Source organism: Pseudomonas sp. WSY_20, assembly GCF_043104335.1.
GTDB classification, from domain to species: domain Bacteria; phylum Pseudomonadota; class Gammaproteobacteria; order Pseudomonadales; family Pseudomonadaceae; genus Aquipseudomonas; species Aquipseudomonas parafulva_B.
In genome coordinates this window covers 1-57671 of record NZ_JBICKP010000009.1, presented here as the reverse complement: position 1 = coordinate 57671, position 57671 = coordinate 1, and the positions used below count along the sequence as shown (strand labels likewise).

Below are 57671 nucleotides of genomic sequence, written 5' to 3'. Positions count from 1 at the left end.
CCGAATCGGGGCTCAGCGAAGCGGTGCTGTAACGCCGCAAATCATCGGTGACCTGACGTATCAGGAGCGTGTTTTGCCTCGCCGAGCTGATCAATGCGACGCACGCCGCTAGCACCAACAACCAGACCCCAATCACCACGGCCCTGCTACGCGGACTGTACGGAGCCCTGCCGGGCAGCAAATGAAGCAGTGCATCAGGAAAGGGTAACAACGCGCTTGCGTGATCAGCCCCATCACGAATGTAGGAAAGGCCGGTCCGCTGCTGTAGCCAACGGTGCCAAAGACTGCCGTCACGCGCCCCCTCAGTCCTGGGAACAAATGCAACCGCAAGGGTGAGCGCAGTTCCGATCTGCTGACGGGGATTTCCTAGGTCTATTTCCGGCATGCACGCTTCGTTCAGCCAACCGACGGCAGCGTTCAACTGCACCGTGGTGCGTAGTCGATCAGCCTGGTGCTCAGGATCTTTGCCCCTGCGCTGCCATTCGGACAGGCTCAGGCACTCACCCGCCTCTCGTACTCGCACACTCGATTCTTCAGCCTCCCAACTGAACCAGGGCGAAAGCCCAGTCGCACTCTGGAAATAGCTCACAATCAGCAGCGGAAGCGGTATACCTCGCTTGCGCAGTATTGCGAGCTGATGGCACAAGCTTCGAATCTGGTTCGCAAGCACTGCGCCGTCAGTATGGGCACTGGGGGTTACGACCCACATGACGCTGAGCTGCCCATCCCACTCTGGCCGCTCCAGCAAGAGTTCGGCTACGGTTGCGGGCACCTTCGAAAGGTCGGGCACTGGCACATAACACCCCTCCCCTGTTACTCGTGGAACCAACTGCTCGGCAGACGAGTCCTCAAACAGCTCAGCCAGGCAATCACCGACCACCAGAACAACGGGATGACGATACGATCCAGCAGGCAGGCTGACACCGCTGCGCTTACCGCTAGCACGTGATATGCGGCGCCAACCCACCGCCACCAACGCACTGACTAGCAGAGCCGCGATGGCTTGAACCCCCGCAGCCAGCGGCAAGGTGGCAATCAACAACAAGGACAGCGCACCGGCCCATAGCCAAAGCCCTTGTTTGTGTCTCTGCGGCATTACGCTCACTCCTGCACCGGCAAGAGTGAGGCCACCGCCTCACCTAACGCGCTATCAAGCCCCCACCAGGCGCCGACCAACAGGGCAGCGGCCATCACGATGTGAACCAGCGGACCGCGCAGCCATCCCCAGATCGGCATCCGTGGACCAGTGTCTAGCGGGATGACCAGTGACTGGCTTGTGACCAGAGGTGGCACCTTGACAGAGATGGCAGTCAACAACTGCTGCCGCTCCGGGTGATTGGCATCTCGATAGCGGCCGAGGAAGCCAAGCATCAGCACCCGCTGAAAGACCGTGAGTACGTGAGGGTGCACAGAAGCTTCGCGCAGCGCAGTGCGCATATCTTCGTAGAGCGACTCACCCGCCTGGTGACTGCTGAAGAACTTTGCCTGCAAGGTCTCCATCGCCCAGTCCTCATGGGCTCTGCCCTCGGCGCAAGCAAGTACCGTCTCGTCCAGAAGGGCACATTGCGCATGGCTGATCAGCTCGATACTACGGCGATCCAGGCCGCCCTCTTGAAGCGTGGCGCGCACATGTTCCACATCGGCAACGCAACGTGACCACAGCTCTGGACTGGGGTGCGCCTCGGTACCGTGTCGCAACTCGACCACCAACAGATAGGTATCCTGTAGCAGCGCGTCGATATCCACCGTGACTGCGGCGCTCTTTTGTGTCGCACGATTCATGAGCGCAGCACCGCAAACAGTTCGAGCTGGATATCCTGAAACACACTCGGGACATAGAGCGCACAGACCCCATGAGCCAACATCGCACGCCCTTTTGCATGACTGAGGTCGAGTGCGAAGTACTGATTCTCCAGCCGCAACGGTATTGCCGCCGGCACATGGCTCAAAGGTTTAAGAGGAACGCCATCGAGCGCCGCATTGACGAGATGGTCCACATCATCGGGGGAACCGACCTTACACAGCCGGGGGAACTGGCTTTGAATTTGAACGGCCGGCAGCCGGCAGCGAACCGAGAGATAGAAGTCAGCACCTTCTGGTTCAAGCAAGCGTGGATCGCTCAGGGAAACCTGCCAGCGGTTTGCGCTGCGTGCCTCCAGTGACAACGCCAGCACACGTGATGGCAGGCTCGCCTCCAGCAATGTAGAAAGGGTACGCATCAACGGCGGGAAAACCGCCTCAAGATCTGCGTGCTGGTAGGCAGGTATGTCCTCTATGTGCTGGTCTAACGAGAAGGTCAGCAGACCACCTGCGAACTTCACCAACTGCTGATACACCTGTTCCGGATGCCGACCAGGCTGCGCTTTCAGGTCAGCCAGCACTGGCTGATACGTGTTAAGCGCATTGAGCAACCAGAACAAGGTGACATCCGCAACAGCGAAATCCGCCATGCGCTCGTTGCTCTCCCGACGCATCCCCATCAACCGCTCTCGCTTGGCGCACAGCTGGGTCAGCAAGTTGTCGAGCTGAAGCAACAACCCGGCATGAGCATCAAACCTCAACAAGGGCGGGATGTAGGTATCATCAATTGCCCACCCATCCCGGCCATCACGCAGCAAACGAGCCACCGGGCAGGTCAAGTAATCGGCATTATCGTCGTCAGCCAGGCGCAAGCTCAGCGCCTGTTCGAGCACACTGATTGACTGCATTTCACCAGTGTAGAGATCCTTGGTATCACGCCATTTCTGGTGATACCTGACGGGCCGCTCGGCGCTGTTGCCCTCAAACAGGCAGTTGTTACCATGGGCCTGTTCCAGAGGCAAAGCGAGCACAACCGTGGTCTTCTGGATATCACCGGGCAATACCCGAGAGAGTTCCAGAGCACCGGGCAGTCGATCCAACCGATCGGTGTCAATCAAAGTACCGTCTGGCAGGCACAACTGAAGCCGAGTGGCCATCAGCTTGCCTAACCTCAGCGCCTCTGCATCAAACGCCACATGGCGGATGCCCCAGGGGTGAACCAGGGCCAGTGAAGCAATACTCTGATTTGTCCACGATTCAAAGCGGGCCTGCTGCTGAAATTGCTGCGCAGACAACACCACTCCAGACGCCCATAAAGGCCGATCGATCTTCACGTCATACACTCCTGCAACCGCAATCAAGATTTTGCTTTGGGCATCTGCGAAACCAAGGAGAGGTTGATGTCCATACCCTCAACCTGGAAATGCGGCACAGCAAATAACTTGACCCTGAAGAAGCCCGGGTTGTCATCAATGTCTTCGACAACCACTTTTGCTTGTCTCAGCGGGTGAGAGGCTTGCAGGTCATCGCCAGGATCGGTCATCTCGGTGACCAAGCCACTGACCCACCTATTGAGTTCCAATTCCAACAGGCGTCGGTCTTTGGTGGTGCCGATATTCTCCCGCTGGATCAGTTTCAAATAATGAGCAATACGTGAAAGCAAGAACACATACGGCAATCGTGAATTGATACGGCTATTGGCCGTGGCCTCCGCTGTGTCATAGATAGCCGGCTTGTGCGCTGAGTTGGCTGAGAAGAAACACGCGTAGTCACGATTCTTGTAATAGGAGAGCGGAATTAAGCCCAGATTGGCAAACTCAAACTCTCGGGTCTCCGGAATCATCACTTCCGAAGGGATCTTAACTTGACTACCCGTCCCCATGTCGTATAAATGGATCGGCAAGTTCTTGACAGCCCCACCGGACTGCGGCCCTCGTATCTGAACGCACCAGCCATTGGCGATAAAGCTTTTGACCATGTTGGCTGCAAATGCAAATGTCGAACTCACCCACAGGTATTTGCTGTGGTCCGGCCCCTTAACCTGCTCCACATAATTAAAAAGTCGCACCGGGTTCGTGTCAGGCCCATAAGGCAGGCGCCCCAACACACGGGGCATCGTCAGCCCCACGTATCGGGCGTCATCGCTTTGCGCAAAGGCATGCCATTTAATGTATTCAGCGCGCTCCATGTAGGTGCCGATATCCTTGATCGCAGCAACTTCCTCCATGGTATCCTTGCCGAAGAACGCCGGGCCAACCGAGCACAAGAAGGGCATGTGCGCCGCGGCTGCCACTTTCGAAACATTGCGCAACAGCGCGATATCTTGCGCCCCTCGTCCAAATTCGTAATTCGAAACCGCCGCCGCGATAGGCTCACCGCCAGGCGTATCGTATTCCTGAGTATAGGTATGCAGATACATTCCGCTTTGAGCGATCTCAGGCGCGTCCTCAAAGTCCTGCATCAAATGCTCTTTGCTGATATCCAGCAGCTCTATCCGAACGTTCTGACGAAAATCCGTTTGATCAATCAACGACTTCGCGCCACGCCAGATTGATTCGACCCGCTGAAAATCCGGATGATGCATGACCGCATCCAGCTGGCTGCTGATCTGAGCATCAATCGAGGCGATGTGCTCATCTAACAGAGCCCTGTCCAGTTTCTCCACCTTCGGAGAGACTTGCTTGAGGCGGTCCAGAAAAACGCTCACCGATGCAGTCACGCGCTCATTAGCTGTCGCTTCTGACAATGCATCGACACTTTGGAACACCTCGATACCGCCCATCTGACCAAGCGGCTCAAGATTTATTTTTTCAAACAGCGCGTGATAGACGCTCTGGCTCTCTTCCACCTGCACAGTGGCGCCACGCGATTGCGCAGAAAATTGTTCTTCGGACATTTATTAGCTTCCCGTCTGTCGAGATGATGGTTTTCTAGCGCTTGCTTTGCGGTGCAAGGGCAGCGAGTTCCTTAAGCAGCTCGTCACTTAGCGCTTCATCTTTGAGAATCCGCTCCAGTTCAGCTCGGAACGTTGCGTTGTCCAGAAGATTGGCCTTCAACTCACGCAGCAGGTTTCGCATCGCCAACAGTGCACGCAACTGCGGGATCTGCCGAGCAACCTGCTCTGGCTCGAAGTCCTTCATGCGCTGAAAACTCAGTTCGACCGGTGTCTCGCCGCCGTCGCCCGACAGCTTATCTTCAACAACAAGCTTGAGACTCGGAGAGAGGTCAGACAGCACACTGTCGAAATTATTTTTGTTGATATTGACTTTCGGCCGCTCTGACAGCGGACGCTGCTCCTTGCCGTTGCTGTAGTCCCCCATCAGCATGAGCTTCAGCGGAAGTTCCACCTTGCGCTGGGCGCCGCCTGTATGCAGATCTAGCTTGATATTGACTCGTGCCTTTGGCACCTCATTTTGAAAACTATTTGAAGCCATGCCGCCTCCTGCAAACCGGGATTCCTGGAGGGACCAGCGCTCTCTGAAAAGCGCCACCCAACCCCAACAAAACGGATCAAATATAATTGAGTGAATTTCGAGATAACGTTTGACCAGCAGCACTACCCGGAAGTGCTTCACTGACAAACATGATGCATATTTTCTTGCTGCGCTAGCCCCTTTTAAAAATAGGGAATGTTCCTACACCTCATGGCTTAAATGCCCACAACCTCCGAGCCGGCATGCCGAATCACCAAAGCTGCATTCAAAAAATGCAGCCCTAGCACTATCGATGAGCTGATCCATATCAATGAAATATCAACAGTGAAACGATTTCCTGTCATGCACTAGGCGAGTATTATTTTCATCCCATCACACTTAATCGGCAATTTCGTACAACCTGGGTGTCGGAAATTTTATGTTCGGGCATCACATTAGCGAGAGGTGCGTGTATATCAACCAAAACATATGCCTGCGTGACCTGTCCCAAATCTCTAAAGAGCTGCCAGAGCAGTTCGGTGATGCCTGACAGCTGCGGAAGCTATCGAGGATGCCCCCGGCGTTTGGGGTCATTTCCCGAACGATGAAGCAGCTACCCACCTGATCTGGCTGGGGCTGAGAAACTTCACGGGAAACTGGGGCTCAGCAGCGCACGCTTGGCAAGTGCGATGAATCAATTCGCAATTTTGTACGAGGATCGGTGCATCAGGCCAACCTGGTGAAAATCAGGGCCTGCCGGACGGCAGGCCGCTACCGGCCTGCACACAAAAACTGACGCTCCCCCGCGATGGGCCGCGCAGCGGCCCCGGCTTTATAACGCCTAGACTGGCCCCCTGCCCTACAAGGCCCCATACACCCATCACCGCAGATCACGCGTGCAGCACTGATCCCACGCTCCACCTGCCATCAGCCGCGCCCCTGATCCTTCACCCAATCGAGCATCCCACCTGGCACGATCAGCTCGTGCCGAGCCCTGGAACACGCCGTATACAACCCCGCCAGCAGCCGGGCGCGCTCGTTGCGGTTGCCTGGCACCTGTTGCGGCACCATCAGCTCTGGCGACACCATCACCCGCGCGAACTCCATGTTCCTGACGTCCCGTACCCGCCCCAGGAACAGCTTGGGCGCTTTGTCCCAGCGGTAGCGGCTCTTGGCCTTGGCAAAATGCTGCGAGGTATATCCCTTGCCCAGCATCGAAGCCACCGCGATGAACGCCTTGTCGTCCCCTTTGTGCTCGGCCAGCGCCTGCCAGCTGGCGTACCGGAACAGCATCGGGTGCCGCGGGCGTGTACCGTGGCGGTACAGCTCGATGCAGTCTTCGACAAACAGCTCGAAGTCCTTGCGTGCCCCGTGCAGCATCACGAACGCAACGCCAAGATGCGTCAGGCGCTGGAACCAACCGAACAGGCCCCATTCGTCCTCGACGATCAAGGCCGTGGGCTGCTGGGGCACGGTCACGCTGTCGAAGAAACTGACGCGTGTGTAATGCTCGGCACTGCCGCTGAACGCGGCCTGGATGGCAGCCGGATGCGCTTGAATCAACGGGTTGAGCACATTGTCCATGGCCGGCCCGACCCGCAATGAATGGTCGATGTAGCGTTGACGAATGAACCCACCATGATGGGCGCTAAGGCCATTGAGGTTCTGCAACTCGTCACCCAGCGCAATCACCGATTGTGGGCTACGGTCGAGCACCTCGAGCATGGGCGCTGACAATTCGTGGGCTTCGTCCACGATGACGTGGGTATATCGCGCATCGATCAGGTAGCCGGTCAGGGCAAGCAATTTGACCCGGTGATAATCGCGCAGCGGCAACTGAATATCCCTGGCCGGGGGGCGGATCAGCGCCTGCCAGTAAAGGCGCGCCGTTTCGAGCAGCACGTGCTGGTCCAGCGGCGTGATACCCGGTACGGACGACGGCAAATGGTGCAAGTCAATCTGCGCGTCGCCACTGTGGCAAAAGGCGCGCACCGCGCGTACGCACACGCCTACCACGTCGACGGCGGCCAGCGGCCCGACGTCGGGCAAGCCGAGCCAGCGCACGATCTGCGCCTCCTGCGGTCGCCAGGACTGCCGGGTGCGGTACGGGTCACGCAATCGCCAGCCGGTGCGGGTCAGGTCGCGGTTTAAAAGCTCATCGGCCAGTTGCCCGAATGTCATGGCCGTGTAGGCCTTTGCATCCTTTACCCGCGCCTGCAGCGCCCGCAGCTGCCCCTCGGTCAGGGCCAGCAGCAAGGTGCGCTGCGGATCGAGCAACCTGGCGAACTGATGAATCAGAAAGGTCTTGCCGGTGCCTGCAAAACCCTGCACAGCCACCGATTCGTCCACCCCGCTGAGAAACTCACGCAACAGACGGTTTTGCTGATCACTGAGCCTAAGATCGCTGGCCAGCGACGGCAGGTGTACGGCATGCAGGGGCGTGACGCGCTGCCGGTACAGATCGGCGAACTGGTAGTTCCACTGCCCCTGATCGTCCAGCAACTCGTCCGGCGCATGAGCAACCTCAGGCGACAACAGCGCAACACCATTTTCGCCCAGCATGCCCAGGCCCATGGCGAACACTTCGCGGTCGAATTGCTGCTGCACCTGCGCCTGAAAACGCCCGGGCGCTGCCTGCTCGACCTGCTGGGCAATGCGCAGCACCTCGGCGAAGCGACGCTCCTGGGCGTCGGCCGTGAGCGGCGTCCGTTGACTGGCCAGGCGCTGGACGAACAGCACGGCAGCCGCTTGCAGCACACTGGCCGAGGCAAGTGAATCGGCACAGGTGCCGGCGGCGAGGTTGTCGGCCTGGTCACTGGGCAAAGGCAGGTAGAACATCGGCACCTCAGGTGTTTATCAGGGCGGCACGATAGCAACTTTATTGCCCTGATGCAGGCACCAAGAACCCTTGGATCGTCATGCCGCAATTCGGGGACTACTCAACCCTTGGCGCGCCGCAGCGTGTCGCTGGGAAATTCTTTGAACAAATGCCTGTAACTGTTTGAAAACCTTCCTAAATGCCAGAATGACCACCGCATCGCTACTTCGGCCACCGTGCCGCTGGCCCCATTGAGCAGATCCCGCCGGGCGCCGTTCAGGCGTCTTAGCCGCAACCAGTGCGCAGGGGTCATCCCTGTGAAGGCCTTGAATGCCTGCTGCAACTGGCGCAGCGAAACGCCTGCAACGCTGGCCAGCTCGACCAGGTTCAGGGTCTGTTCGGGGCAATCGGCGGCCCAGTCACTGACACGGCGCATGATGGCCCTTGCCTCCCCCCGCTGCCCCAATGCCACGCCCTGCAGGCGCTGGCAGGCGTTATCCAGAATGAACAGGCAATCCTGCAGCAGTTGCTCGGCCAGGGCTTGCCCCTGCACACAGCCCTGTGACTGCCCCAGGTGGGTGAGCGTGGCGCTGAGCCAACTGCCGAACAGCGCCGTTTGCCCGCTGCCCAGCGGCACCATGAACAGGCCATCAAGGCGTTCGAGGTTAAGCCCATGGCTGAGCAGGAAGGCCTGCTCGAACACCACGGCCACTTCCTGGTAATGCTCGGGGGTGATCCAGATGTTGCGGGTATGCTCATTGAGCAGGTACAGGTTGTTCTCGCTTCGGTCGAAGCAGAAGGTCAGCGAGCCCGAAGGCGGTCGAAAGAATTGTTCCACCCGGGTGTTGAGCCGCTCTTCGTACACCTGCAGCCCGTCCAGTCCCAGACAGCGCAGCTCGCCGCTGAAATGACCCGGCGACATTTGCCGGTAGTGCTGCTGCCACCCAGGTGTGACGCGGATCTGCTCGGTAACATCGTGAGTGTGGTAAGCCTGGACCTGCAAGGCATCTGCGGTATTCACGCGACATCCTTTGTGCACTCTTATGGTGCATTCGACAGCGTAGAAAGTGGATAGATCGTAGCCGGGACTGCGACCAAGATAGTCGCCAGCGCGTCGACTGGGAAGCCAATGCCTGTTCACCTGTGATGCCGCGCACTCACCGATAACCTCAAGAGGTCCGTATGAACGCCCCCTTCGATCAGCTGTCCGCCTGGCTGAAAGAGCACCGCATCACCGAGGTCGAATGCGTCATCAGCGACTTGACCGGCATCGCCCGCGGCAAGATCGCCCCTACCGCCAAGTTCCTGCACGAACGGGGCATGCGCCTGCCCGAGAGCGTACTGTTGCAGACCGTCACCGGCGACTATGTCGACGATGACATCTATTACAGCCTGCTCGATGCGGCCGACATCGACATGATCTGCCGGCCTGACCCCAGTGCGGTGTACCAAATTCCCTGGGCCATCGAGCCGACCGCCATCGTGATCCATGACACTTTCGACAAACAGGGCAACCCGATCGAGCTGTCACCTAGAAACGTTCTCAAGAAAGTGCTGCAACTGTATGCCGATAAAGGCTGGCAACCCATCGTGGCCCCTGAGATGGAGTTCTACCTCACCCAGCGCTGCGAAGACCCGGACCTGCCATTGCAGGTGCCGCTGGGCCGCTCCGGGCGTGCCGAGAGTGGGCGCCAGTCGTTCTCCATTGACGCGGCCAACGAGTTCGACCCCTTGTTCGAGGACGTCTACGACTGGTGCGAACTGCAGGGGCTGGACCTGGACACCCTGATCCATGAAGACGGCCCTGCGCAGATGGAGATCAATTTCCGCCACGGTGACGCGCTTGACCTGGCCGACCAGATCACAGTGTTCAAGCGCACCATGCGCGAAGCGGCCCTCAAGCACAACGTGGCGGCCACGTTCATGGCCAAGCCCATCACCGATGAACCCGGCAGTGCCATGCACCTGCACCAAAGCGTGCTCGACGTGGCCACCGGCAAGCCGGTGTTCGCCAACGATGACGGGACCATGAGCCAGTTGTTCCTGCACCACATCGGCGGTCTGCAACGGTACATACCCAAGTTGTTGCCGATGTTCGCTCCCAACGTCAACTCGTTCCGCCGGTTCCTGCCGGACACCTCCGCCCCGGTCAACGTCGAGTGGGGCGAAGAGAACCGCACCGCAGGCCTGCGCGTTCCCACGTCCACGCCCGAGTCGATGCGGGTGGAAAACCGCTTGCCGGGCGCAGACGCCAACCCTTACCTGGCCATCGCCGCCAGTCTGCTGTGCGGCTATCTGGGCATGGTCGAGCAGATCGACCCCAGCGCGCCGGTCCAGGGCCGGGCTTACGAACGGCGCAACCTGCGCTTGCCGATCACCATCGAGGATGCGCTGCAGCACATGGAAGACTGCCAGACCGTTCAACAGTACCTGGGCAAGTCATTCGTGCAGGGCTACGTGGCGGTCAAGCGGGCCGAGCATGAGAACTACAAGCGCGTCATCAGCTCATGGGAGCGCGAGTTCCTGATGCTGAGCGTCTGATCCTGCAAGGGCCGCAACGCGGCCCCTTAGCACCGCACACCCACAACAATGCCAACGAGGTGTCGTCATGCATTACCTGAAAGCCCTGATCCCTTCTGCATTCACCCTGTTGTTCGCGGCCACCAGCCAGGCAGCGCCGACGGTCAGCGTTTACAACTGGACCGACTATATCGGTGACACGACGCTGGCGGACTTTCAGGCCAGCACCGGTATCAAGGTGGTGTACGACGTGTTCGACTCCAATGAGACCCTCGAAGGCAAGCTGCTGGCAGGTCGCACCGGCTATGACGTGGTGGTGCCGTCCAACCACTTCCTGGCACGCCAGGCTCAGGCCGGCGCCTTCCTGCCGCTCGATCGCAGCAAGCTGACCAACTGGCAGCACCTGGACCCCAAGCTGCTCAAGTTGCTGGAGCAGAACGATCCCGGTAACCGCTATGCAGTGCCCTACCTATGGGGGACCAACGGCATCGGCTACAACGTGGACAAGGTCAAGGCAGCCTTGGGCATCGATCGGGTGGACTCCTGGGCGGTGCTGTTCGAGCCCGAAAACCTCAAGAAACTCAAGCAGTGCGGCGTGGCCTTCATGGACTCGCCCGATGAGCTGTTCCCGGCCATGCTCAACTACCTGGGCATGGACCCGCGCAGCGAGAACACAGCGGACTATCCCAAGGCCGAGGCGCGCCTGCTGGCCCTGCGGCCCTATATCACCTACTTCCATTCCTCCAAGTACGTCTCGGACCTGGCCAACGGCAATATTTGCATCGCCTTTGGCTATTCGGGCGACGTGTTCCAGGCTGCCAACCGCGCGGCAGAGGCCAACAATGGTGTGAAGATCGCCTACAGCATTCCCAAGGAGGGCAGCAACCTGTGGTTCGACCTGCTGGCCATCCCCAAGGATGCCAACAACCCCGAGCAGGCCCTGGCCTTCATCAACTACCTGCTCGACCCACAGGTGATCGCCAAGGTCAGTGCGACGGTGGGTTATGCCAATGCCAACCCCGATGCCAAGGCATTCATGGACCCGGCGTTGGTGAACAACCCCGAGGTCTATCCACCCCAGCAGGTGCTGGACAAGTTGTACATCTCCACGACACAAAGCCCGAAGATCATGCGCCTGATGACGCGCGCCTGGACCAAGATCAAGTCCAATCGCTGAGTGAGCCTTACCCATGCCTTTATCTGCCGAACATGCCGCGTCCTACTATGCGGCCACTGCCCGTGACACAACCCGCTATCCGTACCTCGACGGCGAAATCGATGCCGATGTGTGCGTCGTCGGCGGCGGCCTGACAGGGGTCAACACCGCACTGGAACTCGCCGAGCGCGGCCTGTCGGTGGTGCTGCTCGAAGGCCGGCGCGTGGGTTGGGGTGCCAGCGGGCGCAATGGCGGCCAGCTGATCCGTGGCATCGGCCATGATGTCAACGGCTTCGCTCGGTACGTGGGCGAGGACGGCGTGAGGTATCTGAAGCAGGCAGGCATCGACTCGGTGACCTTGGTGGCTGAGCGCATCGCCCGCCACGGCATAGCATGCGACCTGCGCTGGGGCTTCTGCGAGCTGGCCAATACCCCCGCCCAGTTCGCTGCCTTTGCCGCCGAGCAGCAGGAGCTGGCGGCCTTGGGCTACCAGCCTCACACCTACCGGGTGCCGGCAGAGCGCCTGCGCGAAGTGGTTGGCAGCGACCGTTATGCAGGCGGCATGGTGGACATGGGCTCAGGGCACCTGCACCCATTGGATCTGGTGCAGGGCGAAGCCCGAGCGGCGCAGTCCCTGGGGGTGCAGATCTTTGAACAGAGCCCGGTGCTGCGCATTGACCATGGCTCCACCGTAACGGTGCACACCGCGCACGGCAAGGTACGCGCTGCCAGCCTGGTACTGGGTTGCAATGCCCACCTTGAGGGCCTGGAGCCCAGGCTCAGCGGCAAGGTGCTGCCAGCGGGCAGCTACGTGGTCGTGACCGAGCCACTGGAGGAAACGGTCGCAATGTCGCTCATTCCCCAAGACATGGCCCTGTGTGACCAGAAAGTGGGGCTGGATTACTATCGCCTGACCGTCGACCGGCGCTTGCTGTTCGGCGGTGCCTGCCACTACTCCGGGCGCGATCCCCGCGATATCGCCGCGTACATGCGGCCCAAGGTGCAGCGGGTGTTCCCGCAGTTGGGCGAAGTGCGCATCGACTATCAATGGGGCGGCATGATCGGCATCACGGCCAACCGCTTCCCACAGGTCGGGCGACTGCGTGATCACCCCAACGTCTACTATGCCCAGGGTTATTCGGGCCATGGGCTGAACGTCACACACTGGACGGCCAGGCTGCTTGCCCAGAGCATCGCGCTGGGGCAAAGCAAGGGGCTGGATGTGTTCAGCGCCGTGCCCCACCTCACGTTCCCCGGCGGCAGAGCGCTGCGCTCGCCCCTGCTGGCCCTTGGCATGTTGTGGTACCGGCTGCGCGAGGCCCTGGGGTGAAGACGTTCAGGTACAGGCCATGGGCCATGTGGTAGTCTGCGCCCCTCGAAATGCATGGTCGCGCCGACCATGCCAAAAGGAAGCGGGCCACCCGGCCCAGGCCAGATCAGGACCCCTCCCATGCTGTTTCACAAGAACATCAACGCCCTGCGGGCGTTGGCCGTCATATCGGTCGTGCTGTACCACTTCAAGATCCCGGGGTTCTCGGCCGGGTTTCTCGGCGTAGATGTGTTCTTCGTGATTTCGGGCTACCTGATGACCCGGATCATCGTGAGCGGCCTGGACAAGCAGCAGTTCTCGCTGATCGGTTTCTACGCGGCCAGGGCCAGGCGAATCATTCCGGCCCTGCTGGGGTTGTGCATCGCCCTGGCCGTGTTCGGGTATTTCTTCCTGGCGACGGACGACTACCGGGAATTGCTGCGCACCAGCAAGGAAAGCCTGCTGTTCACGTCCAACCATTATTTCGCCCGTGACGGCAGTTATTTCGACGCACCGCTTCAGGAAAACTGGCTGCTGCACACCTGGTCGCTGTCGGTGGAGTGGCAGTTCTACTTGATCTATCCCGTGATCGTGATGGGCCTGCACAACGTGTGCGCACCGCCTACCTTCAAGCGGCTTGTGTTGGCGCTTGGTGCCGCCTCGCTGGTATTCTCGGCGCTCTACAGCCCAGGCCATCCGGTCGCATCGTTCTTCCTGCTGCCTACCCGAGCCTGGGAAATGCTCGCCGGTGCTCTGGTGTTCCTGTATCCGCTCGCGCTTTCGCCCAGGGCAGCGGCACTGTGCGAAGCCTTGGGCCTTGCACTGATTGCAGGCGCCCTGGCACTGCTGCCCCACGACGCTACCTGGCCGGGTTACCTGGCCCTGATACCGGTGATCGGCACCCTGCTGGTGATCCACGCCAATGCCAACAGCCTGTTCGCACGCAACCGGGCACTGGCATTTCTGGGCAAGACGTCTTATTCGATCTACCTCTGGCATTGGCCATTGGTGGTGTTGCTCTATACCTGCGGGCTGCTGCAAGACTGGCGCGCGGTGACCTGTGCGGTGCTGTTGTCGGTTGCGCTGGGCGCGGCGTCCTATGGGTTGATCGAAAGCAGGACACGCGCCCTCAAGCGCCCGGTACTGGGCCTTGCCCGTTACGCAGGCATGGGCCTGGTGTGGGTGGCGGCGGCAGGGGCCGTGGCCTCGGCAATCAAGCACAACCCGCAACTGCGCTGGGCCCACGATGACGGCAAGCCGGAGTACGACAGCAAGCTGTACGCACAGCACTGCGACACCAACCCGTACGGGGCCGCACAGTGCGTATTGGGCACCGGCGATATCTCGGCCCTTCTGCTGGGCGACAGCCATGCCCAATCCACCGCTGCGGCCTTGATGCTGGAAAACCCCGGCGCGGCGATGGGCTGGGCACGGGCCGGCTGCCCTACCCTGATCGACTTCGAAATGGGCGACAAGGACGTCGAGCAGCACTGCAAAGCCTTCAACGCCGACAAGTTCGCCCAACTGGCCACGGACTACCCTGGCGTACCCTTGTTCTTGTTCAGCCGCGCAGCGCTGTATACCGACCAGCGCCGGCACAGTGGCTACAGCGTCTACTTCAACGGCGACAAGCACCAAAGCGGCCCGCAATTCGAGCAGCAGTTCATCCAGACCTACACCCAAACGGTGTGCATGCTGGCACAAAATCGCCCGGTGTACATCGTCAAGCCGGTGCCGGAAATGCCGTTCAGTGTCTACAAGGGCCTGACCCTGCAGCACCGGCTTCTGGGCATGAACAGCGACATCGTCACGCCTGTGAGCGATTACCAGGCCCGCAACCGCCTGGCCCTGGAAGCCATCGAGACGGCGGCCGAACGCTGCCACGCAGGTATCGTTGACCCGGTGCCCTACCTCTGCCCGGACGGCAAGTGCATGGGTTCAAAGGACGGCAGGCCGCTGTACTTCGATGACAACCACTTGATTGACGCGGGCAACGAACAACTCAAGGGCCTGTTCAAACAGGCCATGCACAGCAGCCCGGGTTCGACTGCCCTGCGCTGAAGCGCAGGGTGCTCAACACTCCACGAACGCAACGGCCAGGCCGCCGCGAGAAGTTTCCTTGTAGTTGGCGTGCATGTCCGCACCGGTGTCGCGCATGGTGCGGATGACGCGGTCCAGGGAAATGAAGTGTTCCCCGTCACCGCGCAGCGCCATCTGCACAGCGTTGATCGCCTTGACCGCGGCGATGGCATTGCGCTCGATGCAGGGCACCTGAACGAGGCCGCCGACCGGGTCACAGGTCAGGCCCAGGTTGTGCTCCAGCGCAATTTCAGCGGCATTTTCCAACTGCGGGGGCGTAGCGCCCAGCAGCTGTGCCAGGCCGGCGGCTGCCATCGAGCACGCTGAGCCCACCTCGCCCTGGCAGCCCACCTCGGCGCCGGAAATTGACGCATTCTTCTTGCACAAGATGCCCACGGCCGCAGCCGCCAGGAGGAAATCCACCACGTCGTCATCGCAGGCGCCGGGGTTGAATTTCATGAAGTAGTGCAACACGGCCGGGATGATGCCGGCCGCGCCATTGGTGGGTGCGGTGACCATGCGCCCACCGGCGGCATTCTCTTCATTGACCGCCAAGGCGAACAGGTTGACCCACTCCATGGCGCTCAAGGTAGAGCCGATGACATTGGGCTTGCCCAGCTCCTGCAAGCTGCGATGCAGCTTGGCCGCCCGGCGCTTGACCTGCAAGCCGCCCGGCAATACGCCCTCGTTGCGCAGCCCATTGTCGACGCACTCGCGCATGGCCGCCCAGATGCGCAACAGCCCGTCGCGCACCTGCGCCTTGGGCCGCCACGCGCATTCGTTAGCCATCATCAACTGCGCAACGCTCAGGCCATGCTGGCTACACAGCGCCAGCAGCTCGGCTGCGCTGTCGAACTCGTAAGGCAGCGTGACGGTTGGCGACAGGCCCACCGGCGCGGTCAGCTCGGCCTCCTCGACAATGAACCCGCCGCCTACCGAATAGTAGGTCTGGTGCAGCAGGCTGGCATGCTGGTCGAACGCCTCCAGGCGCATGGCGTTGGGGTGATAGGGCAGGTTTTCATCGAGCAGCAGCAGGTCGCGGGCGTAGTCGAACGCCACAGGATGGCTGCCGTCGAGCATCAGGCAATGCTCTTGCAACACTTGGCCGATGCGCGCATCGATGCTGGCAGGGTCGATGCGGTCTGGCCATTGTCCCATCAGGCCCAGCAGGCAGGCTCGATCAGTGGCATGGCCCACGCCAGTGGCCGACAGCGAACCATACAGGCGTACTTCGACACGCTGGGTGCTGTTGAGCAAGCCTTGCTCGCGCAGCGCTTGGGCAAACGTGGCGGCGGCGCGCATGGGGCCGACCGTATGCGAACTGGATGGGCCAATACCGATTTTGAAAAGGTCGAAAACACTGATAGCCATGCTAATACCTGACGGGCGGTTGCTGCTGCCAAAACGCCCAATACTTGAAAACCTCAGGCGCACAGGCCCGTTTCGCGAGATACTGCGCCCCTGTGCTACAAATGACCAACGAAACTTCCTAAGCCAGCCTTTAGCAGGACTAAACCATGAGACGCCAACTGACAGGGCAATCCTTCGTCTGGCTGCACGTGTTCGCCTGTGCCGCCCGTCACCTGTCGTTCACCCGCTGCGCCGAGGAGCTGCATATCACCCCCGGGGCCGTAAGCCAGCAGATGCGCCAACTGGAGGAGCGCCTGGGTTATCGGCTGTTCCTGCGCCGCGCCCGTGGCGTGGAACTGAGCGCCGAAGGCCAGCGCCTGGCTCAGACGGTGGCGGACGCCTATGGCAGCATCGAGGCAGAACTGGTGCGCCTGGATGCAGGTGAAATACGCGGCACCGTACGGGTGCGCTCGATCCCCTCGTTCCTGGCCAAGTGGCTGACCCCGCGGCTGTCACGTTTCCAGCAACGCTACCCCGACATCGAGCTGCGGCTGGTGGCCGAGGACAGCGCACAGGCCCTGACGCCTGGGGATTTTGACCTGGCGATCGACCTCAACGACGGCAGCTACCCCGGTATGCTGTCGACGCCGCTTCTGGCCGAGCAGATCTTCCCGGTCTGCTCCCCAGCCCTGCTGCGTGGGCGTCCCCCGCTGCACGGGCCAGCGGACTTGGTGCACTACCCGTTGCTGCACGACATCACGGCCTGGCGAGGCAGCTCGGAATATGCCGAATGGGAGTTCTACCTGGAAGGCATCGGTGCGCCTGCGCAAGCCGTACGGCGTGGCCACACCTTCAACCGCAACCACCTGACCATCGAGGCGGCCATTGCGGGCCTTGGCGTGGCCATTGCCCGGCGTACCCTGCTCAACGACGAACTGGAGCGTGGCGCGCTGATCGTGCCATTCGGGGTCGCCATCCCCAACCACAAGCGCTACGTGGTGCACTACCCGCCTGGCGGGTTGAACCAGCCCGGCGCACGTGCGGTACACGACTGGCTGGTGGCAGAAGCGCAGGCGTTTCGAGAATTGCATCCCCTGACTGGCGCACCGCAAGATCTGTAGCGCAAAACACCCAGCCTGTCTGGCTTGGGTCGCTAGTACGCCTGCTTGCCGGTGAAGGCGTTTAGGGTGCGCACCAGGATCACGAAATCCAGCCACAGGGACCAGTTGTTGATGTACTCGATGTCCGAATCGACACGCTGGATCATCTGCTCGATGTCCTTAGTTTCACCCCTGAAGCCCCGCACCTGGGCAAGGCCGGTCATGCCTGGCTTGATGTTGTGGCGCGCGAAATAGTCGACGATGTCCTGGGAGTACAAGGTGTCATGCTGCAATGCATGGGGCCTGGGGCCAACCAATGACATCTCGCCCGTCAGTACATTGAACAACTGCGGCAGCTCATCGAGGCTAGTGCGCCGGATGAAGGCGCCGACCCGGGTCAGGCGCGGGTCGTTTTTCTGTGCCTGCTTGATCTGCCCGGCTTCGGGCTGGTGAACATGCATGCTGCGAAATTTCCAGATCCGAAACGATTCCCCGGTCCAGCCCGTGCGTTCCTGGCGAAAGAACACCGGGCCTGGGCTGTCGAGCTTGATCGCCAGGGCCACAGCCAGCAACACCGGCGATGCACACAGCAGAATCAGTGCCGCCAGGACACGATCCTCGAGGTTCTTCAGGAACAGGCTCATGCCGGTCAACGGGGTTTCAGACAGGGTCAGGACAGGAATACCGGCGATTTCGCGCACGCTATGGTTGATCAGGCGCAGGGAGAAAATGTCGGGCACCCAGTTCACTGCGATGCACTTGTCGAGCAGTTTGAAATAGACGTCGCTGATGACTTGCGAGCCTCCCAGTGGCGTCACCAGGTAGACCGTGCGGATGCCATGCTGGGCGACGATGCCGTCCAAATCGCTGATATGCCCCAGCACCGGCAGGCGCTGCTTGCCGTGCTCGACGTCGTCGCCGTGCGGCGCGGCTTTTGCGGTCAACACGCAGCCTACCACCCGTTCCCCGAACCAGGGGTTGCTGCTGATTTTCTGATAGAGGAAATTAGCCAGGTCACCGTCGCCGATGATCAGGGCGTTCTCAAGGCGAGCGTGGGCGGTAAAGCGTTTTTGCAGTTCACGCACGGCAACATGCAGAAACAGCTGGGCGATGTAGCCGATGACGAACAATTCCACCACTAACAGCCGTGAATAGGTTTCGCTCTGCTTGGTCAGAAAGGCCATGACCACCAGAAAGCAGAACGTTGCCGACCATGCCTTGAACAGCCGGAACGCCTTGATCGACAGCCCGACGTTGGTGCGATAGATGGCGTAGTGATCGTAAATGACCGCCAGCGCTCCGATCAGCAACAGCAGCATGATGACGTAGTCGGACGTGATGTAGCCGAACTGGTCATAGATCAGGTACCAGGCAATGCCGGTCACCGCCACGCCATCCAGACCGGCTTGCACGGCGTTGCTGACGCTGCTTCTGCGCTGAAGCAAAGACCGGCTGCTTCGGGGTTCGAACACCATTTCAGACCTCATCGATGGGTACATGGCCAGGGCCTGTAATCGCCCTTTGATACTGAAGGACAGCGTTGGCGAAACCGGTACAGCAGCAGGCGCGCGCGGGTGTCTGTAGCGGTGATATCACTGTAGCAGCCCGTCCTTGGCTGCGCGGTAACTTCGCGCGACCGCGCCATGTCGTCAGCCGCCAGGATGCAGCGCTCGCCCTGCCCGGGCGAACCGCCGGGCGCGTAACAGGAACAGCGGGTTGCCCACCACGTAGCGCATGAACAGCCGCCGGGGCTCGCACAGCAAGCGGTACAGCCACTCTGCACCCAGCCGCCTGACCCAGGCCGGTGCGCGATGGACCTTGCCGCCCATGAAGTCCAACACGGCGCCGCCGCAAACGATCGTGCACACAAGGCCCGTGCCTTTGAGCGCAGCCGCCACGGCCTCCTGCTTGGGCATGCCCATGCCTAGCAGGATCAGATCCGGCCGATGCTCGGTCGCCAGGTGCAGGTACGTCGACACGTCGGCGAAGCCGTCATGCACCGAAACCGGCGTGACGCCATAGGTGGCAACGCAGCACTGAACAGCCTGCCCCAGATAAGGCTGGCGGGTGCCCCAGAAGGCCACGCGGCGGCCTGCGTAGGCGTGCACCAGCCGAGGAATGAAATCCGTCCCGTTCATGTTCAACCCTGGCGCCAACCCGAGCTGACGGTACAGCATCGCCATGCCCGAGCCATCGCGCAGCAGCACATCGGCGCCCAGCAGCGCTTCGCCATAGGCGTCATCGCGAACGACCAGATTCATGGCATGGGCATTGACGAAGCCCAGCACGGTCGGGGCTACAGGGGCAGCCAAGGCGTGCAGCAGGCGCTCAGCAGCCTCGCTATCCTCGACCACCTGCAGCTGGTCGATCACCGCGTGCCACCGTGCTGGCCACTGCTTTGCAGCCATCAATCGTCCTCCCGGCGGGAGCGCACCCACTCCACCTGGCGCTTGATCAGGAAGCCCACGTACACCGGCACCTTGCGCAAGGCGTAGAACGGCGCATACAGCAGCACCGAGAACGGGATCACGTCGCGGCAGAATCGGGCCCAGGCCAGCAGCACGGCAAGCGCCAGTAGCAGCAACGCACTCAGGGCCATCCAGGCAGGTGTCGCCACGCCTGTCACGGCGTAGGCCACCCAGGTAAGGGCGTTGAGCCCCAGCAACATCAGGACCAGCAGGGCCAGCGGAGGCACCAGCACGTCCAGCGTCAAACCGGCCAAGGCCACGTTGCGCTGGCTGAAGGCAGCCCAGGCGCGACGGGGCGCATCGGCCAGCATCAGCCCCAGGTGCCCGTGCTCCCAACGCGTGCGCTGGCTGTTAAGGCCTTGCTCACTGGTCGGGAACTGACTGGTGACCAGCGCCTGCGGGCAGAACAACGGCGGCGTGCCCCGCTGGCAGAGGTCAAGGCCCAATTTCACGTCTTCGACCAGATGCCCGTTGGCCAGGTCCACGGCGGCCAAGTCCTGCCACGGGAACGCCATGCCCGAGCCCATGAGCTGGCAGGGCAAGCCCACCCGTGCCCAGCCACGGGGCCGGACCAGGTTCTTGACCCGCCAGGCGAACTCGGCCACCTGCACCTTGAGACCGGCACCTGCCGGCGCCTTCATGAGGTACAGCGCCTGCACCGGCCGGCCGCTCTGCGCGCAGCGAAGGGCCAGTTGTTCGAGCGCCCCTTGCTCAGCACGGCAATCGGCATCGACGATGATCACCACCTGGGGCGGGTCGGCGGCCAGGTGACGCATACCGAAGTCCAGCGCATAGCCTTTACCCCGGCGCAAGGCATCCTGACGCACAACCACTTCAGCACCGCCCTCCTCGGCCCGTCGCGCTGTGTCGTCGCTGCAGTTGTCGGCCACGACCAGCAGGCGGTCACCGGCTTGCAGTTGCGGCACCAGGCTCGCGAGCGTGGCGGCGATGATGCTGGCCTCGTCATGGGCCGGGACCAGCACGGCAACCTGCGGGCGCGCCCGGGCAGCGACGGGTTGCGCACGAGCGGGAAGGTAGGCCAGCAACACCTGCCCCAGCAGCACCAGCACCGGAACCGAGACTAGGAGCGCCAGCCCCCCCAGTAAGAACGTCAATACAGTGATCATGCCGTTGCCTTGAAATACTCGGCCAGCCGGGCCGCCTCAGTGTCCACATCATGCCGCTCCAACACCCGCGCATGGCCGGCTGCGCCCATCCGCTGCAGCGTCTCGACCGGCTGCCGGAGGCAGTCAGCCATGGCTTCGGTCAATTGTTCGACGTCCCCCGCTGGCACCAGCCAGCCGTTCTCGCCAGGGCGCACCAGTTCGGGGATACCTGCCACATAGGTGCTCAGCACAGGACGACGCAGCGCCATGGCCTCCATCAAGACCACGGGCAACCCTTCGGCGAAGCTGGGCAGCACCAAGGCACGCGCCGCAAGCATGTGCTCGCGCACCTGCTCACTGCCGATCCAGCCGGTGATGCACACCTGTTGCTGCAAGCCATGATGGGCGATCAACCGCTCTATCTCGCCGCGCATCTCGCCATCACCGGCCAGCACCAGTTCGAAGGCGATGGAACGCGCCGCCAGCCGGGACGCGGCCTCCAGCAGCAGTAACTGGCCTTTCTGCTCGCACAGGCGGCCCACGCAAACCAGTCTCGGGGCCTGGGGTATCGCCACGCTGGGCACCTCATGAAACGCGCGTTCCAGACCGCAATGCACCACCTTGACCTTCGGCCAGTTGGCGTGGGCCACCCAGCGATATAGCTGGCTGCGTCCGTAGGCACTGACAGCCGCTACGAACGCTGCACGGTCGACCTTGTCGCCCAGGTGCAGGAACTGCGGCTTGTCGAACTCCTCCGGTCCGTGGACGGTGAAACTGAACGGCGGCCCACCCAGTGCGTGGACAAGCATGACGACTTCAGCGGAGTTGGTGCCAAAGTGGGCATGAACGTGGGAGGCCCCGCTTTGCTGCAGCCAGAGCAGTACCTGGCAGGCTTCAGCCAGGTATACCAGGTGATACGGCCAGGCGCGGTCCGCCCTGTATCCCATGCGCAAGGCCAGGCTCAGGGTTTGGCAGAAACGCCGTGGTTGTGCCCGCAGCACGCGCCAGAGCGGTTTGAGCAAACCCGCCAGCCCATGCTGCAGCACATACACCGTTTTGGCTTTCTCGCAGACATCCTCAGGGTCCTGCAACTGGGCGTCCCATCCGCGCAGGGCAATGCGCTGAACCGTAATGCCCAGGCGTTCAATCGCCAGGATTTCGCGCCGTATGAAACTGTGACTCACCTTCGGGTACTGATTGACGAAGTAAGCAATACGCATACGAATCCAGATCCAAACCCGCTTGATGACACACCACGCCCGACAAGCCTTATGTACGGCCTTCTGTCAGGGGCGGAGCGTCCACTGCCGATGCATGCCCAGCGCATGCATCCCCTTGTAGTTCTTGTAGTTCATGGTTGCCGGCAGCGCCTGCCAAAGCCTTGTGCATGCGCGTGAAAACACTGTCGAGCAAAGCTTGCCGGCGGCGGTACATCGCCCGTTTCTTGGCGGGAATGTCCGATTCGGCGCGCTGTGCAGCCTCCAGGGGTAGCTCGAAAAAACCGTTGCAGGGTGCCGGCTGGCCGCCGTGCTCCTGCCAGATAGCATCGTAGTCGGCCGCCAGTTCACGGCCGGTATCGGCGCCAAAATAGGGATGACGGTGGTGCCTGAAGCCGTCGCTGACGGCCAGTATGCGATCGACCGAGAGCGAGCGCGCCAGGCACTTGAGCGCTTCGAGCACCAGGCTGCGCGGGCGCAGGCCTTCGAAATGCTTGGTCAGGTCGCGGTAGATGCCCAAGGACGTTTCACTGTCGATACCTTTGTGGATGCCTTGCACGGCGCCGATGAAAAGCGTCAACCTGTTCCCGTCGTTACACAGGGTGAAGGCCAGTGACGCGACCCGCAGGTCGCCCTGAAACAGGTTCAGGACCAACTCGCCTTCGCGCTTGAACCAGATCGGCCGGTCCAGCACTAGGCTGCAGGCCGGTGAATGGTCCCCCAAATCGCACAACACGCGGCGCTCATCGCGGCTCGTGATCAGTAGCACCGGCGCTTTAGCAGTCACCACTTCGAAATGCGAGGCAACGGCATCGAGCCGTTGGGCCACGTTCCAGCCGCTGCTGATGTAGGGCCATTGCACCATGCCCAGCGCGTCGTCCCCTACGCGCTGCCGCCACTGGGGGCCCAGTGCAGTCCTCATGCGCCCCATGAAGCGCTCGAGCGCGTGGCGATGGCTCACCATCAGCACGGCCAGCGCGCACTTGCTCTTCAAGGCTCGCGGGGTGAAACCGGGTTGCAACGTCGATAAGCTGCTCACGAGGCGGACAAGCATCATGGGGTCATCTCACTTGTACTCGATCAGCGCTGATTTGCCGGGCAACAGCCGCTGGCGCCAGAATTTCAGTTGCCCCACTGCCTCTGGGAACTTGCCCAGGACCAGAAACAAGGCCTGCAACCTGCGTTGCCGGGGCGCCAGGCCGCCGCGCCTGGCCAACCGCAGGACTTGCAGTGGGTACAGCAGCAAGAGCGCCAGTCCCCCTACCCCGAACACCAGGCATGCCGCCAGTGTCAGCAGCGGGATCCCCAGCCCCCAGACCCAGGCACGGCGGGACTCACGCACCCAGTGCCGCTCGGGTGCAGCACCATGCAACCAGGCGCCTTCGGCATAGGCGTAGCCGGCGCGCATGCTGCGTCGCCACCATTGGCCGAAGCGCGTCATGGCTGCATCGTGCAGGGTCATTTCGGCGTCCAGGCGCCATATTTTCCAGCCCGCGGCTCGCAAACGTACACACAGCTCCGGCTCCTCGCCGGCAATCAGCCCCGCCCGGAAGCCGCCTACGCTGGCGAATGCCTGGGCACGCATCAATGCGTCACCGCCACAGGCCTCGGCTTGGCCAACCGGGGTGTCCCACTCCAGGTCGCACAACTGGTTGTAGACGCTATGCTGGGCAAAGCGCTCACGCCGCCGCCCGCAAACAACCGCAACCTCTGCGTGCTGTTGCAAGAAGGCGTGGGCAGTGGGCAGCCACTGGGCGTCGATCTCGCAGTCGCCATCAACGAACTGCACCATGTCCAGACCAGGCTGCAACTGGTGCAGCCTGGCGAAGCCTTCGTTGCGCGCGCGGGCGGCAGTGAATGGGATACACAAGTCCAGGGCCAGGACGTGTACACCCAACTGATGCGCGAGCTGAACCGAGCCATCGGTGGAGCCGGAATCCACGTACACCACCGTATCGACACGGGTCACCAGCGCGCGCAGGCAGCGCGCCAGGCGCTGGCCTTCGTTGCGGCCAATCACCACGACGCCAATGCTCTCCAGGTGTGCGCTCACGGCATCACCTGCGTCGCAGGGCTGCGCCTGGGCTTGACCACCGCCGGCACGCCCACGGCAATGCTGTTGTCCGGCACATCGACCAGCACGACGGCATTGGCGCCAATCACCACATTGTTGCCAATGCGTATGTCGCCCAGAATCTTGGCGCCGGTACCAATGTCCACATTGTTACCGAACACGGGCGCCACAGGCCGATCGACCTGCTTGAGCCCCACCACCACGCCGTTGCGAATGCGACAGTCGTCACCGAACCGGGCGTAGCCGCTGACGATGATGCCGCCGAAGTGATCGATGACGAAATTGCGACCCACCAACGCCTCGCAAGGCAGTTCGACCCCGGTCAGGATCTGTACCAGTTTGAACAACACCTTGTAGACCAGCGAACAGAGCTTGCGCAGTGGCGCAGGCTTTACGCCATAGCGCCAGCGGCCGAACCGGTAGACCAACATCACCCAGAACCCCTGGGCTCCCCAGTCGCCACCGTGGGCCCGCAGATCGGCACGAATATTCTCGAACATGGCGCGCTACCTTGTCGGCTGGGTGGCGTAGCGGGTTTTGAACAGCAATGCCCACGTGGTGCGGCTGTGCAGCCAGCAGGCCTTCAAGGCCTCCGGCCCGCGCCGCTTGATCATTGCCTTGAGCGCCAGTATCACGTCACCCAGGCTCACCAGCCCCATATGCAGGGCAAGGCCCGCGCGGCCGTGGTGCTTGCGAAAGTACAGCAGCTCGCTTTCGATCTGATACGTGGAGATCTGTCGGCTCGCGGCTTCGAGCTGGGCCACCGACTTGGAGCTCTCGCCGCCGATATGCACCACCGTGGTGTGCGGGTAAAACACCACCTTCCAGCCCGCGGCCTTGACGCGCTTGCAGTGGTCGACCTCTTCGTAATACAGAAAGAAACGGGGGTCGAACAGCCCCACCTGGTCAAGGACTTCGCGGCGCACCAGGTAGAAACATCCAGGCAGCCAATCGCATTCGCGCACCGAGCCATGGTCCCAGCTCATGTCGTCGACGCGCTGTACGCCGGGGACGAAGCGTTCGAGCCCGGTGCGGGCGAGAAACACGTTGAGCGGCGTCGGAAAATACCGGCAGCTCGGTTGCAGGCTGCCATCGCGACCTTCGAGCCGAACACCGAGCACGCCACATTCCGGATGCGCCTGCATGTAGTCCAGCGTTTTGTGCAGCGCGTCCTGGGCGATGAAAGCATCAGTGTTGAGCAGCAGGGCGTACTGGCCTTGCAGGTGCGCCAGCAACTGGTTGTTGGCACGACCAAACCCTACGTTCTTCGGGTTGCTAAGCACCACTGCCTGAGGGCAGACCTGGGTCAGGCGTGCAAGTGAGTCATCGGCCGAGGCGTTGTCCACCACCAGGTAGCGCGCCAGATGCTCACTGTCGGCGCTGCGCAAGGCATCGAACATGGGCTGCAGCAAACCGGCCGTGTTGAAATTGACCACCATCACATCCACCGGCTTAGCCATTGTCGCTGTCCCCGAAGAAGTACTGGCGCCGCTGGGCCATCAGCATGGGCTCCACCTGCGGGTCGAAGGCGCCCTTGCGCTGCTTGACGATGTCGATCCAGGGATAGGCTTCGCAGCGGGCTTCCACCCGTTTGATCAGCGCGTCGGTGGTGCAGATGAAGGCCGCGGGGTTACCCCCGTAGACGGTGCCAGGCGGCACGTCCTTGGTCACCACGGCCCCGGCGGCCACGACGGAGTCCGGGCCGATGGTCACGCGCGGCATGATGATTGCGCCGTGACCGATGAAACAGTTGTCCTTGATGTCGATGAAGCCGACCGAGTCCAGGTGCTTGCCGAAGCGGTGCTCGATCAGTAGCACGACGCCGTCATGGCCGATGAGGGTGCAATCGGACAAGCCCACGCTGTTGCCGATGCGCACCAGCGATGGATCGGTCACGTTGCAACCCTGGTTGATGTAGACGTTGGTGCCCACGGAGTGAAAACCGCCCCAGCGGGCCAGGTAGGTGCCCCATTCCAGCCCCGCAGGGTTGCACATCTTCTTGTACAAACCGCGCGCCCGTCCCGTGCGGTGGGCATACTGCATTACGGCTCTGCGTATCCATCCCATCATGCTGCCTGGCCTCGCAATCGATGCAACCTGAGTTATCCCTGGGCGCCGCCGGTCTCATTCTTGTGTGTGCTGACCGCCGCACCCCTTTTCCTAAAGCGGGTGGATCACGCCGCGGCGCTCCTCTGGGCGCTCATGCGGGCATCGAGGTGTTCGGCCAGGCGCACGGCGAATTGCAACAGTGGCATGGTCGGGTTGGAGGCACCGCCGGTGGCGAAGATGCTGCTGCCGGCTGCATACAGGTTGTCGGTGCCGAACACCTTGCAGTCGCGGTCCACCACGCCATGACGGGCGTCGGCGGCCATGCGCGTGGTGCCCATGTGGTGGGCGTGCGGCGACAGCCTGAGCGGTACCGAGGTGTCGTAGACGAAGTCGTTGAGTTTGACGAACCCCAGGTTCTGCTTGGCCCACTGGGTCGCAAGCTCGGTGCCGATGCACTTGATCGTGTGCCGGTCCTGCTCGTCGAGTACCCAGTTGACGTTGACCTTGGCCACGCCCAGTGCATCCTTCTCGTCGAGCAAGGAGATCCGGCTGTGCAGGCTTGGGAACTGTTCGATCATGGTGCTGATGATGCCGTCGCCTGGGCAGCTGAAGCTGGCGACGAAGGCCACCTTGCTGGCCACGCCCATGTCACAGGCCAAGGTTTCCAAAAAGTACTTGACCTCGGCGGTACGGCCGTAGGTTTGCACATCGGCCAGCAGGGCCGCGCGCACATTGCCCTTGCCGATCTTGAAATGCTCGATGAAGGCGTCGGTGGTGTAGTACTCGCGCGGATCGGGATCAAGCCCCGACTTGAGGATGAACGTGCCCATGTCGATGTTCAGGTGCTCCATGAAACACCGGCCTACCAAGCCGTCCTTGCTGATCACCCCGGCCGCTGCCAGGGAGGTGCTGTTGAGCAGTTGCCGCGCGTTCTCGATGGCGCCTGCGGCGAGGATGAAATGCCGCGCGACCTGACGCTGGCGGTTGCCGGCGTAGTCTGACAGCAGCACCGCTGCCAGCCGACCAGAGGCGGGGTCGAATTCCAGGTCTACGCAGTTGCAATTGATGAACACGTCCAGCCCTGGGGTTTGTTCCAGGGCGGTGGCGTACTTTTGGGCAAATCGGGTTGGGGTACTGAGCAGGAAGCGGTCCGGTTCGAACTCGTCGCCGTCCAGGCCCGTGTTGATGGCGTGAAAGTCCGCACCGGCGGGCAAATCGACGATGTCCATGGCGGCGGGCAGGTAGCGCGCGATTTCGGCGTAGGCAATGGGCCAGCCTGGCAGGTCGCCTGGCGGAGCGATGGAAAAATCGGACGGGGTAAAGGGTCGGCAGCGGCCTGCCCAATGGTTTGAAGTACCGCCCAGGTAACGCAGCCGGGTCTGCTCGGCATACAGTTGCAGCCCACTGGAGGTGCAGGCGTACAGCTCCTGAGAGCGAGGTGCATAGTCATGGCCACCCCCCTCTGCCAGCAGCACGCTCCAGCCAGCCGCCGCCAGGCGCAACCCAAGCGTGATGCCGGCCGGGCCGGCGCCGATGATGCACACGTCGTAGCTGTCGCGCAGCGTCTTGTGTTCCTGAAAATCGGTGATCATGCCGACGGGCTCTTGAAATACTGGGACGGCAATACCCAGCCATTGATGACCACGAACGCCTCGCTGGTGTCAGCGGTGTGCCGTGGCAGCGTTTGGCCGGCGACCGCCGTCATCGGACCCAGCACGGCGCCTGTCGCCCCTACCACCGCGCACCCCTTGAGAAACCTCCTGCGACCTACCTGTGACGCGCACACGCTCTGCTTGCCCATGATCACCTGGCCATCCTCACAAAATTCCGACAGGTAGCGCTCAGATCCACTCGAACAACGCGGTCAGCCCAGCCCCGCACAGCGCCCCGGCCACAAGGGCCGGCAACACTGCAAGCTCGCGCTTGAGGCTGAACATACCCAGTTTGCTGTTCACGTAAACGATCAACACCAGTGTGGGCAGCGTGTGCAGGGCAACGCCCCAGATCGCCCAGTCCACCCCACCGAAATACAGCAGTACCGGCAGCAACCCCCACAACGACACCAGGCGGATGATGTTGTCCATGGCCTGGTACTTGGTCAGCCCCAAGGCGATCCAGACCTGATGGGCCAATGTATAGCGCAATGTGAAGAAGGACAGCGAGAGAATTGCGAGCATCGGCCCTGCTTCACGGTACCGCTCGTCGTACATCCAGCCAATCAGCAGCGGGCTGGCGGTCAGAAACCCCCCGCAGGTGAACAGCACCAGCAGGTCCACCAACAGCCGGAAACGGTGATACAGGGCCACCAGACGTTCGCGATCGTCAGCACGCGCTGCCTCGCTGAACGCTGGCAGCGCCACGGCGCCGACCACCTTCATAATGGCCATCTGCACCGCACCGAGGATCAACACGGCGATGGAGTACACCCCCAGCTGCGCCGCCGTCATGCTGGCACCGAACCAGATACGGTCACCATACATGGCCAGCACCCCGACCATCGAAGACAGCAGGATCCAGCGCCCGAACACGATCAGCTCGTTCAGGGCGGCGCGGTCCCAGTGCAGGCGGTTGCCAGGGCCTTCCAGCGCAGTGTGGCCCAGTACCGTCCAGGCCAGGGCAGAGACCAGGCCAGCGCTGACCAGCGCCCAGATGGAATGGGTCAGGTAGCCCACCACAAGCATTACCAGCAGACCCGCGACTTGGGACGCCAGGTCGACCAGCACCACGCGCTTTTGTTGGAAGGTTCGCACTGCCACGTCTATCTTGGTGGACTGAAAACCCCAGATCACGGCAGACAGGCCGGTGATGGCCAGTACCGCCGGCAACACGGGTGCTGCATACGTCGCGTCCGCAGGCCATAGCTCAGCCACCTGCGCCAGCCACGCGCCCAGGGCCAGAAGCAAGGTCAAGGCGAACAGGATGAAGCCGCGAATGATCTGCACGGTCCAGGCCGTGTTGAGGAAAACGGGGTCGTCACCCCGGTGGCTCTGGATGATGTTCTGGCGCAGGCCCACATCGGAGAGCAAGTGAAGCAGTACCGAAACCGTGGTGGCGATGACCATGACCCCGAACATCTCCGGGACCAGGATACGCGCCATGATCAGGTTGCCGCCCAGGCGCATCAGTTGGGAAGCCACTTGCGAGACCAGGTTCCATGAACCCGCCCGCAAGGCCCGCGAGCGCAGGCTCGGGGTGGCTGACACCTCAATCGACGGCATGGGTTCAATCTCTGACTGAATGGCTAAAAGTCACTATAGTTTCAATTAGCCATGATGCTAGCCGTGGCCCACCGAAAGGAAGGTGTAAATAGCTGATGCCTGAACATTTTCGCGCGTTGATCGTCATCCTGTTCCTGGCCAGCGTGGTATTCGTGCTGGCTCGGCGTCCTGCCACCGACCTGATCCCGCTGCGCGATTTCAAGCGCCGGCGCAACCTGTGGTTTTTGCTGACGGTACTGGCGTTCGTCTCCCACAGCTTCTGGCTGTACCTGGCGGCAGGCGGGCTTATCCTGTACCTGGCCGGGCGCCGTGAGCATAACCCCATGGCGCTGTTCTACCTGCTGCTGTTCCTGATCCCACCGGCGGCGGCGCAGGTACCGGGGTTCGGCGTGGTCAACTACCTGGTCGACCTCAACCACATCCGCCTGTTGACGCTGTGCGTGCTGCTACCGGCCGCACTGACCCTGCGTCGGCAGCCGGACACGCTGCGCTTCGGCCGCACCTGGCCAGATCGCCTGCTGGCAGCGAGCCTGGTGTTGATGAGTGTGCTCTACTTGCGCGAAACCACGCCCACCGACACCCTGCGCCAGACGCTGTACCTGTATGTCGATGTGTTCCTGCCCTACTACGTGGCCAGCCGTGGGTTGCGCCAGGTCAGCGACTTCAAGGACGCCATGCTGGCCTTCGTGCTGGTCGGTTTCCTGCTGGCGTTGATCGGGGTCGCCGAGTACGTACGCCACTGGTTGCTGTACAGCGCCCTGATCGACGCCATGGGTGTGCCCTGGAGCCTGTCAGGCTACCTGAGCCGCGGCGGGGCCCTGCGGGCCAGCGTTACCACGGGCCAGGCCATCGTGCTGGGTTATGTGATGAGCGTCGCCATTGGTCTGTTCCTGTTCGTGCAAGGTTACCTGCGCCGTCCGTTGCACCGCTGGATGGGCGCGTTGTTGCTGGCTGCCGGTCTGTTCGCGCCGCTCTCACGCGGGCCCTGGATCGGCGCTGCGGTGATCGTGGTGGTGTTCGTGGCACTGGGCAGGGGTGCCGTGCGGCGCCTGGCCCTGCTGGCTACGGCGGGGGTGCTCGCACTGCCGCTGCTGGGCGTGATACCCGGTGGCGATAAAGTGCTGGACCTGCTGCCGTTCATTGGCAACCTTGAAAAAGAGAACATTACCTACCGCGAGCGGCTCATGGACAATGCCTGGATCGTCATTCAGCGCAATCCGTTGTTCGGCTCGTTCGATTTTCGCAACACGCCCGAAATGCAGTCGATGATCCAGGGAGAAGGCATCATCGATATCGTCAATTCCTACATCAATTTGGCCCTGCACGTCGGCTTGGTCGGGCTTGGATTGTTCGTGGCCTTTTTTGCCGTGGTGCTGCGCGGCCTCTACAAGGCCATGCGCAGCTTCGACGACAAGGATGACGAACGTCGCCAGCTTGGCCGGGTGTTGCTGGCGACATTGATCGGCATCCTGGTGATCATCTTCACCGTCAGCAGCATCACCTTCATCCCGGTGGTGTACTGGTCCATCGCCGGATTGGCTGTGGCCTACACCCACATGATCCGCCGGCAGCACGCGCTCGCTACGCCCGCTTACGACATCCCCTCTGCGCAACCCAGGAGCCTTTCATGACCCTGTCTGCCATGCGTGCCCTGCTGAGCCTGACCGCCCTGTGCGCCCTGGCCTTGCCCATCAACGTTCAGGCCGAGGCGTGGCAGGTCAGCATCGATGAGCAGAACGGCCTGCCGGTGGTAACACAGGGTGGCGGGCCGGTGATGAGCGCCAAGTTCGACTTCTGGGCGCAGGACTGGAGCTGGACGGGTTTCCAGACGGCCCTGAGCGTCGATGCCCCGGCACGCTACACCTTGCAAGGGCAGAACAAGGCCCTGGATTTCGAGCTCAAGGCAGCAATCACTCAGGTGCAACCGCAAACCCTGGCGTGGGACTTCGACCTTGATGCCCATAGCCGCCAGCGCGATGTGATAGGCGGCGGCATGGTGTTCCAGTTCGACCCGGCGCAGATCGCGGGGGCCATGGGTGCCCCGCAACTGCTGGCCGGTAACCGCGGGTGGTCCTGGGGCGGTGCCGAACAGGGCCGGCGTGTAGAGATGCGTTTCGACCCACCCTTGGCCAAGGTCTACTTCGAGCGCGGCAACCCCTCGGAGCTGCGCGCCTTCTTCTACAAAGACGACATCGCCCCCGGCAAGCAACAGCTCAAGGCCACGCTGAACGTTACGGGGGACATCGCACTGGCGCCCACGCCAACCGAGCGCTTCGGCCTGGTGGACCCAAAGACCTGGCCACTGGACCAGTTGGACTGGCGCACATCACCGGTAGACCTGTCGTTTCTCAATGCGCAGCAAAAACCCGCCGGCAAACACGGCTTCGTCAAGGCGTCTGGTGAACAGTTGGTGTTCGAGGACAGCACGCCCGTGCGGTTCTGGGGCACCAACCTGTCGGCCTACGCCCTGTTCAAGAGCCCTGACGAGGAGATTGTCCAGCAGGCCAAACGCCTGTCGGCGCTGGGCTTCAACCTTGTACGGCTGCACCATCACGACTCGCCCTGGGTGAGCCCCAATGTATTTGGTGACGGTACGCTGGTACGCAACACCCAACGGGTGGACGCCGAGTCCATGCGCAAGCTTGACCTCTGGATCAAGGCGCTGAAGGACGAGGGCATCTACATCTGGCTGGACCTGCACGTGCAACGCGCCCTGACCACCCAGGACGGTATCGATGACTTTGGCGAACTGGCCAAGGGCGAAGCGCGGGTCGACCTGAAGGGCTACGCCTACGTCAACGCCAGCATCCAGCAGGCGATGAAACGCTTTGCTACTCAGTACCTGGGCCATGTAAACCCCCTGACAGGGCTGGCTTACAAAGATGACCCCGCCATCGCGGCTATCCTGCTCACCAACGAGAACGACATCACCCAGCACTACGGCAACGCCCTGCTCCCGGACAAGGACGTGCCCCGCCACAGTCAGCGTTACATGGCCGCTGCCAAGGCGTTCGCCAGCCAGCACGACCTGCCTGCGGAGCTGACCTGGCGGGCCTGGCAGCCTGGCCCCTCCAAGCTGTTTCTCAACGACCTCGAGGAGCGCTTCAATGCCGACATGATCGCGCACCTGCGCGCCTTGGGGGTAAGAGTGCCGATCGCCACCACCAGCACCTGGGGAGGCAATGGCCTGAGTGCCCTGCCCGCCCTCACGGTGGGTGATGTCATCGATGCCCACAGCTACGGTGCCAGCGGCCAGCTGGAGAAGAACCCGCTGACCAGTGATGGTTTGATCGACTGGCTGGCCGCCGCCCAGCTCGTGGGCAAGCCGTTGACGGTCAGCGAATGGAACGCCGAGCCATTCCCGTTGCCTGACCGGCACTCCCTGCCGCTGTATATCGCCGGCACCGCCAGCCACCAGGGTTGGGACGCCATGCTGCAGTACGCCTACAGTCAACAGGCGTTCAACCCCGGCTGGCGCACGGCAGACAACTGGCATGCCTACAATGATCCGGCCTTGCTAGCCACCCTGCCGGCTGCGGCGCTGATGTATCGGCGCGGGGACGTTCAACCCGCCAGTACCCACTACGTATTCGCGCCCAGCACCGATACCTTGTTCAATCAGCAGGTCACCCCGCGTACTTCGGCGCTGCTGCGCACGGCGGTTGGTCTGGGCCAGCTGCAGATCGCCTTGCCTGCCACGCCCGAGTTGCCCTGGCTCAAACCTGCTGCCATCGCTGACGGAGCTACCGTGCTGCACGATCCTGCCCAGGCGTTGCTGCCGGCAGACGCGACTGAGTCGGTGAGCGATACCGGCGAGCTCAAGCGCAACTGGCAGTCCGGCCTCTATACCATCGACACCCCGCTCACCCAAGCGGTGACGGGCTGGCTGGGCGGGCGCACGATCACGTTGGCTGATGTCCAGGTGCAGGCGAGCACGCCCTACGCCAGTGTCGCCGTGCAAAGCCTCGACGGGGTCGTGCTAGGCCAGTCGCGCAGCATGCTGGTGTCCCTGGGCACGCGAGCGGTGCCCCAGCCTGAGCAAAACACGCGCTTTCATGTCGAGCCGCTCAAGGCCGAGCTGAGCATCAAGGCGCCTGCTGGGTTGAAACTGTTCGCCCGCGATGCCCAGGCGCAGCTCAAACCCCTGCCCGCCAGCTACCGAGATGGGCGTTATCACATCATCCTGGACGGCACCTACATGTCCAATTGGCTGTTCTTGAAATAGGGCAGATGGCCATCTACGCTCAGGGCACCTGTTAGCCGAGCATCCCGCCTGCATGTTCCAGGGACGGTTCACGGTGTCTGTCGACAGCGGCTTCGTGGAGGTGTGGATGAGGTACCTGGTGGTGGGGGGCTCGGGCTACATTGGCTCGCACATGGTCGGCTATCTGTTGGCTGCCGGGCATTCAGTGGTTGTAGCGGACCTGGTATCGCCAGGGCCGGGCATTCAGTGGGCCCGATTGGATATCGCCGATGAAGCTGCGCTAAACGTGCTGTTCGGCATGTGCACGTTCGACGCGGTGTTTCATTTTGCCTCATTCATCCAGGTGGGCGAATCGGTCAGCGCACCGGGCAAGTATTACCAGAACAACGTCGCCGCTACCCTGTCGCTGCTGCAGGCGATGGTCAACGCAGGTATCAAGTGCCTGATTTTCTCCTCCACGGCGGCTGTGTACGGGGATCCGCAGTACGTGCCCATCGACGAGGCCCATCCCAAGTCGCCGATCAACCCGTATGGGCTGAGCAAGTGGATGGTGGAACAGATTCTTGAGGACTTCGATCGGGCCTATGGGCTCAAGTCGGTGTGCCTGCGCTATTTCAATGCCGCAGGCGCCGACCCGGCCGGGTTGCTCGGCGAGCGCCATGAGCCGGAGACACACCTGATCCCGCTCATCCTCCAGGCCGCCTCGGGCCGGCGCGAGGCAGTCACGCTGTTCGGCCGGGACTACCCCACCCCCGACGGCACGTGCATCCGCGATTACGTCCATGTGACTGATCTGGCCTGCGCCCATGCACTGGCCGTGGACTACCTGCTCGAAGGCGGTGAGCGTGCAGTGTTCAACCTGGGCAATGGCCAGGGGTTCTCGGTGCAGGAGGTCATTGATGCGGCCAGGACCGTGACGGGCCGCCCCATCACCGTGCTGGATGCACCGCGCCGCGCAGGCGACCCGCCTCGACTGGTGGCCGATGCCAGCAAGGCCATGCAGGTGCTGGGTTGGCGGCCTGTGCACGCGGAGCTGGAAGTGATCGTGGCCCACGCCTGGCAATGGGAGCGGCAGTACCCGTGGCCTGCGATGTCGTGGCGTTGAGCGTCTGGCAGGGGCTGCGTGGTGACGCCCCTGAACGCGCTCAGTAGTAGGGCTGCGGTTTTTCGTCGGCCTTGTTCAGGACGGTGCCAATCAGGTTCGCCGTGCCCAGATGGTGCAGGCAGTCCTCGATCTCTTTTTTGGTGTTCATGCCGTTGGCCACCACCAACAGCACGCAGTCGAACGTGGGCAGCACGGTGATCGCATCGTCGGAGCTGAGCAGCGGTGGCAAGTCGAAGATGCAGATACGCGAGGCATAGCGATTGCGCAGGTCGCTGACCAGGTGGGTGACCTTGGGTGAGCACAATACTTCGGTCGACATGGGGACCGGCACCCGCGTCGGTAGTACGACGAAGCGAGGCAATGTCGGGTTCACCAGGCAATCCTGCAATGGCGCCTGGTCATCGAGAAACTCGTTCAACGAGCAGTCCATGGGTAACCCCAGGCTGCTGCCGACGCGGGGGCGCCGCAGGTCGAAATCCACCAGCAAGGCCGTGCGGGTGGTGTAGTGGGCAATGCTCATGGCCAGGTTGATAGCCAGTACCGTCTTGCCCGCTTCGGGGGTGGGGGAAGTAATGGCCAGGGTACGCCAGCCATTTTCCTCCATGGTCCTGAGCACCTGGGTACGCAGCAGGTCAATGGGCCCGTTCATGCTTGAGTTCTTGTTGTAGGCAACGATGCGATGACGTTCCAAGTGGTCGGCCTTGAGCGCCACCACTTTGGTATTGACGTAGTCGAACTGCCCCGGGACTTCGGCAAGCGCGGTGCCCGGTGCCGGGGTCACGGCCTGGGGCGTACCTGGAGTGACCGGGTCAAGGGTATTGCCATAAGCCGGTGTATTCCTGTCCATCACTGCTTTCCTATGCAAACCTGGAGGTGAGCTTGAGCAACAGCACATCCAGCGGCATGTAGAAGAGGTGTACCAGCCCTACCAGGATAGCCACCAGACACAACGCTGCCAGAATCAGGCCGTTGCGCCAGCGCTTGCGCCTGGCCACGTCGGCGCGGGTGTCGATGTAAGGCAGCGCCACCAGCACGCGCCTGCCCAGCAGGTTTTCGAGGGCGCCCACGCCCCGCACCCGCTGGTTGAGCATCTCCAGCAACATGACCAGCGCCCCACCACCTGCCGGCGCCAGCACCAGCCCCAGTGCCGCGATTTTCTTGCGATTGGGCTTGATAGGCTTTTCGGGCATCAAGGGCGGTTCGAGCAGTACGAAACGCTCGGCCTTGTTTTCCTGCTCGAGGCTCTCGGTAATCTTGGCGCCCATTTCCTTGGCCCGGATTTCCTCGTATTTCTTGCGCGCGTTGTCATGGTCGCGCATCAGCGTCACCAGGCCGCGCTCGACCTGCGGCGCTTCGAGAATCTCGGCTTCGTACCCTTCCATCTTGCGGGTCAATTCGCGCTTCTGCTCGGCCAGCGAGGCAATGCGCACCTGTGCGGCGCTCATCTTGGCCCTTACGCGTGCCGCATCCAGGCTCACCGTCGAGGCCACGCTACCGGTCTGGCCACTGGCCTCCAGCGCTTGAATCTTGCGTTTGACCGCGGCCACGTCGGGGTGCGCTTCCTTGTAGCGGGTCAACAAGCGGGCGTATTCGGCCTTCAGGCTGGCCAGGTCCTGAGGCTGATCCGCGCCCGCTGGACGCGCGCCCTCCCCGGTTTTGGTACCAAGGCCGGCATTGGCGGCGGACAGCTCAAGCTCCAGGTAACGCAGTTCCTCCTGGGCCGCCTTGTAGTCGCGATCTACCTCGCGGAACTCGAGTTCTGCCCGCGAAAGCATGTTCATGCGCAGCGTCTGATGCTCAGGCAACGCGTTGGCATGGGCCTGCTTGAAGTCGGCCAACTGGTTCTCCAGGCTGGCCAGTTCTGCCCCCAGCTTGTTCGCCTCCTGGGTCAGAAACTCGGTGGTCTCGTTGGCCCGCTCCGTGCGCTGCTTGAGGTTTTCGTTGAGAAACAGTGTCACCAGTTCATCGGCGACTTCTTTGGCCAGCTCTGGTTGACGATGTTCGAAGGACACGTTGAAGGCCACCGTCGCCTCGCCGCGCCCACGTACGAAAGTGGTCAACGTCTGGACCGCGATGGCGTTGCGCATCTGGTCGATCTTGTCGCTTTCGCTCAAGCGCTTGTCGGCAAACAGACCGTACTTGTCGATGATGCGCAGTAGGTTTTCCCGCGTCATCACCCGCTGGCGAATAACTTCGATGCGCTCGTCGGCAAAGCTGGTGGTGTTGGTCGACACCAGTTCGGGTGAGATCTGCTGGGACTCCACCAGGATCGTGCCGGTGGACTGGTAGATCGGTGGCACCATCAACGCCACGGCGACGGTGGCGGCCAGGATGACGGCTGCGCTGACCCCCAACACCACGGCCCGGTCCTTGATAATGGCGATGTAATCTCTTAGGGAGAGCTCGTAATCGGACTTCATGGGGCCACCTGCAAGCGGTTCAGATGTCGGGATAGCGGTATGTCAGGGTCAAGCCAACGATCGTGGCGGTCGCATCGCCGTCAAGGTCCTGCTTGCGCTCCTTGTAGGTCAGCGCCAGGCGCACGTCCCAATAGGGGGACAATTGGCGGCTGGCCCAGAGGCTGTAGATCTGCAAGGTATTGGGTATCTGGCCCTTACTGTCCTGCCAGGCGGCGTCGGCGCCTACCCGGGTCAACGGGTCGAGGGCATAGCTCCAGACCCCACGCACCTGATCGAGCTGGGCGAAGCCGCCTTGGGCACTGGCCACGGTGCTGCGCTCGACCGTCAGGCTGGCATCGCTGCGTGCCCCGGTGTACAGCAGCGCCACGCCGCCCTCCCCGCGCCGGCCCCCTTGGCTGCCCGACACCTTGTTGACGCCCAGGTGTGCATCGGCGCTCAGTGACTCGGAGAACTGGTACTTGATGCCCACCGCCGGGCTGTAGCTGTTGGAGGCCGTGGCGGTCAGGTCGTCATCGGGTTCATAACGCCGAGCACCGAAGCGGGTATAAACGTCGGCGCGCTCGCTCCAGGCATAAGTCCAGGTCAGGGTATTGGCCAGCTCGTCGTAGCCAGTGAGGCTGTTGATATCGTAACGGGCGCGGTTATAGGTCGTTTCGTTGCTCAGGGTACTGCGTTCGGTGATCGCCTGGCGCCAGTTACCCGTCAAGGTGTACAGCTTCTGCGTGCCATCGGTGGTGACTACGCCCGTATCGAGTACGGTCCCCGACAGCGTCGAGGTTTCGTTGTAGCGTGCCAGGAGCCCGAACTGCCCTCGTTCGGTGGTGCGTTGCCAGCCCAAGCTGATGTCCGGGTCTTCGCGGTCATCGACGACGTTGGTGTCGGATGAGCGCAGAATGTCCAGGCCCAGACCCAACCGGAGTTCATCTGGGCCGAAACTGCCGATCAGGGTGTAGTCAGGTGCGATCAGGGTACGTGTCACCCCTTTCTCGCCCGACGATAGCAACAGCGGGTTGCTGTCGTGTTCGACCGAAGTCGGTACCACCATCGTCGACTGCCAGGTAGCGGCCTGGGTTGAGTGCGCAAGCGGCAAGACCACAATTGCCGCGGCAATGCGTGTTGTTCTTGGAAGAGGCATCAAGTCTACTTATTAAAAGGCATGATCAAGGAACGACCAGTGTGTCACCGGCCTGAAGTTGGAAATTTGTAGACATGTCGCGGCCCGTCACCAGGTCCTTGTATCGCACGGGCAAGATTCGTTGGGACGTGCCGGTGCCACGCACGACCATTATTTCGCTTTCATCGGCAAACTTGTCCAACCCACCCGACATGCTCAACGCCTGCAGCACGGCCGTGGGGCCTGACATTTGCACAGGGCCGGGCTTTATGACCTTGCCTTGGACATACACCAAGTTGCCCGCGTTACTCTTGACCACCACGCTGACGTTCGGGTCGGGCAGGAACTTTTCAAGTTTGCTGGCCACTTGTTTTTCAACCGAGGCCACATCCAGCCCTGCAACATCTATGCGGCCCGCCAGTGGGAACGTGATGCTGCCATCGGGGAGCACGGTTGCCTCCTGCTTGAGGCTGTCCTCCTGCCAGACCGAGACCATCACCACATCGCCGGGATTGAGGCGATAGGCCGATTCCGAGGGCGCGGCAGCGCACTGACCCGACCACATTGCAACAAGGCCAACGACGGCGAACAATGAACGCACCATGAGGGTCCCTCCGGCCAAATGGCCCGACTAGAGCACTGAAGAGAACAACACACCAACTCTCGCTCCACTTCGCAGTTACCACCGCAAGCGCCACGCTCTGCCGGCCGCTAGGCGGCACGTCGAACCCTGTTGACCAGACTTCGAGAGGGTAATGGCAATATAGCAACGCTTGACGAATTCACAAGCCAACTCAAGCGGTCTTACCTGAGTGACTGTAACAGCGGTCTTTCAAATCTTTCTTCGATTGGCCACGGCGACAAAACCCACGACTGCAAATGCGAAGAACCAACCCGCGGTTGCAACAGGAATGATACTGCTCTGGTTGATATACGAATCAGCCGCGCGGGCGGCACCGCTTAGCAGCACCAACAAAAAGAACGATTTCACAATCAGAGTCGTGCGCATACGCCGTCCTTTTAACCAGGATAATCAATGAGTAAGTGGCGCGATGATGCGGGGTGTGTTGCGGTATTGACTTGAGCTTATGGGCACTCTGACATTACGTCAATGAACCGACACCATAATAAATCTCAATGGGCTTAGTCCAAACAAGTCAAAAAAACGTCGCTTGAGTTGTGCAGGTGGTGGGAATATGGCTTGGTGAATTCAAGGGGGTGGGAGCCTGTTGCTATTCGCGCGCCAAGGGGCGGCTTAGAGAAAGCACCTTGACCGCAGCCCTGCACCTCACCCTAAAGCAAGACGCAGTGCTGTGGTCATCAGCAGCCGCTACGGCATGACCGGTGGCGTGTATTGCAGCGTGGTGCCCAAGGCCCACAGCAGGAACAGCACCAGGGGGACGTGCACGAGCAGCTGCACGAAGGAAAACCCGATCAGGTCGCGCGCCTTCAGGCCAAGCACCCCTAACAACGGCAACATGTAGAACGGGTTGATCAGGTTGGGCAACGCTTCGGCTGCGTTGTAGATCTGCACGGCCCAGCCGAGGTGGTACTGCAGGTCGTTGGCCACCAGCATCACGTAGGGCGCCTCGATGATCCACTTGCCGCCGCCTGACGGGATGAAGAAGCCCAGTACTGCCGAATAAACACCCATCAACAGGGCATAGGTATCGTGGGTGGCAATTTGGGTGAAGAACAGCGAGATGTGATGGGCAAGCGTCTGTTCGTCGACCCCTTTGACCTGGGTGAGGATCGCGGCAATGGAGCCGTACAACGGGAACTGGATCAGCACGCCGGTGGTGGTGGGCACGGCACGGGCCACCGCGTCGAGGAAGCTGCGCGGCCGCCAGTGCAGCAGTGCGCCGAGCATGATGAACAGCAGGTTGTAGGTGTTCAGGCCGGAGATGGCCGTAATGGCGGGTTTACTCGCGAACTCCTGATACAGCCAGCCTGCGGCGAGTGCAACGAGCAACAAAATCAGCACTGGGCTGTGCTCCAGCCACTCGCCGGGGCGTGTACGCGCCGGTGCCGGCGGGGCGCTGAAGCTTGGGTCCACGCCACAGGCCTCGGCGCTGCGCGCGCTGTTGGGACCCGGCGCCGTGGCATAGGCGATGACCAGCGATACCACGACCAATGCCGCCAACATCACGCCTGACTGCCACAGGAAGATGGTTTCGGTGAATGGAATGACGCCGGTGATCGACAGGATCGAGGGCGGAAGGCTGGCCGGATTGGCCTGCAACTGAGCCGCCGAAGAGGACAGCCCCAGCGCCCAAACGGCACCCAATCCCAGGTAGGCCGCCGCACCGGCAGCCCTGTAGTCCATCTTGAGGTCGGTACGACGCGCCAACGCGCGCACCAGCAGACCACCGAAGACCAGGGACAAGCCCCAGTTGAGCAGTGACGCCAGCATCGAGATCAGGGCTACCCACGCAACGGCCGAGCGACCGTTGCGCGGAATGCGGGCCAAACGATCGATCAACCGCGCGGCAGGCGGCGAACTGGCGACCACATAGCCGCCGATGACCACGAATGCCATTTGCATGGTGAACGGAATCAGGCTCCAGAATCCATCCCCGAAGGCCTTGGCGGTGTCCAGGGGCTTGGCGCCCATGGCCAACGCGCCCAGGCACACCAGCAGCACTGCCAAGGCGGCGAATACCCAGGAGTCGGGGAACCAGCGCTCGGCCCAGTTGGAACAGCGCAGGGCAAAGCGTGCAGAGCGGCTGTCTTGTAGTTCAGCGGCCACGGAAGCGTCCTTTTATTGGTTTTATAGGTAGATGAAAGGCCGCGCATAAACGCGCGAACCCTGCGCCAACCAACCCGCCCGCCAGGTACCGTGGTGAAGGCGGCAACCTGGACGAGCGGGTTCGTCGCAGCAGGGTGAGATTGCATGTGGGGTTAGAAGGTCATTTCCTTCACATCATCGGCCACGATGAGCTTGCCGGCCGTCTTGGCGACGATTTCTTCGACGCTCACACCGGGCGCGGTTTCGCGCAGGATGAATGCACCGTCCTCAATCTCAAGGTAAGCCAGGTCGGTGAGCACCTTGCGGATGCAACCCGCGCCGGTCAACGGCAGGCTGCACTGGGGCAGCAGCTTGGACTCTCCGTCCTTGGAGGCGTGGGTCATGGTGACGATGATGTTTTCCGCACCGGCCACAAGGTCCATGGCGCCCCCCATGCCCTTGACCAGCTTGCCCGGGATCATCCAGGAAGCGATGTTGCCCTGCACGTCCACTTCGAAGGCACCGAGCACGGTCAGGTCGACGTGACCGCCGCGGATCATGGCGAACGACTGCGCCGAGTCGAAGATCGAGGCGCCAATGCGGGCGGTGACAGTCTGTTTGCCCGCGTTGATCATGTCAGCATCAAGGGTCGCTTCGGTGGGGAATTCCCCCATGCCCAACAGGCCGTTTTCGGACTGGAGCATCACGTCCATGTCGGCCGGCACATAATTGGCGACCAAGGTGGGAATACCGATACCCAAGTTGACGTAGTAGCCGTCCTTGAGTTCACGTGCAACGCGTTGGGCCATCTGTTCGCGGGTCAGTGCCATGGTCAGGATCTCTTTGTTGTTCTGTAGGGGCGCTCAGGCCTTGACGGTGCGTTTTTCGATGCGCTTCTCGAAGGTGCCGACGATGACGCGGTCCACGAAGATGCCTGGGGTATGGATTTCACTGGGCAGCAGCACGCCAGGCTCGACGATTTCCTCGACTTCGACCACGGTGATCTTGCCGGCTGTGGCGGCCAGAGGGTTGAAATTCTGGGCAGTGTTGCGATAGATCACGTTGCCGTAATGGTCAGCCTTCCAGCCTTTGACGATGGCAAAGTCCCCGGTGATGGCTTCTTCGAGGATGTACTTGCGACCATTGAATTCCCGCACTTCCTTACCCTCGGCGACCGGGGTGCCATAACCGGTGGCAGTGAAGAATGCAGGAATGCCCGCTCCGCCAGCGCGCATTTTTTCGGCCAGGGTGCCCTGGGGCGTGAGCTCGACCTCAAGCTCCCCGCTAAGCAGCTGGCGCTCGAATTCGGCGTTTTCCCCCACGTAGGAAGCGACCATCTTGCGAATCTGGTGGTCTTCGAGCAGCACGCCAAGCCCGAAGCCATCGACGCCGCAGTTGTTGGAGACCACGGTCAGGCCCTTGACGCCGCGACGCTTGATCTCGGCGATCAGGTTTTCAGGTATGCCGCACAGGCCGAACCCCCCGGCCAATACCGTCATGCCGTCGGTCAGCCCTTCCAGGGCCTGTTCGTACGTAGCTACGCGTTTGTCCAATCCGGCCATGCTGGTTCGCCTTTTGTAGTTGTTGAGCCGACGGGGCGTCGGTAAGCGTGTGGGGGTATCTTCTCCCCTGTTCACTGATTTGTTAATTTTGTTTTTATGATCGATTGATAAGCACTTCAAATCAAAGCATAGGCGATTCCCATGAATGTGAAGCAACTGCGCGCCTTCGTCGCCGTGGCCAAGTTCCAGAGCTTTGCCCAGGCCGGCGAGCACCTGCACATCTCACAGCCCGCACTGAGTCTGACCATCAAGGCGCTGGAGGAGAACCTGGGCGGTGCCCTGCTCAGCCGCACCACACGTAGCGTCAGCCTGACGGCAGAAGGCGAGGTACTGCTGCCGCTGGCCCGTCGCCTGCTGGCTGACTGGGACGACACCGAGGAAATGCTGCGCCAGCGCTTCACCCTGCAACTGGGCCGGGTGGCCATTGCGGCAATGCCCTCCTTTGCCGGCAACCTGTTACCAGGGGCCCTCAAGCTTTTTCGTCAGTGCTACCCCAAGGTCAACGTGACCGTGCACGACGTCATCAATGAACAGGTACAGGAACTGGTCAGGCATCGGCGCGTCGAACTGGGCATCGGCTTTGAGCCAGACAATGTCGAGGGCTTGCACTTTCACCCGCTGTACCTCGACCGGTTCGTTGCAGTCGTGCCGGCTGACTCGCCCTTGGCCCGGCTTGCGCAAATCAGTTGGGCGCAGCTTCTTGCCGAGGATTTCGTGGCGCTGCAGCGTCCTTCTGCCGTGCGCCTGTTGCTTGAGCAGAACGTGGCGGTGCAGCACGGCAAACTGGCTGTGGCTTTCGAAAGCCATCAGCTTGCAACCGTTGGCCGCATGGTCGCGAGCGGTCTAGGCGTCAGCGCGGTACCGGCGCTGTGCATTACCCAGATGCAGGAGCTGGGGGCCCGCTGTATCCCCCTGGTCGAGCCTGCCGTCGAACGGCGCATTGGCGTGATAGCCCTGCGCGAGCACACATTGTCCACGGCAGCCCAGGCGCTGCTGGATGTTCTACTGAACAATACCCACCCACCGGAGGTAACATGCGTGACGTGAAATTGGCAGGCGCCAACGTGCCGAGCATCGGCCAAGGTACGTGGTACATGGGCGAACACCCGAGCCGTCGGGCGGCCGAAGTCGCCGCCTTGCAACAAGGCATCGACCTGGGCATGCGCCTGATCGACACCGCCGAGATGTATGCCGAGGGTGGCGCGGAACAAGTGGTGGGCCAGGCCATCGCCGGGCGTCGGGACGAGGTATTTCTGGTGAGCAAGGTGTACCCGCACAACGCCAGCCAGCACGGCACGCAGGCCGCCTGCGAGCGCAGCCTCAAGCGCCTGGGTACCGACTGCATCGATCTGTACCTGCTGCACTGGCGCGGCCAGTACCCGTTGCACGAAACCGTGGACGCTTTCGAGCGGCTGCGCGAGGCTGGCAAGATCAAGCATTGGGGCGTGTCCAACTTCGACGTGGATGACCTTCGCGAATTGGACAACGCCGATTGTGCCACCAACCAGGTGCTCTACAACCCTGCGCAACGAGGGATCGAATTCGACCTGCTGCCCTGGTCGGTGCGGCATGGATTGCCCATCATGGCCTATTGCCCCCTGGCCCAGGCAGGGCGTTTGCTGCAACACCCCGTGCTCAAGCAAATCGCCAACGACCATGGTGCTACCCCGGCCCAGGTCTGCCTGGCCTGGGTCACGCGCCACAACGGCGTCATCGCCATTCCAAAAGCCGTGACGCCCGAGCATGTCAGGCTCAATGCCGCGGCAACGCGTTTGAACTTGACCGCCGATGACCTGAACACCATCGACCAGGCATTCGAGGCCCCTACCCGCAAGCAGCGCCTGGCGATGGTGTAAGCGAGGCTGTGCTGCAGAGGGTCAGTGGAAATCCCGGCTGCGTACGTCCAGCCCCTGCAGCAGCACGCTGACATCCTCCAGACGTCGGGCCACCAAGTGGCGCACGCCATTTTCCTGTTCCAGGCGGCCACTGACCTTCATCAGCCGGGCGCCGACCAGCGTACGCCGCTGCCGTTCGGCCAGGTCTCGCCACACCACCACGTTGACCATGCCGAACTCATCCTCAAGCGTGACGAAGGTCACACCACTGGCGGTCTGTGGCCGCTGCCTGCCCACCACCAGCCCGGCCATGGCGATGGCGTCGCCGTGTTCGACACCTTGCAGCTCGCCGGAACTGCGACACCCCAGTGCCCGCAGACGGGACCGCAGCAAGGTCAATGGGTGCGGCCCCAAGGTCGTGCCCATGGCGTGATAGTCGGCTACCAAATCCTCGCCGACGGTAGGCGCCGGCAGCTCGACCGGCTGCTCGGGGGCCGCCTGCACGTCGGCGAACAAAGGCAGTTGCGCCTGTACCGCCGCCACTTCCCAGCGTGCCTGGTGCCGGTGCCTGGCCAGCGCGACCAGGGCGCCTGCATCCGCCAGACGAGCCCGGGCGCGCTCATCCAGGGCCGAGCGCAGGCACAGGTCCTCGACGTCTCGCCAAGGCTGCATGGCCCTTGCCTGTTCGAGCCGGCGCACATCGGCTTCGGCCAGGCCGCGGACCAAGCGCAAGCCCATGCGGATTGCCAGTTCACCCCCAGGCCCTGGCTCGAGCGTGCAGTCCCACTGGCTGTGACACACGTCCACCGGCCTTACCTCAATGCCCTGGCGGCGAGCCTCCTGGAGCAGTTGGTCGGGGCTGTAGAACCCCATCGGCCAGCTGTTGACCAGCGCGCAGGTGAAGATGGCCGGCTCGTGGCACTTCAACCAACTGCTGGCATAACACAGCAGTGCAAAACTGGCGGCGTGGGATTCGGGGAATCCGTAGCTGCCAAAGCCTTTGATCTGTTCGAAGATGCGTTCGGCGAACGCCAGTTCGTAGCCATTGCGCTGCATGCCGTCGAGCAACCGCTCGCGGTGCGGCTCCAGCCCGCCGTGGCGTTTCCACGCGGCCATGCTGCGGCGCAGTTGGTCGGCCTCACCGGGGCTGTAGTCCGCCGCGACCATGGCCAACTCCATCACCTGCTCCTGAAACAGCGGCACGCCAAGGGTGCGCTCGAACACCGCCTTGAGCTTGGGCGATGGGTACGTCACCGGTTCCTGCTTCAGGCGCCTGCGCAAGTAGGGATGGACCATGTCGCCCTGGATGGGACCGGGACGCACGATGGCGACCTCGATGACCAGGTCGTAGAAGGTTCTGGGCTGCAGGCGCGGCAACATGGCCATTTGCGCCCTGGATTCGATCTGGAACACGCCCATGGTCTCGGCGCGGCTGATCATGGCGTACGTGGCCGGGTCTTCGGCAGGGACGGTGGCCAGGGTCAAGTGTCGCCCACGGTGCTGCTGTACCAGCGCAAAGCAGCGACGCAGTGCACTGAGCATGCCCAGTGCCAGCACATCGACCTTGAGCAGGCCGACCATGTCCAGGTCATCCTTGTCCCACTGGATCACGGTACGCTCGGCCATGGCCGCGTTTTCCACGGGCACCAGCTGATCGAGGGGTTGTTGCGAGATGACGAAGCCACCTGGGTGTTGCGACAAGTGCCGGGGAAAACCGATCAGCTCACCGGCCAACACCAGGATGCGCCGCAGCACCGGGCTGCCTGCATCGAACCCCGCCTCGTTCAGACGCTGCTCATCGGGGATGCGGTCGCTCCAGCGGCCGCAGCACTTGGCCAGGGCGTCCACCTGGTCGGCTGGCAGCCCCAATGCGCGAGCTACATCGCGTACCGCCCCACTGGCGTGGTAGGTGTTGACCACCGCTGTCAATGCCGCGCGGTGTCGACCATAGCGTCTGAATACATACTGGATGACTTCCTCGCGCCGATCGTGCTCGAAGTCCACATCGATATCCGGCGGCTCGTTGCGCTCGCGTGACAAAAAGCGCTCGAACAGCAAGCGATGCTTCATGGGGTCCAGCTCGGTGATCCCCAGCACGAAGCACACCACCGAGTTGGCTGCAGAGCCGCGCCCCTGGCACAGGATGTGCTGCTCACGGGCAAAGGCCACGATGTCGTGGACGGTGAGGAAATAACTCTCGTAGCCCAGCTCGCTGATCAAGGCCAGCTCTCGATCGAGGGCTTGGCGGACTTGGGTGCTCGGGCCCTGGGGCCAGCGCAGCGGCAACCCTTGCTCGCACAGCTGACGCAACCAACTGGCAGGGGTATGCCCAGCGGGCACCAGTTCTTCGGGATAGCGGTAGCGCAGCTCGGCGAGGTCGAAACGGCAATGCTCGGCTATCACCAAGGTCTGGGCCAGCAAGTCGGCAGGATACAACTCGGCCAATTGGGCAGGGGTACGCAAATGACGTTCGCCGTTGGCGTACAGAAAGCGCCCTGCCTCAGCCACTTGACACCGTCGGCCAATGGCCGTCATGCAGTCTTGCAGGGCGCGCCGACCGCGCACATGCATGTGAACGTCCCCGCACGCCACCGCCTGTACACCCAAGGCCGTCGCCAATGCGCGCAGACGCGCCAGGCGCTGGTCGTCATCGACACCGCGGTGAAGATGCACGGCCAGCCATAGGCGGTGCTCGAAGACTTCCCTCAACCACTCGCCCACCGCCTGATCGGCAATATCGTCAGGCACCCATAATGCCAACAGGCCCGAGCTGTGCGCAGGCAGGTCCTCGCGAAATAGCTGGTAGTTCCCCTTGGACGCCCGACGCCGCGCACGGGTGATCAAGGCGCAAAGGTTCTGGTAGCCCTGCAGGTCTTGCACCAGCAGCACCAGCTTGGGCCCGTCCTGCAGTTGCACTTCGCTGCCGACGATCAGCCGTACACCCTGCTCTTTCGCCGCTTGCCATGCGCGCACGATGCCAGCCAACGTGCATTCGTCGGTAATGGCCAGGGCTTGGTAGCCTTGCTCGCGAGCCCGGCGGAACAACTCATCGGCGCTTGAAGCCCCGCGCTGGAAACTGAAGTTGCTCAGGCAATGCAACTCGGCGTAGCCAACGCCGCTCATCAGAACCAGCCCTGCAGCCACAGCGGGCCGCCTTGGCCGAGGTCGCGGTAGGCCCACCCACGCAGGCCCTCACGGGTTTCGATGCGATAGTAATCACGGCGCACGTCCCCGCCGTCCCACCAACCGGACTCGATGCGCTCGGCCTGCCCCTGAACCTGGTACGCCTGCTCTTCGAGCACCGTGGGGGTTGCCAGCAGCCAGCCAGGACGGCTTCCGGGTGCAACGCACAGGCTGGACCACTGGCCGATTTCATTGGCCTGCCATGCTTGTTCAGGACGATGGTCCGCCAAGGCATTGAGCCCCGTCACGGCCTGGTCACCCAGGCGTGCACGCAAGCGTTCGCGCAGTTGTTCCCACGGTTGCGCCTGCTGGGCACGCGGGTCGAACAACGCTTTGTGTTGAGGTACGAACGGTGGCAAATCCTCGGCCACCAGGCGCAGGTTACGCACCGGCGCCTTCAGGCGCACCGATTCCAGCCTGCCACGGGCCAGTTCCAGCAACATGGCCGGGTCGCGTTCTGCAGCCAACAATCCAACGTCGAGCTGGGTGTCAGAGCCCTGCGCGTGCTCCATGTACACCTTGAAACGCTGGACACCACAGTCGCGCCCCGCCAGGAACGCGGCCAGGTCGGTCAGCAGGCGACGTAATGGGAACAACAGCGCCTGATGCGACTCCACATCGAAGTTCAGCTCCAACCGCGCGTCGAAACGATCGGGCGGTTCGAAGAACGCAAGGCCCAGGTTGCGCATGCCCAGCAACTGATCCAGGTGCAACTGCACCTGGGGAGCAAAGCGCCTGGCCAGCGCATCACGCGGCAGCGCCAGCACATGATTGAGCTGGCGCAATCCCATGCGGCTAAAGGCCTGGGCATCCTCCGGTCGCAGACCGATCCGGTCGATGGGCATTTCGGCCAACGCTGCACGGGTCGAAGCGGCATCTTCCAACGCCAACCCGTCGTGAGCATTGGCCAGCATGCGCGCAGCCACCGGGTTGCTGGCCAGGACGATGCGCTGACGCAGGCCCAGCGCAGACAGTTCCTGGCGCAGGCGCGCCTGCAATACTGGCCACGGCCCGAACAACTGCAGGCTGGACCCTACCTCCAGCAACAAAGTTCGCGGGTAGTGCAAGCTGACCTGGGCACTGAAACGGTAGGCCCAGGCGGCCAGCAACTGCTGCAACGCATCGATGCGCCTGGGGTCGACTTCAAGGCAGGTGAAGCCGTCAGCCAGGGCACGGGCTGCCGTCAGGGTTTGACCGGCGCGAAGCCCCAGGGCGGCGGCCGCTGGGTTGACCGACTGCAGGACCCGGCGCTGACTGGGACCACCCAGCAGCACCAGGGGTGCGTCACGGTCGTCGCGCTCGCGCAGCAGGCTGTCCAGCGCCAGCTGCGGAAATAGAATGCAGGCCCACAACATGATCCATCATCCCTGCCTTGAACACGCGATCGGTTGGGCCGGCGGCATGCCGCCACGGCATTTGATCACCCGCCACTGGGGTGGGCGTACGTCGATGGCCAGGCGCAATGCCGCAGGCGACGGATTGTGCAGGGCCGCTTGCCCGCGGCAGGCGAACGCCAGGGCCTGCCCGGTTTCCGCCGCGACCTGCAAGCGGCGCAAGGCGCGGTCGTCGGCGCGTTCCGGCCAGCACACCACAGCGGCACAACTGCCCGAACGCAGGCACTGCTCGGCGGCCCACAGGGTGTCGGTGGTGCCCGCGTCGACCTGGAACAGCCAGCGCAGGTCGATGCCCGCCGCCTGCCAGGCTGGTGCAAAAGGGATGAAGGGAGGTGATACCAACACCACGCGTCCGCCCTCGCCGCTCAGGCGCGCCAGCGTGGGCCAGAGCAGTTGCAGTTCGCCGCTGCCAGGGCGGGCGAGCAACAATTCGCTGAGGGCCGCTGCCGGCCAGCCGCCTTCGGGCAGGCGTTCGTCCAGGCTGGCATGCCCGGTCGGTTGCAGGCCCAGTGGACGGGCCTGGGCTTGACGGCCGCGCCACACCCGACGCTGGTCGAGCAGCCTGTCCAGATCGACGACCGCGCCCATCAGTCGCGCCGCACCAGGCCACAGAAGATGCCTTCGATGAAGAGATCCTGGTCCGGCCCTACGTCAATCGGCGCGTAAGCCGGGTTGCGCGGCAGCAGCCGATAGCCCTCGCCCAGGCGCTGGAGGCGCTTGATGGTCACCTCGCCGTCCAGCCGAGCGACCACGATCTGCCCGTCCCGCGCATCGCCCTGCTGGCGGATGCCGACCAGGTCGCCGTCGAGGATGCCGTCACCTATCATCGAGTCCCCACGCACCTTGAGCAGGTAATCGGGGGTGCGGCGAAACAGGCTGGGGTCGAGCAGCAATTGCTCGTGGATGTCCAGGTCTGGCCCGATCGGCGCACCGGCCGCGACCTGCCCGAGGACCGGCAGTTCCAGCATTTCAGGCCGGCGTAACGGCCTTGCCAGGCGAATACTGCGGGCCTGATTGGGGGTGACGTCGATGTAGCCCGCCTGGCACAGCGCGGTGATGTGCTTGCGGGCCACGCTGCGTGAGGCAAAACCAAAGCGCGTGGCGATATCGGCCAGGCTAGGCGGCTGGCCTTGTTCGGTGATGCGCTCGCGAATGAAATCGAAAATGGCGCGGCGCTTGGGGGTTAGAGTATCCATGGAGCACATTTGTACTCTTTCCGGAGCACGCTGACCAGCCCCCCTTCGTCGTCGTCATTGGTTATCATCGTCTGGCCACCCCGTACCTGACTGGGAAATCCTGATGTTCAATGCTTTGCTGTTCGACCTTGATGGCACCCTCACAGACACCGATACCCTCCATTTACAGGCTTTTCGCCAGCTACTGCATGAGTACGATGGCCGCGAACTGAGCCAGGACCAGTTTGATGCCCAGATCAGTGGCCGGGCCAATGGCGAACTGTTCGCAGAGTTGTTCGAAGGCGCCAGTGCCTCGCAGTGCCAGGCACTGGCCGAGCGCAAGGAAGCGCTTTTCCGTGAAATGTCGCCAAAGCTCGAGCCGCTGCCTGGGCTGATTCGTCTGCTCGATCACGCCAGCACCCACGGCGTAGGCATGTGCGTGGTAACCAACGCCCCACGGCTCAATGCCGAACACATGCTCGCAGGCCTGAAGTTGAGCGACAGGTTCGACCACGTGGTGATTGCCGATGAACTGGCCAAGCCCAAACCCGACCCGCTTCCCTACCTGACCGGCCTGCAGCGGCTGCAGGCCCATGCCGACCAGGCGTTGGCGTTCGAAGACTCGCTGCCGGGTGTTCGGGCAGCCAGCGCTGCCGGGATCTTCACAGTCGGCCTTGCCACCACCCAGACGCCACAACGTTTGATCGAGGCAGGTGCGCGCCTGGTCATCGATAACTTCGAAGATGCGCGCCTGTGGGCGTTATTGGGCACAGACAGGGCGCCGGCGGGAAGCAATGAAACAGCAGGCTGAACTTCACCTGCGCAGCCCGCTTCTGTTTCGCTGCGTAGCCCTGGGGCTGGGATTGGGCATGGTCGCAGTGTGCAGCCTGGCGATGTATGCCATCTGGATGGATGTGCTGCCGGTCTTTGGCCGCCTGTACCGCAACGCCCCGGTAGTCGAGACTTCGTTCAAGGCGTTCTTCATGATCGGTGTGATTCCGTTGACGCCCATCGTGGTCCTCGCCGCCATTATCGGCCTTTTTACCGGCCGCAAGTTCGACCCGCCGCGGGCGTCCCGGCTTGACCGTTTCCAGCTCCGCTCCTTCCAGGTCACGCTCATGGCGATATGCATCGCGGCCCCGGTGATGATTGCAGTGAGCACGGCAACGCTCATGATCAAGGACTATCGGCCGTGCGCCCAATTGCGTCTCTCCGGATCGAGCGGCCACATGTTCTGGGTCAACGATGACCGGGTGTGTTTCACCCCGGATGCTTACATCAATGATCATTGGCCCTGCAAAACGGTGGGCGACCGACAGGTGTGCGTCCAGGTCGATGGCCACGCTCCGCTCAGCTCGCAGGCTGCCCGGTAGAACTCCCTGGCCGCTTGAAGCGTCCTACAGCGTGCGATCCCCATTCGACCGCAGGCCACACACGTGATCGATTGCCTGCTATGTCTTCCCGACCCAACTGCCAAGCAAGGACAGCCACATGCCAAGCGACACACCTGCCTTCAGCGGTTTCATTCGTGTACGGGGTGCGCGCGAGCACAACCTGAAGAACGTCGATGTCGATGTACCGCGCGACGCATTGGTGGTGTTTACCGGCGTGTCGGGTTCCGGCAAGTCGTCCTTGGCTTTCTCAACACTGTATGCCGAGGCCCAGCGCCGCTATTTCGAATCGGTGGCGCCTTACGCTCGGCGCCTGATCGATCAAGTGGGTGTGCCCGACGTGGACGCCATAGAAGGCTTGCCGCCAGCGGTGGCGCTGCAGCAACAGCGTGGCAGCCCGAGTGCGCGGTCTTCGGTGGGCAGTGTCACCATGCTATCGAGCTCCATCCGCATGCTGTACTCGCGCGCAGGCCAGTACCCTGCCAACCAGCCCATGCTGTATGCCGAGGATTTCTCGGCCAACACGCCTCAAGGCGCCTGTCCCGCGTGCCATGGGCTCGGCCGGGTCTACGAGGTCACCGAGGCGACCATGGTCCCCGACCCCTCGCTGAGCATCCGGGAACGGGCAGTGGCTGCCTGGCCCATGGCCTGGCAAGGGCAGAACCTGCGGGACATTCTGGTCACCCTGGGCTATGACGTGGATGTACCCTGGCGCGATCTGCCCCAGAAGCAGCGTGACTGGATTCTCTACACCGAAGAAACACCCACCGTGCCGGTCTACGCGGGCCTTACGCCTGCCCAGGCACGCGCTGCCCTCAAGCGCAAGGCAGAGCCCAGCTACCAAGGCACGTTCACCGGCGCCCGGCGCTATGTGCTGCATACCTTCATGCACTCGCAAAGCGCGCAGATGCGCAAGCGCGTGTCCCGCTACATGCGCCCAAGTCCTTGCCCCACGTGTCAGGGCAAACGGCTCAAGCCCGAGGCATTGAGTGTGACCTTTGCAGGTTTGGACATCGCAGCGCTGTCGCAACTGCCCCTGCAGGCCCTGGCCGAGGTACTGCGCAAGGTGGCGGCAGCCGAGTACCTGACCCAGGACGATGACCTGACCGTTGAAAAACGCCTGGCCGCGCAACGCATCGCCAGTGAGCTGCTGGTGCGCATCGACACGCTGCTCGAGCTCGGCCTGGGTTACCTGGCGCTCGAGCGCAGCACCCCTACCCTGTCATCGGGCGAGCTGCAACGCCTGCGCCTGGCCACGCAGCTCAATTCGCAGCTCTTTGGCGTGGTCTATGTGCTGGACGAGCCCTCCGCCGGCCTGCACCCCGCCGACAGTGAAGCCTTGTTCGAAGCCCTGCAGCGCCTCAAGCAGGCGGGCAATTCGGTGTACGTGGTCGAACACGACCTGGACACCATGCGCCGTGCGGACTGGCTGGTGGACGTGGGACCGGCCGCCGGGGAGCACGGAGGTGAGGTTCTCTACAGCGGACCGCCGGCTGACCTGGCCCAGGTCGAGCAATCGTGTACGGCCCGCTATCTGTTCCAGGTACAGGACAAGACACCGCGCCCATTACGCGAGCCCCAGGCATGGCTACACCTGGAAGGCATAACCCGTAACAACCTCGACAACCTCAGCGCAGCGTTCCCGCTGGGCTGCTTCACGGCGGTGACCGGCATCTCGGGCTCCGGCAAATCGAGCCTGGTCAGCCAGGCCCTGCTGGAGTTGGTGGGCGCACACCTGGGCCACGTCGAGGCTTCACAGGATACTCAGGAGGCGGACCTGGAAGATGAGCCAGAGCAGGTGAGCACGGGCCGCGTCAGCGCAGGCCTTGAGCACATCAAGCGGCTGGTGCAGGTAGACCAGAAACCAATCGGCCGCACGCCTCGCTCCAACTTGGCCACCTACACCGGTCTGTTCGATCATGTACGCAAATTGTTCGCCAGTACCGAACAGGCCAAGGCCCAGGGTTTCGATGCCGGGCGTTTCTCCTTCAACGTGGCCAAGGGCCGATGCCCTACGTGCGAAGGCGAAGGGTTTGTCAGTGTCGAGTTGCTGTTCATGCCAAGCGTGTTCGCTCCTTGCCCGACCTGCCACGGGGCCCGCTACAATCCAGAGACCCTCGCGGTTGTCTGGCGTGGCATGAATATCGCCGAGGTGCTGCGCCTGACCGTGGAACAGGCGTTGAGCGTGTTTGAGGATCAACCCTCGGCGCGGCGTTCGCTTCAGGTGCTGCAAGACATAGGCTTGGGCTATCTGCGCCTGGGCCAGCCGGCAACGGAGTTGTCAGGGGGCGAAGCGCAGCGGATCAAGCTGGCCACCGAGCTGCAACGCCAGGCGCGCGGCGCCACCTTGTATGTGCTCGATGAGCCCACCAACGGCCTGCATCCACAAGACGTCGACCGCTTGCTGGTGCAGCTCAATCGCCTGGTGGACAACGGCCACAGCGTGGTGGTGGTCGAACATGACATGCGCGTGGTCGCCCAGTGCGATTGGGTGATCGACATCGGCCCTGGTGCGGGCGATGCCGGCGGCAAGGTGGTCGCCAGCGGCACGCCCGAACAGGTAGCCACGACTGAGCACAGCCGTACAGCCCCCTTCCTGGCACGGGCTTTGTAGCAGCGCTGGATGACATCGACGCGAGCGCATGCGGCCAAGCAACGGCCGCTTTCAACACCTTAGATAGGCTGGTTCATGGACAAGTACGCACCCCGCCAGTGGTTGCCCCACGAGAAACCGACCCTGCCAGGTTCGCCGTCTACGCCCCTGCACAGCCCAGCCAAGCGCCTGGCCTATGGCCTGGTCGGTTTGCTGGTCGCCATCACCGGCGGGCTGGGCAACGCGCTGGTGACTGCAAACCTTGTGTTTTTGCAAGGTGCACTGGGCGCGACCACGGCGGAAATGGCCTGGCTGCCAGCGGCCTATGTGATGACCAACGTGTCCATGAACCTGTTGCTGGTCAAGTTTCGCCAGCAATTTGGCTTGCGTGCCTTCACCGAAGTGTTCCTGGTGCTCTATGCCCTGGTGACCTTCGCCCACCTGCTGGTCAACGACCTCAACTCGGCCATTGCCGTGCGGGCCGCCCACGGCATGGTGGGCGCCGCGCTGACCTCGCTCGGCCTGTACTACATGATCCAGGCCTTTCCTGCGCAGTGGCGGCTCAAGGCCATGGTCCTGGGCCTTGGTGCTTCCCAGCTGGCCTTGCCGCTGGCACGGATATTTTCAGAAGACCTGCTATTGATCGCCGAATGGCGGGGGCTTTACTTGTTCGAACTGGGGCTGGCGCTGACAGCCCTGGGCTGCGTACTTCTGCTCAAACTGCCACCTGGTGACCGCTTCAAGACCTTCGAGCCCTTGGATTTTCTTACCTTCGCCCTGATGGCCAGCGGCACGGCGCTGCTTTGCGCTGCCTTGTCGCTTGGTCGCATCGACTGGTGGCTGGATGCGCCATGGATCGGCATGGCGCTGGCAGGCTCGATCGTCCTGATCCTCAGTGGACTGGCGATCGAGCACAACCGCGAGAACCCCTTGCTGATGACGCGGTGGCTGGGCAGCGGCGCCATCATCCGCCTGGGGCTGTGCGTGATCCTCATCCGTATGGTCACCTCCGAACAATCCACCGGCGCAGTCGGCTTTCTGCAGATGCTCAACATGTCCAGCGAACAGATGCGTTCGCTGTACTGGATCATGCTGCTCGGCGCGGTCGCCGGGCTGGCGACCAGCGCCCTGACCATCAATCCCAACCACCTGATCCTACCGTTGCTGATCTCCCTGCTGGCCATGGCGATAGGGGCCTTCATGGACAGCAGGTCGAGCAACCTGACCCGCCCTGCGCAGATGTACTTGAGCCAGTTTCTATTGGCGTTCGGCAGTACGTTCTTCCTGGGCCCCTCCATGGCCCTGGGCATCGGCCATGTGCGGGCCAATCCGCAGAACCTGGTGAGCTTCTCGGTGCTGTTCGGCATCTGCAACAACCTCGGTGGCCTGATTGGCGCAGCGCTGCTGGGCACGTTCCAGATCTGGCGGGAAAAATTTCACTCAAGCCACCTCATGGACCACTTGGGCAGCGTGGAACCGCTGGTCACCGCCCGGGTTCAAAGTGGTGGTGCAAGCGTCGGGCGCCTGATCGCCGACCCTGCCCTGCGTACTGAAGTGGGCATGCGCCAACTGGCCAGCGCGGCCACCCGAGAAGCCAATGTGCTGGCCTACAACGATGTCTTCATGCTCATTGGCGCTATCGCTATTCTCACCATGATCTGGATCTGCATACGCGGCACCTGGCTCTGGTACAGCAAACGTCAGGCCCGCCTGACCGACCCATCCCTTGGCGCACCGACACGATGACCGAAGAATCCCGCACCACCACCACGACCGCCATCGCCGAAGCGCCGGAAGGCACACCGCCACCCAGCGAGCCGACCTCACCTGGACGCACCCGCAAGGTGCGCATACTGTCTGCCATCACATTCGGCTGTGTTGCCTTGGTCGGCGTGCTGGTGGTGCTTTATGCCTGGCGCCTGCCCCCTTTCAGCAGCGCCATCGAAAGTACCGAAAACGCCATGGTGCGCGGGCAGGTCACGATCATAGGTCCGCAGTTGAGCGGCTATATCGTCGAGGTGCCCGTACAGGATTTTCAGTACGTCAAGGCAGGCCAGTTGCTGGTCAGGCTCGATGATCGCATCTACACCCAGCGTCTGGCCCAGGCGATTGCCCAGCAGCAGCAACAGGAAGCGGCGCTGGCCAACAATGCCCAGCAGCGCAAGAGCGCCGAAGCGACCATCGCCCAGCGCCAGGCTGCCATCAATGACGCCGCCGCGCAGTTGACCAAAGCCAAGGCCGATCTGTCGCGTAACCAGGCGCTGGTCAGCGATGGGTCAGTGTCACGACGCGAACTGGATGTTACCCGCGCCAGCGAAGCGGCAGCGGCGGCGAGCCTTGCGCAGGCCAAGGCCGCGCTTGAGATCGCTCGGCAGGATCGTGAGTCGGTGATCGTCAACCGCGCGGCGCTGCTGGCTGCGGTCGAGAATGCCAAGGCAGCCGTGGCCCTGGCCCGTATCGACTTGGACAACACCCGCGTCACTGCGCCCAGGGACGGGCAGCTGGGGCAGATCGGCACGCGCCTGGGCGCCTATGTCAACTCAGGTGCCCAGCTGATGGCGCTGGTGCCCGATACGTTGTGGATCATCGCCAACATGAAAGAAACGCAGATGGCCGACGTGCGCATCGGTCAGCCGGCCAGTTTCACGGTGGATGCCTTGAACCATTTGAAGCTGTACGGGCACATCGAACAGATCTCCCCTGCTACGGGTTCGGAGTTTGCGTTGCTTCAGGCGGACAACGCGACCGGCAACTTCGTCAAGATCGCCCAGCGGATACCGGTGCGTATCACGGTGGATGCGGGGCAGCCAGAAGCTGCGCGGCTGCGGCCGGGTATGTCGGTGGTGGTCAGCATCGATACGGGGGAGCAGCGGTCCTGTGTTGGATCTGGGTGCTAGCGGATTGATGGAGGGACGTCTTTCAGGTGGGTCACCTATTGGCGAGAATGGAAATTGGGTATCACGTTGCACCTTATAGATCAGTCTCTTTCATAGTGGTGTAGCTGCGTTCAAAAAACTTTAAACTACCTACCATTTCTTGTAAGAGCGGCCTGGCCGGAGCGCCGGACCGGCCGCGATGGGGCGCGCTGTGGCCCGAGTTTGGAGTTTGTTTGTTGTGATTTAAATACTGGGGCCGCTGCGCGGCCCATCGCGGCACTAGGCCGCTCCTACACCGGATATGTACATAAACGAAATGGCAAACAACAGCCAGCAATAAAACTCATACTCGATCTTGATCTTGATCTTGATCTTGATCTTGATCTTGATCTTGCTTTGGCTTTTGATCTTGCT

The 57671-nt window shown here is 62.3% G+C and carries 47 protein-coding genes and 1 pseudogene (1 of these 48 running past the window's edge); 16 read left to right on the top strand and 32 right to left on the bottom strand.

Translation table 11 applies throughout. The features are described from left to right. The 5 genes in view from ACF8E5_RS01195 to tssB are tightly spaced (at most 56 nt apart) and all read right to left on the bottom strand, a layout consistent with a single transcriptional unit that may run on beyond the window. Positions 1 to 1045 carry the 5' portion of an OmpA family protein gene (locus ACF8E5_RS01195; RefSeq protein ID WP_392474788.1) on the bottom strand. The gene continues 617 nt to the left of window position 1, outside the view, so 1045 of the gene's 1662 nt are visible here — the first part of the coding sequence; the start codon lies at positions 1043 to 1045; its stop codon lies off the left edge, out of view. A 56-nt stretch (positions 1046 to 1101) separates the two neighbouring features. Next, positions 1102 to 1782, bottom strand: coding sequence for a type VI secretion system protein TssL, short form (gene tssL, locus ACF8E5_RS01190; RefSeq protein WP_392474787.1), 681 nt, complete (start codon positions 1780 to 1782; stop codon positions 1102 to 1104). Next, positions 1779 to 3134: a type VI secretion system baseplate subunit TssK gene (gene tssK, locus ACF8E5_RS01185; protein ID WP_392474786.1), complete on the bottom strand. Its 1356-nt coding sequence runs from the start codon at positions 3132 to 3134 to the stop codon at positions 1779 to 1781. Before tssK ends, tssL begins: the two co-directional genes overlap by 4 nt. 23 nt (positions 3135 to 3157) lie before the next feature. Then, positions 3158 to 4696, bottom strand: coding sequence for a type VI secretion system contractile sheath large subunit (gene tssC, locus ACF8E5_RS01180; RefSeq protein WP_197844948.1), 1539 nt, complete (start codon positions 4694 to 4696; stop codon positions 3158 to 3160). A gap of 34 nt (positions 4697 to 4730) precedes the next feature. Further along, the gene (tssB, locus tag ACF8E5_RS01175) at positions 4731 to 5234 is read right to left on the bottom strand and encodes a type VI secretion system contractile sheath small subunit (RefSeq protein ID WP_100851429.1); all 504 of its coding nucleotides are present in this window, start codon (positions 5232 to 5234) and stop codon (positions 4731 to 4733) included. 567 nt (positions 5235 to 5801) lie between these two features. Here tssB and ACF8E5_RS01170 point away from each other — a divergent pair. Then, a pseudogene (locus ACF8E5_RS01170) lies at positions 5802 to 5956 on the top strand (IS256 family transposase); the annotation flags it as partial. 184 nt (positions 5957 to 6140) lie between these two features. Here the strand turns inward: ACF8E5_RS01170 and ACF8E5_RS01165 are convergent. Both ACF8E5_RS01165 and ACF8E5_RS01160 read right to left on the bottom strand, forming a co-directional pair. Continuing rightward, entirely contained in the window at positions 6141 to 8051 is a 1911-nt protein-coding gene (locus ACF8E5_RS01165; RefSeq protein ID WP_392474785.1) for a hypothetical protein, read from the bottom strand. Positions 8052 to 8152: 101 nt separating this feature from the next. Next, positions 8153 to 9052, bottom strand: coding sequence for a helix-turn-helix domain-containing protein (locus ACF8E5_RS01160; RefSeq protein ID WP_196125509.1), 900 nt, complete (start codon positions 9050 to 9052; stop codon positions 8153 to 8155). Positions 9053 to 9213: 161 nt separating this feature from the next. Between ACF8E5_RS01160 and ACF8E5_RS01155 the strand changes: the two genes are divergently transcribed. From ACF8E5_RS01155 to ACF8E5_RS01140, 4 genes are all read left to right on the top strand, one after another. Next, positions 9214 to 10572, top strand: a complete 1359-nt coding sequence (locus ACF8E5_RS01155) for a glutamine synthetase family protein (RefSeq protein ID WP_058639236.1) — start codon at positions 9214 to 9216, stop codon at positions 10570 to 10572. Positions 10573 to 10639: 67 nt separating this feature from the next. Further along, positions 10640 to 11728 carry a polyamine ABC transporter substrate-binding protein gene (locus ACF8E5_RS01150; protein ID WP_196121889.1) on the top strand — a complete coding sequence of 363 codons (1089 nt, stop codon included), beginning with the start codon at positions 10640 to 10642 and terminating at the stop codon, positions 11726 to 11728. A gap of 13 nt (positions 11729 to 11741) precedes the next feature. Beyond that, positions 11742 to 13037 (top strand): NAD(P)/FAD-dependent oxidoreductase, encoded by a 1296-nt coding sequence (locus tag ACF8E5_RS01145; protein WP_392474784.1) that lies wholly within the window; start codon positions 11742 to 11744, stop codon positions 13035 to 13037. 120 nt (positions 13038 to 13157) lie between these two features. Then, positions 13158 to 15077, top strand: a complete 1920-nt coding sequence (locus ACF8E5_RS01140; RefSeq protein WP_078478656.1) for an acyltransferase family protein — start codon at positions 13158 to 13160, stop codon at positions 15075 to 15077. Between the two features lie 12 nt (positions 15078 to 15089). Here the strand turns inward: ACF8E5_RS01140 and ACF8E5_RS01135 are convergent, their stop codons facing one another. After that, on the bottom strand, positions 15090 to 16466 hold the full coding sequence (locus tag ACF8E5_RS01135) for an L-serine ammonia-lyase (RefSeq protein WP_326383425.1): 1377 nt from the start codon (positions 16464 to 16466) through the stop codon (positions 15090 to 15092). 146 nt (positions 16467 to 16612) lie between these two features. Between ACF8E5_RS01135 and ACF8E5_RS01130 the strand changes: the two genes are divergently transcribed. After that, positions 16613 to 17566: a LysR substrate-binding domain-containing protein gene (locus tag ACF8E5_RS01130; protein ID WP_058639231.1), complete on the top strand. Its 954-nt coding sequence runs from the start codon at positions 16613 to 16615 to the stop codon at positions 17564 to 17566. Between the two features lie 32 nt (positions 17567 to 17598). On the opposite strand, the gene ACF8E5_RS01125 is transcribed toward ACF8E5_RS01130, so the two are convergent. The 12 genes from ACF8E5_RS01125 to ACF8E5_RS01070 form a co-directional block, all read right to left on the bottom strand. Beyond that, the gene (locus tag ACF8E5_RS01125) at positions 17599 to 19020 is read right to left on the bottom strand and encodes an undecaprenyl-phosphate glucose phosphotransferase (RefSeq protein ID WP_196186525.1); all 1422 of its coding nucleotides are present in this window, start codon (positions 19018 to 19020) and stop codon (positions 17599 to 17601) included. Between the two features lie 174 nt (positions 19021 to 19194). Continuing rightward, positions 19195 to 19953 carry a WecB/TagA/CpsF family glycosyltransferase gene (locus ACF8E5_RS01120; RefSeq protein ID WP_058639229.1) on the bottom strand — a complete coding sequence of 253 codons (759 nt, stop codon included), beginning with the start codon at positions 19951 to 19953 and terminating at the stop codon, positions 19195 to 19197. Beyond that, positions 19953 to 21140 carry a glycosyltransferase family 2 protein gene (locus ACF8E5_RS01115; RefSeq protein WP_196125503.1) on the bottom strand — a complete coding sequence of 396 codons (1188 nt, stop codon included), beginning with the start codon at positions 21138 to 21140 and terminating at the stop codon, positions 19953 to 19955. The genes ACF8E5_RS01120 and ACF8E5_RS01115 overlap by 1 nt, the downstream gene beginning before the upstream one ends. Next, on the bottom strand, positions 21137 to 22339 hold the full coding sequence (locus ACF8E5_RS01110) for a glycosyltransferase (protein WP_058639227.1): 1203 nt from the start codon (positions 22337 to 22339) through the stop codon (positions 21137 to 21139). Before ACF8E5_RS01110 ends, ACF8E5_RS01115 begins: the two co-directional genes overlap by 4 nt. Positions 22340 to 22388: 49 nt before the next feature. Next, entirely contained in the window at positions 22389 to 23393 is a 1005-nt protein-coding gene (locus ACF8E5_RS01105; protein WP_392474782.1) for a DUF535 family protein, read from the bottom strand. Between the two features lie 9 nt (positions 23394 to 23402). Then, entirely contained in the window at positions 23403 to 24389 is a 987-nt protein-coding gene (locus ACF8E5_RS01100; protein WP_392474781.1) for a glycosyltransferase family 2 protein, read from the bottom strand. After that, on the bottom strand, positions 24386 to 24910 hold the full coding sequence (locus ACF8E5_RS01095) for a serine O-acetyltransferase (protein ID WP_058639225.1): 525 nt from the start codon (positions 24908 to 24910) through the stop codon (positions 24386 to 24388). Before ACF8E5_RS01095 ends, ACF8E5_RS01100 begins: the two co-directional genes overlap by 4 nt. Positions 24911 to 24916: 6 nt before the next feature. Further along, the gene (locus ACF8E5_RS01090) at positions 24917 to 25870 is read right to left on the bottom strand and encodes a glycosyltransferase family 2 protein (RefSeq protein WP_392474780.1); all 954 of its coding nucleotides are present in this window, start codon (positions 25868 to 25870) and stop codon (positions 24917 to 24919) included. Further along, positions 25863 to 26480: an acyltransferase gene (locus ACF8E5_RS01085; RefSeq protein WP_197844762.1), complete on the bottom strand. Its 618-nt coding sequence runs from the start codon at positions 26478 to 26480 to the stop codon at positions 25863 to 25865. The genes ACF8E5_RS01090 and ACF8E5_RS01085 overlap by 8 nt, the downstream gene beginning before the upstream one ends. Positions 26481 to 26584: 104 nt before the next feature. Then, entirely contained in the window at positions 26585 to 28051 is a 1467-nt protein-coding gene (locus ACF8E5_RS01080) for an FAD-dependent oxidoreductase (RefSeq protein ID WP_196186531.1), read from the bottom strand. After that, complete coding sequence (locus ACF8E5_RS01075) at positions 28048 to 28260, bottom strand: twin-arginine translocation signal domain-containing protein (RefSeq protein WP_145254511.1); 213 nt, start codon at positions 28258 to 28260, stop codon at positions 28048 to 28050. The genes ACF8E5_RS01080 and ACF8E5_RS01075 overlap by 4 nt, the downstream gene beginning before the upstream one ends. A gap of 40 nt (positions 28261 to 28300) precedes the next feature. Next, a complete protein-coding gene (locus ACF8E5_RS01070; RefSeq protein ID WP_078478664.1) occupies positions 28301 to 29677 on the bottom strand; it encodes an oligosaccharide flippase family protein in 1377 nt (458 codons plus the stop codon). Positions 29678 to 29772: 95 nt separating this feature from the next. Here ACF8E5_RS01070 and ACF8E5_RS01065 point away from each other — a divergent pair, with 95 nt between their 5' ends. The 3 genes from ACF8E5_RS01065 to galE all read left to right on the top strand — a co-directional run bounded on the left by ACF8E5_RS01065 (position 29773) and on the right by galE (position 34986). Continuing rightward, positions 29773 to 31308 carry an O-antigen ligase family protein gene (locus ACF8E5_RS01065; protein WP_392474779.1) on the top strand — a complete coding sequence of 512 codons (1536 nt, stop codon included), beginning with the start codon at positions 29773 to 29775 and terminating at the stop codon, positions 31306 to 31308. Further along, a complete protein-coding gene (locus ACF8E5_RS01060; RefSeq protein WP_392474778.1) occupies positions 31305 to 33902 on the top strand; it encodes a cellulase family glycosylhydrolase in 2598 nt (865 codons plus the stop codon). Before ACF8E5_RS01065 ends, ACF8E5_RS01060 begins: the two co-directional genes overlap by 4 nt. A gap of 106 nt (positions 33903 to 34008) precedes the next feature. Further along, positions 34009 to 34986 (top strand): UDP-glucose 4-epimerase GalE, encoded by a 978-nt coding sequence (gene galE, locus ACF8E5_RS01055; protein WP_392474823.1) that lies wholly within the window; start codon positions 34009 to 34011, stop codon positions 34984 to 34986. 40 nt (positions 34987 to 35026) lie between these two features. Here the strand turns inward: galE and ACF8E5_RS01050 are convergent, their stop codons facing one another. The 8 genes from ACF8E5_RS01050 to ACF8E5_RS01015 form a co-directional block, all read right to left on the bottom strand. Continuing rightward, positions 35027 to 35833: a CpsD/CapB family tyrosine-protein kinase gene (locus tag ACF8E5_RS01050; RefSeq protein ID WP_196186533.1), complete on the bottom strand. Its 807-nt coding sequence runs from the start codon at positions 35831 to 35833 to the stop codon at positions 35027 to 35029. Positions 35834 to 35843: 10 nt separating this feature from the next. Further along, a complete protein-coding gene (locus ACF8E5_RS01045; protein WP_196125498.1) occupies positions 35844 to 37406 on the bottom strand; it encodes a Wzz/FepE/Etk N-terminal domain-containing protein in 1563 nt (520 codons plus the stop codon). 19 nt (positions 37407 to 37425) lie between these two features. After that, positions 37426 to 38541, bottom strand: a complete 1116-nt coding sequence (locus ACF8E5_RS01040; RefSeq protein ID WP_058639216.1) for a hypothetical protein — start codon at positions 38539 to 38541, stop codon at positions 37426 to 37428. A gap of 25 nt (positions 38542 to 38566) precedes the next feature. Beyond that, positions 38567 to 39124 carry a polysaccharide biosynthesis/export family protein gene (locus ACF8E5_RS01035; RefSeq protein WP_058604644.1) on the bottom strand — a complete coding sequence of 186 codons (558 nt, stop codon included), beginning with the start codon at positions 39122 to 39124 and terminating at the stop codon, positions 38567 to 38569. A 228-nt stretch (positions 39125 to 39352) separates the two neighbouring features. Continuing rightward, on the bottom strand, positions 39353 to 39529 hold the full coding sequence (gene eppA / locus ACF8E5_RS01030; RefSeq protein ID WP_193755012.1) for an EPS-associated small membrane protein EppA: 177 nt from the start codon (positions 39527 to 39529) through the stop codon (positions 39353 to 39355). Positions 39530 to 39850: 321 nt separating this feature from the next. Continuing rightward, on the bottom strand, positions 39851 to 41269 hold the full coding sequence (locus ACF8E5_RS01025) for a short-chain fatty acid transporter (RefSeq protein WP_058639215.1): 1419 nt from the start codon (positions 41267 to 41269) through the stop codon (positions 39851 to 39853). A 152-nt stretch (positions 41270 to 41421) separates the two neighbouring features. Then, positions 41422 to 42078: a CoA transferase subunit B gene (locus tag ACF8E5_RS01020; RefSeq protein WP_023535443.1), complete on the bottom strand. Its 657-nt coding sequence runs from the start codon at positions 42076 to 42078 to the stop codon at positions 41422 to 41424. 33 nt (positions 42079 to 42111) lie between these two features. Beyond that, positions 42112 to 42810 carry a CoA transferase subunit A gene (locus tag ACF8E5_RS01015; protein ID WP_058604647.1) on the bottom strand — a complete coding sequence of 233 codons (699 nt, stop codon included), beginning with the start codon at positions 42808 to 42810 and terminating at the stop codon, positions 42112 to 42114. A gap of 141 nt (positions 42811 to 42951) precedes the next feature. Between ACF8E5_RS01015 and ACF8E5_RS01010 the strand changes: the two genes are divergently transcribed. Together ACF8E5_RS01010 and ACF8E5_RS01005 are read left to right on the top strand one after the other, a co-directional pair. Further along, the gene (locus tag ACF8E5_RS01010; RefSeq protein ID WP_058604648.1) at positions 42952 to 43857 is read left to right on the top strand and encodes a LysR family transcriptional regulator; all 906 of its coding nucleotides are present in this window, start codon (positions 42952 to 42954) and stop codon (positions 43855 to 43857) included. Further along, positions 43845 to 44666 carry an aldo/keto reductase gene (locus tag ACF8E5_RS01005; protein WP_392474776.1) on the top strand — a complete coding sequence of 274 codons (822 nt, stop codon included), beginning with the start codon at positions 43845 to 43847 and terminating at the stop codon, positions 44664 to 44666. The genes ACF8E5_RS01010 and ACF8E5_RS01005 overlap by 13 nt, the downstream gene beginning before the upstream one ends. Before the next feature lie 21 nt (positions 44667 to 44687). Here ACF8E5_RS01005 and ACF8E5_RS01000 read toward each other — a convergent pair whose 3' ends face one another. The 4 genes from ACF8E5_RS01000 to lexA are packed head-to-tail and all read right to left on the bottom strand — an operon-like array spanning position 44688 to position 50427. Beyond that, complete coding sequence (locus ACF8E5_RS01000; RefSeq protein ID WP_392474775.1) at positions 44688 to 47768, bottom strand: error-prone DNA polymerase; 3081 nt, start codon at positions 47766 to 47768, stop codon at positions 44688 to 44690. After that, positions 47768 to 49183 (bottom strand): Y-family DNA polymerase, encoded by a 1416-nt coding sequence (locus ACF8E5_RS00995; RefSeq protein ID WP_392474774.1) that lies wholly within the window; start codon positions 49181 to 49183, stop codon positions 47768 to 47770. The genes ACF8E5_RS01000 and ACF8E5_RS00995 overlap by 1 nt, the downstream gene beginning before the upstream one ends. A gap of 6 nt (positions 49184 to 49189) precedes the next feature. Continuing rightward, on the bottom strand, positions 49190 to 49810 hold the full coding sequence (gene imuA, locus ACF8E5_RS00990; RefSeq protein ID WP_196127796.1) for a translesion DNA synthesis-associated protein ImuA: 621 nt from the start codon (positions 49808 to 49810) through the stop codon (positions 49190 to 49192). Next, complete coding sequence (lexA, locus tag ACF8E5_RS00985) at positions 49810 to 50427, bottom strand: transcriptional repressor LexA (RefSeq protein WP_058639212.1); 618 nt, start codon at positions 50425 to 50427, stop codon at positions 49810 to 49812. The genes imuA and lexA overlap by 1 nt, the downstream gene beginning before the upstream one ends. A 94-nt stretch (positions 50428 to 50521) precedes the next feature. Here lexA and ACF8E5_RS00980 point away from each other — a divergent pair, with 94 nt between their 5' ends. The 5 genes from ACF8E5_RS00980 (at position 50522) to ACF8E5_RS00960 (ending at position 57278) form a co-directional block, all read left to right on the top strand. Further along, positions 50522 to 51208, top strand: coding sequence for an HAD family hydrolase (locus ACF8E5_RS00980; RefSeq protein WP_392474773.1), 687 nt, complete (start codon positions 50522 to 50524; stop codon positions 51206 to 51208). After that, positions 51192 to 51770, top strand: a complete 579-nt coding sequence (locus tag ACF8E5_RS00975; protein WP_196127799.1) for a hypothetical protein — start codon at positions 51192 to 51194, stop codon at positions 51768 to 51770. The genes ACF8E5_RS00980 and ACF8E5_RS00975 overlap by 17 nt, the downstream gene beginning before the upstream one ends. A 118-nt stretch (positions 51771 to 51888) precedes the next feature. Further along, positions 51889 to 54402: an excinuclease ABC subunit UvrA gene (uvrA, locus tag ACF8E5_RS00970; RefSeq protein WP_392474772.1), complete on the top strand. Its 2514-nt coding sequence runs from the start codon at positions 51889 to 51891 to the stop codon at positions 54400 to 54402. 75 nt (positions 54403 to 54477) lie between these two features. After that, positions 54478 to 56127: an MFS transporter gene (locus ACF8E5_RS00965; protein WP_100851503.1), complete on the top strand. Its 1650-nt coding sequence runs from the start codon at positions 54478 to 54480 to the stop codon at positions 56125 to 56127. Beyond that, on the top strand, positions 56124 to 57278 hold the full coding sequence (locus ACF8E5_RS00960) for an HlyD family secretion protein (RefSeq protein ID WP_058639207.1): 1155 nt from the start codon (positions 56124 to 56126) through the stop codon (positions 57276 to 57278). Before ACF8E5_RS00965 ends, ACF8E5_RS00960 begins: the two co-directional genes overlap by 4 nt. The last annotated feature ends 393 nt before the right edge of the window (positions 57279 to 57671 follow it).

What these genes read in the sequence shown, in the direction of transcription:
- tssL (WP_392474787.1), bottom strand. Translation starts at nt 1,782, where the DNA reads ATGAATCGTGCGACACAAAAGAGCGCCGCAGTCACGGTGGATATCGAC.
- tssC (WP_197844948.1), bottom strand. Translation starts at nt 4,696, where the DNA reads ATGTCCGAAGAACAATTTTCTGCGCAATCGCGTGGCGCCACTGTGCAG.
- tssB (WP_100851429.1), bottom strand. Translation starts at nt 5,234, where the DNA reads ATGGCTTCAAATAGTTTTCAAAATGAGGTGCCAAAGGCACGAGTCAAT.
- ACF8E5_RS01165 (WP_392474785.1), bottom strand. Translation starts at nt 8,051, where the DNA reads ATGTTCTACCTGCCTTTGCCCAGTGACCAGGCCGACAACCTCGCCGCC.
- ACF8E5_RS01155 (WP_058639236.1), top strand. Translation starts at nt 9,214, where the DNA reads ATGAACGCCCCCTTCGATCAGCTGTCCGCCTGGCTGAAAGAGCACCGC.
- ACF8E5_RS01150 (WP_196121889.1), top strand. Translation starts at nt 10,640, where the DNA reads ATGCATTACCTGAAAGCCCTGATCCCTTCTGCATTCACCCTGTTGTTC.
- ACF8E5_RS01145 (WP_392474784.1), top strand. Translation starts at nt 11,742, where the DNA reads ATGCCTTTATCTGCCGAACATGCCGCGTCCTACTATGCGGCCACTGCC.
- ACF8E5_RS01140 (WP_078478656.1), top strand. Translation starts at nt 13,158, where the DNA reads ATGCTGTTTCACAAGAACATCAACGCCCTGCGGGCGTTGGCCGTCATA.
- ACF8E5_RS01135 (WP_326383425.1), bottom strand. Translation starts at nt 16,466, where the DNA reads ATGGCTATCAGTGTTTTCGACCTTTTCAAAATCGGTATTGGCCCATCC.
- ACF8E5_RS01130 (WP_058639231.1), top strand. Translation starts at nt 16,613, where the DNA reads ATGAGACGCCAACTGACAGGGCAATCCTTCGTCTGGCTGCACGTGTTC.
- ACF8E5_RS01125 (WP_196186525.1), bottom strand. Translation starts at nt 19,020, where the DNA reads ATGGTGTTCGAACCCCGAAGCAGCCGGTCTTTGCTTCAGCGCAGAAGC.
- ACF8E5_RS01120 (WP_058639229.1), bottom strand. Translation starts at nt 19,953, where the DNA reads ATGGCTGCAAAGCAGTGGCCAGCACGGTGGCACGCGGTGATCGACCAG.
- ACF8E5_RS01115 (WP_196125503.1), bottom strand. Translation starts at nt 21,140, where the DNA reads ATGATCACTGTATTGACGTTCTTACTGGGGGGGCTGGCGCTCCTAGTC.
- ACF8E5_RS01110 (WP_058639227.1), bottom strand. Translation starts at nt 22,339, where the DNA reads ATGCGTATTGCTTACTTCGTCAATCAGTACCCGAAGGTGAGTCACAGT.
- ACF8E5_RS01105 (WP_392474782.1), bottom strand. Translation starts at nt 23,393, where the DNA reads ATGATGCTTGTCCGCCTCGTGAGCAGCTTATCGACGTTGCAACCCGGT.
- ACF8E5_RS01095 (WP_058639225.1), bottom strand. Translation starts at nt 24,910, where the DNA reads ATGTTCGAGAATATTCGTGCCGATCTGCGGGCCCACGGTGGCGACTGG.
- ACF8E5_RS01090 (WP_392474780.1), bottom strand. Translation starts at nt 25,870, where the DNA reads ATGGCTAAGCCGGTGGATGTGATGGTGGTCAATTTCAACACGGCCGGT.
- ACF8E5_RS01085 (WP_197844762.1), bottom strand. Translation starts at nt 26,480, where the DNA reads ATGATGGGATGGATACGCAGAGCCGTAATGCAGTATGCCCACCGCACG.
- ACF8E5_RS01080 (WP_196186531.1), bottom strand. Translation starts at nt 28,051, where the DNA reads ATGATCACCGATTTTCAGGAACACAAGACGCTGCGCGACAGCTACGAC.
- ACF8E5_RS01075 (WP_145254511.1), bottom strand. Translation starts at nt 28,260, where the DNA reads ATGGGCAAGCAGAGCGTGTGCGCGTCACAGGTAGGTCGCAGGAGGTTT.
- ACF8E5_RS01070 (WP_078478664.1), bottom strand. Translation starts at nt 29,677, where the DNA reads ATGCCGTCGATTGAGGTGTCAGCCACCCCGAGCCTGCGCTCGCGGGCC.
- ACF8E5_RS01065 (WP_392474779.1), top strand. Translation starts at nt 29,773, where the DNA reads ATGCCTGAACATTTTCGCGCGTTGATCGTCATCCTGTTCCTGGCCAGC.
- ACF8E5_RS01060 (WP_392474778.1), top strand. Translation starts at nt 31,305, where the DNA reads ATGACCCTGTCTGCCATGCGTGCCCTGCTGAGCCTGACCGCCCTGTGC.
- galE (WP_392474823.1), top strand. Translation starts at nt 34,009, where the DNA reads ATGAGGTACCTGGTGGTGGGGGGCTCGGGCTACATTGGCTCGCACATG.
- ACF8E5_RS01050 (WP_196186533.1), bottom strand. Translation starts at nt 35,833, where the DNA reads ATGGACAGGAATACACCGGCTTATGGCAATACCCTTGACCCGGTCACT.
- ACF8E5_RS01045 (WP_196125498.1), bottom strand. Translation starts at nt 37,406, where the DNA reads ATGAAGTCCGATTACGAGCTCTCCCTAAGAGATTACATCGCCATTATC.
- ACF8E5_RS01040 (WP_058639216.1), bottom strand. Translation starts at nt 38,541, where the DNA reads ATGCCTCTTCCAAGAACAACACGCATTGCCGCGGCAATTGTGGTCTTG.
- ACF8E5_RS01035 (WP_058604644.1), bottom strand. Translation starts at nt 39,124, where the DNA reads ATGGTGCGTTCATTGTTCGCCGTCGTTGGCCTTGTTGCAATGTGGTCG.
- eppA (WP_193755012.1), bottom strand. Translation starts at nt 39,529, where the DNA reads ATGCGCACGACTCTGATTGTGAAATCGTTCTTTTTGTTGGTGCTGCTA.
- ACF8E5_RS01020 (WP_023535443.1), bottom strand. Translation starts at nt 42,078, where the DNA reads ATGGCACTGACCCGCGAACAGATGGCCCAACGCGTTGCACGTGAACTC.
- ACF8E5_RS01015 (WP_058604647.1), bottom strand. Translation starts at nt 42,810, where the DNA reads ATGGCCGGATTGGACAAACGCGTAGCTACGTACGAACAGGCCCTGGAA.
- ACF8E5_RS01010 (WP_058604648.1), top strand. Translation starts at nt 42,952, where the DNA reads ATGAATGTGAAGCAACTGCGCGCCTTCGTCGCCGTGGCCAAGTTCCAG.
- ACF8E5_RS01005 (WP_392474776.1), top strand. Translation starts at nt 43,845, where the DNA reads ATGCGTGACGTGAAATTGGCAGGCGCCAACGTGCCGAGCATCGGCCAA.
- ACF8E5_RS01000 (WP_392474775.1), bottom strand. Translation starts at nt 47,768, where the DNA reads ATGAGCGGCGTTGGCTACGCCGAGTTGCATTGCCTGAGCAACTTCAGT.
- ACF8E5_RS00995 (WP_392474774.1), bottom strand. Translation starts at nt 49,183, where the DNA reads ATGTTGTGGGCCTGCATTCTATTTCCGCAGCTGGCGCTGGACAGCCTG.
- imuA (WP_196127796.1), bottom strand. Translation starts at nt 49,810, where the DNA reads ATGGGCGCGGTCGTCGATCTGGACAGGCTGCTCGACCAGCGTCGGGTG.
- lexA (WP_058639212.1), bottom strand. Translation starts at nt 50,427, where the DNA reads ATGTGCTCCATGGATACTCTAACCCCCAAGCGCCGCGCCATTTTCGAT.
- ACF8E5_RS00980 (WP_392474773.1), top strand. Translation starts at nt 50,522, where the DNA reads ATGTTCAATGCTTTGCTGTTCGACCTTGATGGCACCCTCACAGACACC.
- ACF8E5_RS00975 (WP_196127799.1), top strand. Translation starts at nt 51,192, where the DNA reads ATGAAACAGCAGGCTGAACTTCACCTGCGCAGCCCGCTTCTGTTTCGC.
- uvrA (WP_392474772.1), top strand. Translation starts at nt 51,889, where the DNA reads ATGCCAAGCGACACACCTGCCTTCAGCGGTTTCATTCGTGTACGGGGT.
- ACF8E5_RS00965 (WP_100851503.1), top strand. Translation starts at nt 54,478, where the DNA reads ATGGACAAGTACGCACCCCGCCAGTGGTTGCCCCACGAGAAACCGACC.
- ACF8E5_RS00960 (WP_058639207.1), top strand. Translation starts at nt 56,124, where the DNA reads ATGACCGAAGAATCCCGCACCACCACCACGACCGCCATCGCCGAAGCG.